Origin of the sequence: Vibrio sp. Isolate30 (assembly GCF_022397975.1) — a bacterium.
Lineage (GTDB): Bacteria > Pseudomonadota > Gammaproteobacteria > Enterobacterales > Vibrionaceae > Vibrio > Vibrio fortis.
Genome location: NZ_JAKEUS010000002.1, coordinates 115343 through 173013, shown reverse-complemented (window position 1 = coordinate 173013; position 57671 = coordinate 115343). Strand labels below are relative to the sequence as shown.

The window sequence follows — 57671 nt, the reverse complement described above, 5'->3', positions numbered from 1 at the left end:
CTGAAGGCCTATCCATTACGTTCTTCCCAATGATCATCCTTTCTTGGACTATCGAACGTATGTCTATCCTTTGGGAAGAAGAAGGCGCGAAAGAGGTTGTGTTGCAAGGTGGTGGTTCACTATTAACCGCAGTGCTCGTTTACTTAGCAATGACAAACCCATTCATTCAGCACTTAACGTTTAACTTTATTGGTCTACAACTTATTGTCCTAGGCGGCATCTTACTACTAGGTACTTACACAGGTTACCGCTTAACTGAGCTACGTCGCTTTAAACCGCTAGCGGAGGATTAAGTTATGTTTGAACAGTTTACATCGCCGTTTAAGTTGAAAGACAAAGGCATCATGGGGATGAACAAGCGTAACCATAGCTACATTGGTCGCTATAATGATCGCTCCAAATACCCTTTGGTGGATGACAAGCTAAAAACCAAAATCATCGCTGAGCAAGCAGGCGCCACTGTACCAAAACTGATCGGTGTCATTGGCCACCAAGCTGAGGTGAAAACCATTCACAAGATGGTGGAGAACTGGCCTGGTTTTGTAATCAAACCTGCGCAAGGCAGTGGCGGTAAAGGTATCTTGGTTATCACCTCTCATAAAGATGGTGTTTATACCAAACCGTCCGGCTCAACGATCGGCAAAGAAGACGTTGAACGCCACATCAGTAACGCACTGGCGGGTCTGTTCTCGCTCGGTGGTAAAAACGATGTAGCGGTAGTTGAGAACTTAATTAAGTTCGACAGTTGCTTTGATGGCTTCAGTTACGAAGGTGTGCCTGACGTACGTATTATCGTATTCAAGGGCTACCCTGTAATGGCCATGATGCGTCTATCAACATCTGCTTCAGATGGTAAAGCTAACCTTCACCAAGGCGCAGTAGGCGTAGGCATTGATATTGCCACCGGTAAGGCCGTGCGAGCCGTTCAGTTTGACCAACCCGTCACTCACCATCCAGATACCGGCAAAGAGCTTGCTCTACTGCAAGTACCGCACTGGGAGAAACTTCTAACCCTAGCATCAAGCGCTTGGGAGATGACGGGCCTTGGTTACATGGGTACTGACATGGTACTTGATGAAGAAGAAGGCCCAATGGTACTTGAGCTCAATGCTCGCCCGGGATTAGCGATTCAAATTGCTAACGGTGCAGGGTTATTGCCACGTCTTCATCATATTGAAAACCTAGGCACACCTGCGGAGTACCCAAAACCGGCAGAGCGTGTTGCATACGCAGCTAAGCAGTTTGGTGTACACACTGAATAGGGCTAGCCATAGGTATTAGTGACATCGACGCTTGTACCATTAATAAAACGAAAGCCGCATAGTCTGACTATGCGGCTTTTTTGTACTTGGTAGCGTTTTTCTTCGAAACCTTTTGCTTTGTTACTAGCGCATTTTCACGTAGTTTCAATTACTACGCAGAAACACTTTGCTCTTCGACGATTGGAACAATATTCACTGCAGCAACTTTAAACTCAGGGATTTTTGCATGGGGATCGGTTGCTGTTGTTGTGAGTCGGTTCACTGGTGACTCGACAAAGTGAAACGGAATGAACACCACGCCCTTTTGCATACGCTTGGTTACAAACGCTGCGATCTCTATTTCTCCACGACGAGTCGACACCTTAAGCATCTGTCCGTTCGTGATGCCTAATGCTTCTGCATCATGCACGCTCACCATAGCCCTTGGGCCTGCTAGATTATCCAATCCTTTGGTTTTGCGAGTCATAGTCCCAGTATGGAACTGCTCAAGGATACGCCCTGTCGTCAGTACCAATGGATACTCTTCATCTGGTAGCTCAGCCGCGTATCTAAATGGAATCGCCTCCATCTGCCCTCGCCCACGCGTAAATTGGGTCTGGTGCATAATACGGGTGCCATCTGGATTGTTTTTGTTACTTGGCCATTGAACACCATTTAGGGTGATGTTTTCCCAGCGTAAGCCGCCATATTGAGGAGTAACGCGGGCTATTTCATTGGTAATGTCCGCGACCGTTTGATAACGCCAGTCACTTCCCATCGCATTCGCAATCATCTGAATGATCGCCCAATCTTCTTTTGCTTCACCGGGAGGCATTACCGCAGGGTTGATACGCTGAACACGACGTTCAGTGTTGGTAAAATGCCCAGACTTTTCAGCAAACGAACATGACGGTAGCACCACATCTGCATATTGAGCAGTTTCCGTTAGGAAGATATCTTGCACAACTAAGAAATCGAGCGCTTCAAGCCCCTCAATCACGTGCGCTTGGTTCGGGTCACTCAGTACAGGATTTTCACCCATCACATACAACCCACGCACCTCTCGCTTACACGCACCGTCGATGATTTCCGTTAGAGTCAGGCCACTCTCAGCAGGCAACTCAGCGACTTCCCATTCCATCTCAAATTTCTTGCGAACCAGTGGATTGTAGACCTTTTGATACCCAGGTAGATTGTTGGGCAAAGCGCCCATATCACAAGCACCTTGTACATTAGATTGACCACGCAGTGGGTTGATACCGCCACCTTCAATACCGATGTTTCCGCACAATAATTGCAGGTTAGCGATCGAACGAACATTATCATGCCCTGTCGTGTGCTGAGTTATCCCCATAGAGTAATAAACTGCGGTGCGCTCAGCTGTCCCGATTAATCGTGCCATTGCGAAAATGTCTTCCGCTTTGACACCGGTGACTAACTCTACCTTATCAAGGGAATAACTCGGTGACATAACCTCTTGCAGTAAGGTATCGAAGCCATCGACACGTTCTTCAATATATTCTTGATCGTACCAACCGTGTTTAATGATCTGCTGCATGACACCGTTGAGTAACATCACGTCGGTACCCGGCCTATGCGCTAGGTAAAGTTCAGCATGGTCCGCAATATCAATACGTTTCGGATCCGCTACGATCAGGCGCGCGCCCCCATGCCTTACGGCTTGTTTGATATGCGATCCAATGATTGGGTGCGCTGCTGTGGTATCGGAACCGATAATAAAGATAACATCTGAATGCTTGATACTTGGAATGTCATTGGTCATCGCACCGCTGCCCAGAGAAGCTTCTAGCCCCGTCACCGTCGAGGCGTGACAAAGCCGAGCACAGTGATCGACGTTGTTAGTACCAAGTTCACGTCTGATAAACTTCTGGAAGGCGTAATTATCTTCGTTGGTGGTTTTAGCAGAGGAGAAACCAGCAAGTGCCTGACTGCCCACCCCATGTTTAATAGCAGAGAATTTATCCGCTACCAATTTGATGGCCTCTTCCCAACTGGCGGGCTGTAACCACCCGTCCTTACGAATTAAAGGTGTGGTTAAGCGCTCATCACTGCCCACAAAATCAAATCCGAAGCGACCTTTGACACACAGCATGCCCTCATTGACTGGCGAATTAGCACCTTCGACATAACGAATCCTATTCGCCGATTCATCCACATGCATCGTTAGCTTACAACCCACGCCGCAATAGGTGCAGATGGTATCCACTTTCTTCAAGTTATCCGCAGAGCCTTGTTGCTTGTAGCGGGCATCGACCATGGCTCCCGTTGGGCATGCTTGAACACATGCGCCACATTGAACACAGTTAGAGTCGCCCATTAAGGTCTGATTGGGGCCGAAATTTGGTCTAAGCTCTGGACGTGAAACCGGCTTGCCATTTTCGGCATTCATGAAGCTGAGTACACCGTGAACATTTTGCTCACGACACGCTTGGATGCATTGACCACAACTGATGCAGCGATTGGCGTCAAAAACAATAAACTCCGAGCTCGCATCCACTTCATATTTATGTCTTGGTTCACAGGCACTGTTTTGTTTGGCTTTGACCGCTTGCCAAACCGCATCGTCACACACATCAAGCTTGTATTCAGGGAAAGATTGAACGGCTTGATATTCCGTCGCGTAGTCTCGCAGGTCACATTGGCTGTTAGCTTGGCAGCCACACTCCAAACAGCGCTTAGCCTCTTCAATCGCATCAAGATTACTGAAACCCAACTCCACTTCATCAAAGCTCTGCTCTCGTTGCGCTGTGCTGAGTTCTGGCATGATCTTGCGAGCCACACGCGCAATGGCTTGATACTGTTCGCGCTCAACCTGTTTTAGTTGTTTCTCTTTCCGTGAATTAAAAGGTTTCACTGGTATTTGAGACATGGTGCCATCAAAGTATCGGTCTATCGCCTCCGCAACAATCCGGCCATCGCCAACCGCTTCAACCGCTGTCGCTGGGCCTCTTCTAAAATCACCAATACTAAAGATGTTACCAATCCCCGTATGCATGGTGTCAGGATCCGCGTCCGCCGTATTCCAGCGAGTAAGTGGAATCTCTAATGACTCGTTATCCATAAAGCTCAAATCAGGCTTTTGAGAGACTGCCGCAATTACGGTATCAAATGCTTCTGTGAAAAACTCTCCGGTTGCTTTTGGGCTACGTCGCCCTGATGCATCTGGTGGACCTAACTCCATTCGTTCCAAGCGTATCGCGTTTACACGACCACTTTCATCGGCAATGTTTTCGGCCGGATTGGTCAAGAAATGGAACTTAACGCCTTCATGCTCCGCTTCTTCAATTTCATAATCTTCAGCGGGCATTTCATCACGTGTACGGCGGTAGATTAGCGTTGTGTCCGCACCGGCTCTAACTGCGGTTCTCGCGCAATCAATCGCGGTGTTACCACCACCGATTACAGCGACCTTTTTGCCCGTGGTATAGGTTTGTTCCGTGACGAAATCTTTAAGGTAATCGACACCCAGATAACAGCCCTCTAAGTCACTGCCGACGTAGTTCATCTCGACAGCACTAGAAGCGCCAACCGCCAAACAAACGGCATCGAAGTCTTGCGACAGGCTCGTGAGTGAAAAATCAACGCCAAGTTTTTTATTGCACTCAATAGCCATACCATTACGACACATGAGTTCTATTTCTTGGTCGAGAATAGATTTAGGTAAGCGATATTCGGGGATTCCATAACGCAGCCACCCACCCGCTTTCGGCATCGACTCATAGACCACTACATCGTAGCCTTCATTGGCAAGATAATACCCTGCGGTGAGTCCACCGGGTCCTCCACCTACAACGGCTACACGCTTTCCATTCATCGGTTTTTTCGGCGGTATATAGCTTTGCTGCGCCTCTAAGTCGATATCGGCGGCGTGTCTCTTTAGCTGACGTATGGCGATTGAATCATCAACAAGGTTACGTCGGCACTCTGTCTCACAAAAGGCAGGACACACTCGACCGATAGACAGCGGCATGGGTAAGGTTTGTTTGATCACTTCAACCGCTTTTATAGGGTCGTTTTGTGCAATATGGTGGAGATACGATTGGATATCGACACCGGCTGGACATGCAGTTTGGCAAGGCGCTTCACAATCAGCATAGTGATCTGACATGATTCGATTGAGCGCTCGATGACGATGTTGTGTTAGCTGTGGGGATTGAGTAGCCACCGTTAGCCCATTATAAACTTCAAGCTCACACGCACGCTTGGTTCCGCCACTTTCCACTTCCACGACACAGAGGTCACAGGGAATTTTATCGCCCGAACGATTAAGACCACACAATGAAGGGATCTCAACGCCACAGGTGTTCGCCGCTTCCAGCACCGTCTGTCCTTGTTCGACGATACGGTACTTCCCATCAATCACAATCTGAATCATAGCGAGCCTTCCTTACACAGCATCTAAAACCAACAATTAAGTGATACAATATTATTAATATTTCATCAGCGTTACTATTACCATACATTAATTGTGGTTTTGTGCGTGTGACCTCAAACTCGTTCCATTGAGATTAACCATAAAGTATGAAGGGATTTTGTCAGGAATACTTTCAGGTACAAAAAAGCCCCTTCGGAAAGGGGCTTATTGAGATCGGTTTACGATTCGCTATCAATTGAATCGTTAAGCTTCTTCTATCAGCTCTTGAACTGGCGATTCAGTGCGGTTTTGTGCAAAACCACGCAGACCAACTACGTGTACATGTTCGTGGTCTTTAAATACCTTACGAACCAGTTTGTAGGTTGTGCCTTTTTCTGGGCTGATATTTTCAGGAGCTGCAATCAGCAACTGCATACCAAGACGATCACAAAGCTCGAATAGCGTTGAGATAGACTTCGCATCCAGACGCGCTGCCTCATCCAAGAACAGTAGACGACATGGAATAATGTCTTTACTGCGCAGGCGACGTGACTCTTCTTCCCAGCTCTGAACAACCATCAATAGGATAGATTGACCAGTACCGATCGCTTCACCGGTTGATAGTGCACCTGACTCTGCTTGTAACCAACCATCGGAACCACGGTTAACTTCAACACTTAGTTCAAGGTAGTTACGGTAGTCAAGCAACTCTTCGCCTAAAACTTGCGGTGAGCGTTGACCCATATCGATATGAGGGTTTACGCGCTGGAACAGCTTCGCCATCGCCTCTGAGAAGGTAAAGCGTGTGCTTTCAAACAGATCTTTGTGCTGCTCCTGCTGAGCGGCAAGACCCGTTAGCAAGATCTCGTGACTTTCACGGATCTTCACATTCAAACGTACACCCTTAACCTGACCAAAGTAGATGTTCGATAGGCCTTGGTTTAGCATACGAATACGGTTCTGCTCACGCTGGATCGTCTTCTTAATGATGCTCGCTACCGATTCAGAACTGATCGCTAGACGATTTTCACGCTGTGTCAGCTCTTCTGTTAGTCGTGCCAGTTCGACTTCCATCTCTTCGATCGCTTCTACTGGATCGTCGGTATGGATGATGTCTTGGCGAATACGCTCACGAAGGTGCTGGTAAACCGCAATGTAGAACAGAACTTTACGCTCTGGGTGTGCGTTATCTTCCGATAGACGCAGTGCATCACGCAGGTCGTCATTATCAGCAACCGCCAAACGCAGTGCACCCAAAGATTTATCCGACATTGAACGCAGCTCACCCGCTGATAGGTAAGCCAGTTCACGCTTGTGCAGACGACGCTCAACATCGTTTTCACGAGCCAAACGCAGTACTGAACACCAACCTGCTTTTGCTGCAACCACAAAGGTACGAAGCTCGGTGTACTCTTTCTGTACTTTCTTCAAACGTTTTGCCAGAGACTTCATCTCAAGCTCAGTTGAGGTAATCGTGCGTTCGTATTCACTCTTACGGCTGCGCGACGTATGCAAACGCTCTTGCAGTTCATCACGACGACGAACAGCGCGCTCTTGTGCACCTTCATCGGCATTCACACCGTACTCTTGAAGCTCTTGCTTGAACTCTTGAACCGTTTCCAGTTTCGCTTGGTGTGAACTCTTCAGAGCCGCCAATACTTGGTTGTATTGGTTCATCTGCTCGCGCGCTTGCTTCAAGCCATCACGGCCTTTAGTACGCGCTTGCTCAGCTTGAACCAGTTTCGCTTTAAGCTGCTTGCTCAGTTCGCTGCTCTTGTTCAGTAGATCAACCGAATCTGAGTAAGCAAAGTAGTGACGACGTTCAATCAGATCAGACAGCGCAAATACTTTCGCTTTCAGGGCTTGCAGTGCTTGGTCCGCTTGCTTGTATTCTGCTTCTAGAGCATCAAACTGCTCTGGGTCAGCATCCAACGCACTTACAATATGCTCTAGGCTTTGCAGTGCTTTGCCGTGATTATTCAGGTACGATTTTGCTTCACCAAGACGTTCAAGCTGCGCTTCCAGTTCAGCTAAGCGCTCGACTAATGTTTCGTCTTCAAGAATACGAACCATCGGCGCTAGCTTATCAAGAGCTGCTAACGCTTGTTTGCTTTGCGTCAGCTGGCTACGTTGCTGTTGCTCTTTTGCATCCAGTTCAGCAAGTGCTCGAACAACTTGGTTGCGCTTATCGCGTACTGAAGCCAATGCTTGCTCAGGGTCTGCGTTAAACGCAACGTGTAAGTGTTTTGCCACAAACGTATTGAACGCTTGGTATAGGCGATTAAGCTTTTGTGAATCGAACGCAGCTTTAGCATGGTTCTCAACCACGACATCACGCTCTTCACGCAACTTCTCTAGACGCTGTTCACGCGCCGCACGACCAAACAAAGGAATGTCTGGGAAACGTGAGTAACGCATTTGGCGATCATTTAACTGAACGCACACTGCGCCTTCTAGTTCATCAGCATTAAATGAGCTGTCGTCGAATGCATCAACGTCACCCTCAAGGATGTATAGATCTTCAGGACAATCTTCTAAGTCCACCAGCTTCTCTTTGATGCCGTCAAGATCAGACACCACAATAGCGTGACGAGCTGGACCGTACATTGCACTGAAGTACGGTGCGTCATCGATCGTGATGTCATCGTAGATCTCAGATAGAAGTACGCCACCTAGAGTATCCGCCAGACCTTTTAGACGAGGATCGTTTGAACCACCAGGAGAAGCAAGGCGCTCAATTTCTAGTTCAAGTTCACCACGACGCTTCGCCAATTGATCTTTGGCGACAGACTGCGCTTTTTCATCTTCAAGCACTTGCTGCATTTGCGTCATAACTGCTTGGCTATCTTCTAGCTCAGCGTCCGTTTGCTCACGCAAGCTGTCGAGTGCATCATTTGCCGTGATCCACGCAGGTGCAATTGCTTCAAGCTTTTGAATCTCTTGGTCGTGATTCTGCTGCACGCGGCGCTTTTCACTCTTCGCTTCACGCAATTCTTCTTGAGCGTACTCAAGGGTTTCGATCTGCATTGCATGACGCTCGCGCTCTTCTTCAAAGATCGCTTCGTCGTTAAGCTGAGTGTTGTGCTGCTTCTGGTACTCTTCGGCTAGCTCTTTAGCTTGACGCTGCTGTGCAACATCACGAGCCATATCGCGGTGCTGTGCTCGCCATTGCTGTTCATTTTCAACAACGTGTTTCGCGTTACGACCTTTATCAAGTGCTTGTTTAGCCACTTGTGACGCTTCGCTACGCTCAACGGTGCCAACAATGCTCTTAACGAGAGATAGCGCTTTTTCGAACTGAGCAGACGCTGCTGATGACATATCCAGCTTGTGCTTGGTTGCTAGCAGATGTTGCGTGCTCTGCTCTTCTTGCGCTTTAAGATCCGAAACGAGCGTCAATGCGCCTTCCGCGGTAATAGATTCATCATCCAAAAGCTGCTTGGTTTTCTCTAACGCTTGTACCGCTTGCTGGTACTGCAATGCGCGAGTTTGCTGAACATCGAGGGCTTGTTGGTAATCAGCAAGCTGAGTTTTCAGGCTATCCACTTCTTCTTCAGTAATGGTTGCCTGCTCTTCAGCAAGAAGAACACGCTCTTGAGCTTCTTCAACAACCATCATCTGTTCTTCAAGGCGTTCGCTTAACTCTTCAAGATCTTCGCTGTAGCGCTCAATCTTCTCTTGTTGACGAAGCGCTGTTTGCACAAGTTGTAGATGGTCTGAAGCCGCTTGGTAGTCTTGTTCAAGAGAAGATTCTTGCTCAACCAGCAGCTCTAGTTCTTCTTGAACGCGATTAAGCAGGTTGTTCTGCTCAAGTAGCGTTTCACGCGAACCAAACAGCTCACCACGCAGCTTCATCGTTTGATCAAGCTTATTGCGACGATCGTTCGCATGGCGCATGTAGTCTGCTGCTACGTAGTTGGTCGACTCGGTGATCAAGTGTTTGAACAAGTCACGATCCGACTGAGTCGTCTTGATCGCTTCCAGTGTCATGCGGTTTTCGCGTAGCGCCGATTCCATATCTTGGAAGGCTTTCTTAACCCCACCATTTTGTGGCAATAGGTAGTCACGTAGAGAACGCGTGATCGCACTGGAGATACCACCGTAAAGTGATGCTTCAATCAAACGGTAGAATTTAGAACGGTCACCACTGTTACGCAGTTTCTTCGGCACTACGCCGAATTCAAACATCTGCGCGTGGTAATCCACAATAGAAGAGAACGCTTTAAAGTGCGCACCTTCGTACTGAGCAACTGCCGCTTTTACATCATTAAGCTGACACACACGTGCGTGGCTGTCTGATACGTTCTCGATCAGTACATCCGTTGGCTTAACGTGGCTAGGCAGGCCTTGAATCAAGAACGGCTTGATGTCTACTTTCTTGTCACGGCCCGCTACTTGTTGAAGCTTTACCGCGAACAATAGACGCTGGTTACGTGAGTTAACCACATCAAGAGCGGCATAACATGCGCCCGGCTGTAGCTTACCGTAAAGACCTTTGTCACGTGATGACTGAGAGCTACCCGCTTCCGTTGTGTTACGGAAGTGAAGCAGTGTTTGGTCTGGGATCAGTGCCGTAATAAATGCGGCCATCGTGGTCGACTTACCTGCACCGTTACCGCCAGAAAGCGTTGTAACCAATCCATCAATATCAAAAGTACGTGCGAAGAAGCCGTTCCAGTTGACCATGGTTAATGATTGATATTTACCTCTTTCAATCATGCTTCACCTTCTTCTTTAATCTGTTCGTTGCTAAGCATTTCGTCGCCGAAAATATCTTGTTGAGCATCTTGTTCTGTCTCTTCTTGCTCTTCATTTAGCAAGCTGCCTTGGTTTGGCTCTTGAGTATGAACAACCGCTTCACCATCACGAATTAGTCGCAATTGTGCTTCGCGCATATCATCACCAACGCGTACATCAGCACCGAAACGGAACACCGCTTCACTGATACGGAACTTACCCGTTTCACCGATGGAGATAAGCATACCGATACGGCGCAGACGACGCAGAGACGTTCTTACTTTTTCGAAAAGTTTCTCTTTATCTAAATCAGAGCCAGAAGCACGGTTGGTTGCCAGCTTCATCAGTTTCTTTTCATCAGCAAGTGCCATCAACTCTTCGAATAGCTCTTGATTAGTGAAGATACCTTCGTGAGCAAGACGCTCTGGGCTCAAGTAAAGGAAACACAGTACTTTACCCACCAGCATATCGAGCTCTGATAGTACGCTTCGGCCAATCAAAGAGGTCGAACGAGGACGCAGATAGAAGAAGCCTTCAGGGGCCTTTACCAGCTCAGTGTTGTAGCGCTGGTAAAACTGTTGAAGTTCCAGTTCGAAATCCGACAACAGTGCGTGATTATCTAGGTCTTCTGTTGAAATGTGCTTACCCGAACGCAGCATGCTATCAAGCGCTGGGAACAGTGGGTTCGCAATCGCTTTTACCAGTTTCTCTGGCATGTAATCATCAGTACTTGTTAATGACATTTGCTTGTACCTTTGCGCCGAAATCGTTGATTGCCTGCCAATCAGGCTGAATCGCCTGATAGTCAGACTCTGAGTAACCTAAGCGCACCGCTTGGTCGACAACAATTCTGGCTAAATCAAAATGGTGTGTGCGAGGGTGTTCTGCAAGGTAATCTCGCAGTACTAGGCCAAGGTCGATTGGCGTCCCTTGCTGTTTGTGAACTTTCAACATCTCCGCAATTTTATCTGAGAGATAGTCGTTCACTTGTTCAAATTCTTCATACTCAACATCGAGTGGTGCTTGACCCATTACCTCGTCGTCACGAAGCACTAACGCTTCATCACGTAGGTCCGTCAACTTCTCAGCATCGGCATAGGTTAATAGCCATGGCGCGTCAAAGTAGTCGGTCACCGATTGGCGCAGTCGTTGACTAAACGCTCGGTTTTTATCCATGTCGATCGCAGTACGAATGAACTTATGTACGTGGCGATCGTAACCAATCCAGAGGTCAATCGCTTGTTGGCCCCAGCTTGTGATTCGGTCTAGCTTCATTTGTAGACCAAATAGGGTTTCGCCAACGAACTCTAGCTCGTCGTCGCCATAAACAATCTCTTGGATATCAAGAATCTGTGTTTGCAGCTCATCACCCGCGGCTTGCAGCGTATCTTGAAGTTCTTTCAACGTCGCTGAAGTTTCAGACAATAATGCTTCACAGTTATTGATCGCTTCGCGCCAATCTTTGTTAAGAAGGTCGGCAATTTGCTGTTTAACTGTTTGCTGCTGTTCGTCCATCACACGTTGGTTAAGGTCAATTTGATCGAAAATCTCACCAACTGAGTATTTAAGGACGCCGTATACGTTCTTACGCCAGTGCCCCGGCGTTCCGCCTTTTTGTGCGGCTTCAATAGCTTTCGCCATCTCGTCAGCAACCATCGATAGTTGAATCGATAGTTTTAACTTAGAGAATTGACGGTGACGTAGATAATAATCTGAAATACCAATTGCGAGCGGCGATAGACGATAAATGCTCGCACCATCGGTGATCTCACTGGTAAAACGGCTAATCAATTTCTGTTTTACCAGTTCATTGATTGCATTGTTTGCGCGAAACGCTGAGGCTTCGCCGGTATCTTCGAACAGACGAGTGACAATGGTAAATGCATCGTGCAATTCACCCTCACCTAACTCTTCATCGAACCTTTCGTTGCTTAGTACTGCGATAGCAATTAGAAATGCCAATCGCTCAGGCGGCAAGTTTAATGAAAAATCATGCTGCTTGACCCAGCCCACCAACTCATCAATTGGCTGCTCTTCGGCAGTTTGAGTCATTTCACTCATTGTGGTTCCTGTTACTGTTCTTTGTAACACCGAGCAACTGTCGATGTTACGCCTTTTCTTTATAACGCTAGCTACGAGATTATTGACTGTAGCCTAGTAATGCGATGACAACTCTTGTATCACATTCTCCGCTTTTTTATTCTGGTTTTTGCGCCCAAACGTGAATATAACGACCTAAAGAGAGGTAAGGTTCTTGACGGCATAGCTGCTTCTCAAGCTCAAGCACATCTTCGAATTGGTAGTCGCCCATGTACTCCATGTTTCCAATGTAATCGCTAAACGAGCGAATACCCGACTTTCCTTTAATCTCTAGACCAGCCTCTTCTATCCATTGATAGACTTCTTCAGGCTTCAAACCTTTTTGGGGTTGCAGCTTAAACCGTTTTCGATGTGGCATCCCATTTAATACATGAGGAATATTGCCACAAATCACATTTTTAAGGACTAATCCGTGATGGTTGTAAAACATAATTGATGCCACACCACCAGGCTTCACTTGCTCGAGCAAGATATCCAAGGCCTCTTTTGGATCGGCCAACCACTCCATCACGGCATGAAACATCACCATGTCCACGGGCTCATCCATATGCTGTGCAATATTTTGAACCGGAGAATGGATGAATCGATACTGTTCAAGCAAGCCGGCTTTATCAATATCTTGCTGTGCCAATTTCAGCATTTCAGAAGAAAGATCACACAGCGACACCTTATGTCCCAAGCTAGCTATCTTTTGCGACATCTGTGCTAAACCGCCTCCTGCATCCAGAATATGCAAAGGTGTATCATCGGTTTTGAATGTGCTTAACGCTTGCTCTAAATCTTCCCATACGATGATCTGACGGATCTCTCCTTTGTCAGAGCCGTAAATATTTTTTGCAAATTTGTGGGCGATATCGTCGAAATTACGGTCTTCAGTCACAGCTACTTGGGTTATCATGTCCTATCGTGCCTGCTATTCTGTCACAGGAATTTCAGGAATAAAGAGGCGATGTCTCTTTTTAGTACTAAGTGATGTTTTTTCGGACTATTCGGATATGTTTGAGCTGAAAAAAGTAGTGTCTTCACTGTTGATGCCACTGCCAGCAATGTTAATTCTCGCTTTTCTGGGCTTAGCCCTTGTTATGTTCACTACAAAACGTAAAACAGGGTGCCTTATCACGCTGTCTGCACTATGTGGTATTTTCCTCATCGCGTTCCAACCTGTTTCTAGCCAACTTCTCATGCCAATGGAACGACAGCACACTGCTTTCTTACCGACCAATGAACCCGTTGACTATGTGATGGTATTGGGCAGCGGCCATGTGGTTGATGACCAAATCCCGCCAACGTCTGAGCTCAGCCGTACCGGTCTCATGAGACTTAGCGAAGGCATTCGTATCCAACGAATCTACCCTGGCGCTAAATTGATTCTCTCTGGTTATGGTGGTGGCACTGAGGTCAGCAACGCTCGTATGATGGCGAAAGTTGCCCTTGCATTGGGTGTATCTAAACCCGACATCATCTTACTTGAGACAGCCAAAGATACATGGGAAGAAGCACGCCAAGCAGCGGCCTTCGTAAAAAACAAACGAATGGTACTTGTCACGTCAGCAAGCCATATGCAGCGCGCTCTTAATGAGTTCCATGATGCTGGTATGAAGCCGATTCCAGCACCCACTAATTACCTTGCGCAAGACGGCATAGAACAACCTTGGAACAAGTACATGCCGAAAGCGATTTACTTGGAGCAAACCGAGCGTTACTGGCATGAAACCATGGGGTTGGTTTGGCAATCACTGCGCGATTGGCTAGATAACCAAAGCTCTGAAACCCAAGAGCCGTTCGTTATCCCTGAGCCATCAACCCTTGACGATGACGCCTCCACAGTGGTCGATGCATCACTGACAAATGACGAACAGCCGGCGCCCTAAACCTGTTTAGAGGTGGTTGAGCAATACTAAGCTGATAACATAAACAAAAAGCCGAGATACTGAGTATCTCGGCTTTTTCATTTTCGGTTGTTGAGCATTTTAATTCTGAGCGTTAATCGCCAGCGAACATGTAACCTTCACCATGAACCGTCACAAAGATTTGTGGGTTCTTTGGATCAAACTCCATCTTCGCACGCATGCGACGAATCAGTACGTCGATGGTACGATCATTTGGCGCGTCTACACGGTGGCTAATCATGTTTAGGATTCGCTCACGGCTTAATACTTGGTTCGGGTATGATGACAGCGCAACCAATAGCTCATATTCCGCTTTGGTTAGTTTCACAGGTTCACCATTCTTACTCAGCGCGCGACGTGGAATATCAAATGTCCACTCGCCAAAGCGAACAATAGATTCATCTTCCGCTTGCTCCGCCACACCTGATGGTGACTTGCGAGCAGCCGAGATTCGCCAAAGTAGGTTTTTCACTCGAACCAACAACTCGCGAAGTTCGAATGGTTTAGTAACATAATCATCTGCGCCCATCTCTAGGCCTACAATTTTGTCGATGCTATCCGTGCGTCCAGTAACTAAAATAATCCCAATGTCTGATTGACTGCGTAATTCGCGAGTTAGCATCAATCCATCTTCGCCTGGTAAGTTGATGTCCAGCATAATGAGGTCAACGTTATTCTCTTCTAAAACGTTTCTCATTTGCGCGCCGCTTTCTGCTTCGCTTACTGTGTAACCTTCGTTCTGGAAATATCCAACCAGCTTACTACGGGTTACCACATCATCTTCTACGACTAATACGTGATAGCTCATCTACACCACTTTTCTTATTTAATAGTTTCAGTGACTATTCTATTCATAACTAGTAACAATTCTAGTAGTACGCAAGATAAAAGCCAGAAACCTGAATTTTTTTTGATACAAGACAATCTTAAACCTTGCTATTTAACCTCCATCGCAATTCAATATAGGCATTACTACTAACGAGTAACTTTGCAGTTTGCAAATACAACGGTTAGTCAGCCTTCGTACCGCAGATATTACGAAAGACGATATTAGGATTATTGAGATGAAAGAAACGAAAGCGTTCAATGAACAACGAGCTGAAATTTACTGGTGGCTATCGAGCCTGTTCGCAAAAGAACTGACTCAAGAAGAATTGGATAACTACCACTCGGTTGAGATTCGTTCGTTTTTAACTGGTCTCGGTGATAATGAAACGCTAAAACCAGCCATCAATAATCTAGTAGATGCGCTTAACCGATTGCAGAACCGTGAAGATGCTCAGTTAGAGCTTTCATCAGATTTTTGCGAATTGTTCCTAAAGTCTGACAAGTATGGCGCTCTACCGTACGCTTCTATCTACCTAGACAAGAGCGGCCTTTTGAATGCGAAACCTGCTCAAGATATGGAAGCGATCATGGCTTCTTATGGTATTGCAGTAAACCAAGACCTAAAAGAGCCGGCCGATCACCTAGCCATCGAGTTAGATTTCCTAGGCAACATCATTATTCGTTCAAACGACCTTGAAAGCGAGCAAGAACTAGAAGCGGCTTTCACTGCACAACATGAGTTTGTTGAGCAGCAACTTCTTAGCTGGGTTCCTCAATTTGCAACGAAATGTCGTGAATTTGATGAATTTGGTTTTTACGCGTGTGTTGCAGAATTGCTAACTGCCTTCTGTAAACTTGATGCGCAATATTTAGCTGGTGAATAAATTCACTAATGACTAAAGGCACAATTTAGGTAGAATGTGACAATTCACCCAGATTTCTGGGTGAATGTTATTGCGAGTATTTTCTAGTCAGTCTAAAATTGTGACCGCAAACGATAAAATATGAAACATTCTCGAAATGCTATGCTTTAAATTAGCTAAGAGCATTTCGGTGTTAAGACAAGCCGCTCTCATTAGCGGTTTTTTGTTTTTTAGCACTTTAGTACCGAGAGAGCCCTACATATTCTAAGCTCTTGTTCTGGTAGCTTAAACGGCTACTTACTCCGTACTTCTGAGAAAGTAGCTATCAATAGGATAAAGCCATGGCAACTATAAAAGATGTCGCTCGCTTAGCCGGCGTATCAACAACCACCGTTTCTCACGTGATCAACAAGACACGTTTCGTAGCAGAAGCGACTCAAGAAAAAGTAAACAAAGCCGTAGACGAATTAAATTACGCACCAAGTGCGGTTGCTCGTAGCCTGAAATGTAACTCTACACGCACTATCGGTATGTTGGTCACTCAATCAACCAACCTATTCTTCTCTGAAGTTATTGATGGTGTAGAAAGCTACTGTTACCGTCAAGGTTACACGCTGATTCTATGTAACACTGGTGGTATTTACGAGAAGCAACGTGACTACATCCGAATGCTTGCTGAAAAGCGCGTAGATGGCATCTTGGTGATGTGTTCAGACTTAACAGAAGAACTTCGTGAAATGCTTGACCGCCATGCTGACATTCCAAAAGTTGTTATGGACTGGGGCCCTGAGAGTTCACAAGCGGATAAGATCATCGACAACTCTGAAGAGGGTGGCTATCTGGCAACTAAATACCTAGTTGAACGTGGGCACGAGCGTATTGCTTGTCTAAGTGGTCATTTAGATAAAGCAGCATGTGTTGAACGTATCGCAGGCTACCGTCGTGCATTAGCAGAAGCTGACATCCAAGCAGATGACAACCTAATTCTTGAAGGTAACTTCGAGTGTGATACTGCAGTTATCGCAGCAGATAAAATTGTCGCAATGGAAAACCGCCCTACTGCAGTATTCTGCTTTAACGATACCATGGCGCTTGGTCTTATGAGCCGCCTACAGCAGCAAGGCATTAAGATCCCTGAAGATATTTCTGTGATTGGTTACGACAACATTGAACTGGCAGAGTACTTCTCACCACCACTGACAACGGTTCACCAACCAAAACGTCGTGTCGGTAAGAATGCGTTTGAAATTCTGTTGGAGCGCATCAAAGACAAAGACCATGAAAAACGCGTATTCGAGATGCATCCAGAGATTATCGAGCGCGCTACCGTAAAAACGTTAAAGTAACGTAAACTTTAGATAATTCTAATAAAACGCACCGTTTGGTGCGTTTTTTTTATTTGTTAAAAGTAAAAGCTCAGTTGCATATTAAGACAACAATTAACTGAACCGAGATCACACTTTTGAGTAACAAGTGTGAACCTCATTCAACAAAAAACTTTATTCTTAATTATACAGTCACGCACAGGGCAAATCACTTGAAAGGGTGAGACGCAAAGCCTCCGGCCTAACCCATTATTGGTATGGTAGCGGGGTTACCGATGGCAAAATGCAGTATTTCCTACCTTTAGTAGTAATTTACGGCTTATTGACAATTTTATTGCGACATTTTGCTAATCTCTCGGACCTGCTTATTTGGTGGCGTAATTCAAATACACCGAGATAAACAATATGGATAAACCGATACTCAAGGACTCAATGAAGTTATTTGAGCCACTTGGAAAGATAAAGTCACGCTCAATGTTTGGCGGTTTCGGCCTATTTGCCGACGACACTATGTTTGCATTGGTCGTAAACAACCAATTACACATTCGAGCTGACAAGAATACTACTTCACAATTTGAACAACAGGGCTTTGAACCTTACGTTTACAAGAAACGTGGTTTCCCAGTCGTAACTAAGTATTTTGCCCTCCCAGAAGACCTCTGGCAGGCTCAAGAACGCATTATCGAACTGGCAAAAGCCTCCCTTAACTGTGCTAAAGAAGAGAAGCAAATTCAATCATCGGCTAAACCGACCCGATTGAAAGATCTGCCGAATCTTCGCCTTGCTACAGAGCGTATGCTGAAAAAAGCGGGTATCGATACAGTTGAGAGCTTGTATGAATCAGGTTCTGTTAATGCTTACAAAGCGATTAAAGAGTCTCATTCATCGAGTGTTAGCTTAGAGTTACTTTGGGCACTTGAAGGTGCTATCAATGGCACACACTGGTCTGTGATACCACAACAAAGACGCGACGAGCTCATCAGTTATATAAATTAGGTCCAAATCACCTAATTGTAAAAAGCCACATTTTTGTGGCTTTTTTTATTTTCTTTTGAAAGTTAATCTTTCCTTCGCCTGTCTAACTATACTAACAATAAGCAAAAGATTAAGGGACGCTCCTATGAGTAAGAAAATGATTTTAGGCATAATTTTAGTTGCCACAATCGTGTTGCTAGCCGTCAACTTTGGTCAATACTTGACTCTCGAAAATGCCAAAGCTCAGCAGGCACTTCTTAATGACTATATAGAGACTAACTTTGTTGTCGCAGCAGCGACCTACTTTATCCTCTATATCATGATCACCGCATTTTCTATTCCAGGTGCTGCTGTGGTCACGCTACTCGGCGCGGCGCTATTTGGTTTCTGGACGAGTTTATTGCTGGTCTCTTTTGCAAGTACTATAGGCGCGACATTAGCATTCCTGAGTAGTCGCTTTCTATTGCGTGACTGGGTTCAGGGTAAGTTTGGCGATAAGCTCTCTACTATTAACCAAGGTGTGGAGAAAGACGGTGCGTTTTACCTATTCTCACTGCGCTTGATTCCGGTATTTCCATTCTTCCTAATTAATTTGTTGATGGGCTTAACACCTATCTCTGTAGGACGCTATTATTTGACTAGCCAACTGGGGATGTTGCCAGGTACTGCGGTTTACCTAAACGCAGGTACTCAGCTAGCAGAGATCGATTCTCTGTCAGGCATTGTCTCTCCTTCAGTATTGCTTTCTTTCGCACTACTAGGTGTATTCCCAATTGCAGCTAAGTGGATCATGAGTAAGTTTCGTTCAGCGCCAGTCGCTGAATAGACAAAGGAAAATTGATGAAAATATTCAGCGCTGCAAACCCAACTGAGGCTCACATCATATGTGGGCTTCTAGAGAGTGAAAAAATCGCCTGTGAAGTGCGTGGGGAAGGATTATTTGGTTTAAAGGGGGAAATCCCTTTCTCGGAAGAAACAGACCCATACGTATGGCTTTACGAGCCTTCTGATGCGACAGCAGCTCTGAATCTCATCAACGCCTATAAGAAACAGCAAGATTCGCTTATCTATGAAGAGTGGCGCTGTACACAATGTCATGAAGTCAACGAAGCCCAGTTTGGATCTTGTTGGCAATGTGGTTCACCTTGCCCCGAAACATAGACCGTCGTAACAAGAGTCCCAAAAAGAAACAGGAAGCCTAGTCGCTTCCTGTTTTTGTATATCCGTGGGTCATACCCCAACACACTACCGCTATTTGATTTGCTTTTGAATAAACTCGATAGAGCGTTGATTAAACTCTTCTGGCTGCTCAACATTACAAACGTGACCACAATTGGCAATCTCCACCAGTTCACTCGACTTGTGTGCCGCGACCATCTCTTTAACTGGCTTGATGAACATATAGTCACGCTCTCCCATCAGATACAAAGTAGGAATAGGTAATTCTCGTTCTTTGAAATATCTCATCAAGGGGTTAACGTCTGCAGTGAGAATAAACCAACGCTTAAACTCTTTCTGACATAGTTTTTTCGCTTCGCGAATGAAAAGGTGTCTAGACTCGCGCTGGCTCTTTTGCGGCATCACAATGTATGCAAACAGACTATAGAGCCACATATAAGGAATGATGTGTTTACTCAAGTTGCCTAACTTAACCAATACTTGAGAGCGCGTGTTCAAGCGTGTTACAGCCCCACCCAATACCATTGAACGAACTCGCTCGGCAGCCAACTCAGCCACATTTCGAACAATAATAGTACCCAGCGACATACCAACAAAGTGCGCTGAACGAATTTTAAGATGGTCGAGTACTTTAAGAATATCGAGCGTTACCGCTTTGAACGTGTAACGGTTGCTGATCAACTCTTTTAAAAGGTTGTCAGACTTACCGTGTCCTCGTAGGTCAATCAACAACAAATTAAAGTGCTGTTTGTAAGCTTTGATCTGCTTAAACCAAATGGACGAACTCCCACCAGCACCGTGGACGAAAACGACCCACTCATCACTGGTCGGGTGATTGAATGTTTTATGGAATAATAAACTCTCAGACATACCTATCGCTTTAATTCTACTTATTTGCTTGAACACCGGGGAAATGTGCTTGGTAATGATAGCACGCTATTAAACCGATTAAGTGATAGTAGTGTCAATCATCTTATCAGTGTTATGAATAGCTCAACCACAATTACTCCCAAAGCGTTATATGGAATTATTGGTAATTTAAACGTTTATTGTGACACATTAAAAACGAAAAAAGGTGTTCACTATGGAACACCTTACATTTCACATACCCAAGTTACAACGCTGTGTGATACATCTCTAGATAAGATTTAGCGGCATCTTCCCAGCAAAAGTTCTGTTGCATAGCATAGAGCTGTACGCGACGAACTTCGGCAGGTTTTTGAGCATAAAGCAGTAAAGAGCGGTGCAACACTGAAAGCAAAGCTTGCGGCGTTGGCTCTTTAAAAGCAAAACCCGTAGCTATTTCAGGATTATCATCGTAATGATTAACACTGTCTTTCAAACCACCCACTGAACGAACAATTGGCAGCGTACCATAAGCCATGCTGTAGATCTGATTCAAACCACAAGGCTCAAATTCCGATGGCATTAAGAAGAAGTCCGAGCCAGCTTCAACCAAATGTGCCAGTTCGTTATTGTAAGCTTCCACAAACGAAAACTTCTCTGAATGCAACGCTGAAAGCTCTTTAAGCTGACTTGCCAATACCGGATCGCCTGTACCTACTATCACAATTTGCAGATCGTTCTTTAAGAACTCTTCAATGATTGGAATTAAGTAGTGAACGCCCTTTTGGTTAGTCAAACGACAAACCATGCCATACACGGCGCAATCTACCTCAGGAAGACCAACGTCTTGTTGCAGCTTTTGCTTACAAGCAAACTTGCCTCGCGCCATACTAAGTTTAGTGGCCTTATATTTGCGCGGAAGATAAGCATCCGTTTCAGGGTTCCATGATCCATAGTCACAGCCGTTTAAAATTCCAAATAGGTCATTAGAACGGTGTTGGAACTCTTTCGCCATACCATGGCTGCCAAGCTCTGTTTTAAGCTCTTCCGCGTAAGTCGGGCTAACGGCGTTAATCTTGTCTGCACACATCACGCCAGCTTTCAGCATGGTGACATGAGTGTCACTGACTGCGGCTTCCGGTACATATCGACCGTGCATTTCTGGCAGATTTTGTAACTCATCATATGAGAATACGCCTTTAAAGACGGCATTGTGTATCGAAATAACACTACGCATATCTTTGAAGAAATCGTGCTCTTGATAACGAGATTTCAGCAGGTATGGAACAAAGCCAGTATGCCAATCGTTGGCATGAACAATATCAGGTTGAAAGCCTAACTTTGGCAGCATGTCGAGACATGCCGCACTGAAGAACGCAAATCGCTCACCGTTATCGGCGTAAGCTTGATTGTTCTCAGCATACATTTCCGGGCGCTCAAAGTACTGTTGGCATTCAATACCAAAAACTTGCACACCTTCAACGCTTAGTTTCTTAACTTGATAAGCCGTATGAGGCCAGTGATCGAGTTCAGTCGACAAAATAACTTCAGCCGACTCAACATTTGGGATTTTGCTGTATGCGGGGATGGTCACTCGAACGTCCTGTTCGAGTGTTTGCAACGCTTTAGGCAGTGCCTTGGCTACATCAGCCAAGCCACCACTTTTAATTAAACCTTCAACTTCAGACGCTACAAAAAGTACCGAGAGAGTCTTAGTAACCAACTCGTGCTCCTTTAGGGATTACTACAACACCATCTTCTGAAACATGGTAGTGCTTTTTATCTTCTTTCAGATTCACACCGATTTGAGTGCCCGGTGCGATATCTGCATCTTTATCGACGATAACACGGCGAAGAACACAGCCCTCACCCACCTTAACGTCGCCAAGTAAGATACTTTCGCTGATATCACAAGCAGATGCAATATTACTGCGGAAACCAAGTACACACTTCTCGATTCGCGAGCCACGTACATAGCTACCGTTACATACTAAGCTATCGATGATCTGCACACGTCCATTCGCAGAATCTGTAAAGGTTGCTGGCGGTAGTGGCGGGTAGTAAGTGTGAAGTGGCCATTTACGGTTGTATAGGGAGAATGGCGCATCTTTTTCTAGCAGGTCCATGTGTGCCTGCCAGTAAGCGTCGATCGTACCCACATCGCGCCAGTACACTTCTTCTTTCTCGCCAGTGATACGGTTGGTGCTGAAGTCGTAAACAAACACGTCACCACGTGGGAACATGTTTGGAATGATGTCTTTACCAAAGTCATGTGAAGAGCCTTCACGATCTGCATCTTCTACCAGTTCAGCAAACAATTCGTTCGCTTCAAACACGTAGTTGCCCATTGAAACGAGTGCAGAATCAGGGTCACCTGGAATTGATTTAGGATTAGCCGGCTTCTCTTCAAAGCCAATCATACGCCCTTCTGCATCAACTTCGATAACACCGAATTCTGATGCTTCAGCCAAAGGCATACGTAGAGCAGAAACCGTTAACGCCGCTTTCTTCTCTTTGTGGAAATCAAGCATTTGCTTAATGTCCATTTTATAGATGTGGTCAGAACCAAAGATACATACTTGATCCGGTTCTTCTAGTTGCATGAAACGAAGGTTCTGATAAATCGCATCAGCCGTGCCTTCATACCAACGCTTACCCGTACGCATTTGCGCAGGAATTGGGTCGATGAATCTATCTGTTATCCCACTGATATTCCAACCTTTTTTCATGTGATGGAATAGTGATTGCGACTTAAACTGTGTCAAAACGTAGATCTTCATAAGATCAGCGTTTACGAAGTTGTTTAAAGCAAAATCAATCAAGCGGTAGCTTCCGCCGAATGGAACCGAGGGTTTGCTGCGAGATTCAGTTAAAGGTCTTAAGCGAGAGCCTTCACCGCCAGCAAGAATCATTCCCAATACACCAGCCATTTTATTCTCCATATATTTATAGCTTGTCGATGTTGGTACTTAATTAAGGGGTAAACCTTTGGGGGCAAGCACCAACTCTTATTTTAGGCACTTAGTACATATCCATTCATATTCAGTGACAAAATACTAAGCCAAACGTTGTTATCTGTGCACTATTCTTTGCACTTGGTTTTATATACGTTATCGACTTTTCAGTCGATTTCAATTTTTAAGATGCCATTCTGTGGTATGTGAAACGATTGCTTTTCTAACTCTTAAAGCAGCTCACATTACAAAGACTTTCAGAAACATTACATTAACAATGAAAACACATGCCTTCTACATCAAAATGGTGATCTACTAATTACAATATTTTAATTCAGTTACATTAATGTTAATGCTCGCAAAGAAATCACACTTTCTTTTCCAAATTATTTCACACATCAAAAGAATTTATTTTTCACCTTTGAGACAAATATTGCACCATGTTGCATAAAAACTCATATTCAGAACAAAAAAAAGCAGCCAAACTAGGCTGCTTTTTTGTTAATTACTTTTCTTTAGGCTTTTTGCGCTTATCGGTGACTTCCCACTTTCCATCAATAAACAACGCTGTCCAACCAGATGGCTTACCATCGACTTCAGTACGTACGTAATTCTCTTTGGTCTTACGGCTAAAGCGGACTACCGTTGGCTTGCCATCAGGGTCAGCCACAGGCGCAGTCGTTAGGTATTGGAACTTCGGTGAAATTCGGTCTTTAAATCGAACCAACTCTTCCACTAATGGAGCGCGAGTTTCACGAGATTTAGGGAAGTTGCTTGCTGCCATAAATAGACCAGAAGCACCGTCACGAAGTACGAAGTACGCATCTGAGTTTTCACATGGAAGCTCAGGGAAATGCACAGGGTCTTCCTTCGGAGGCGCGACTTCACCGTTCTTCAGGATCTTACGTGTGTTCTTACAGTCATCGCTTGTACAATCCATGTATTTACCAAAGCGACCGTTTTTCAGAACCATGTCTGAACCACATTTGTCACATTCAACAACCGGACCATCGTAACCTTTAACTTTGAACTCACCGTGCTCTACAACGTAACCATCACAGTTCGGGTTGTTACCACAAACATGCATCTTACGCTTGTCATCGATCAGGTAAGCGTCCATCGCTGTTTCACAGATTGGGCAACGCTTCTTAGCTCGCAGTGCAGCAGTTTCAACGTCTTCTTCAAGAACATTGATAATACCTTCTTCGTCACCAAGGTTAATCGTCGTCTTACAACGCTCTTTTGGTGGCAATGCATAGCCTGAACAACCAAGGAACACACCAGTAGACGCGGTACGGATACCCATATTGCGGCCACAAGTCGGACATTCAATATCCGTTTCTACGATGTGGTTAGGCTTCATGCCACCAGCAGCTTCATCAAGGTCAGCTTTCTCAAGATCACCAGTGAAGTCTGTAAAGAAGTTATCTAGAACGCCTTTCCAGTTCGCTTCGCCTTCTGCGATTTGGTCCAACTTCTGCTCCATTCGAGCAGTGAAGTCGTAGTTCATCAAGTCGTTAAAGCTTTGGTCGAGACGGTCGGTAACAATCTCACCCATTTTTTCAGCATAGAAACGGCGCTGCTCAACTTTTACATAACCACGGTCTTGGATAGTCGAGATGATTGATGCGTACGTCGATGGACGACCGATACCACGTTTCTCAAGCTCTTTAACCAAGGCTGCTTCTGTGTAACGTGCAGGTGGCTTAGTAAAGTGCTGCTTAGGATCAAGCGTCACAAGTTTAAGCTTATCGCCTAACTCAACCGACGGCAGGATTGTATCGTCGTTCTTACCCATAGGGCGTTGTACGCGAGTCCAGCCATCAAACTTAAGGATACGGCCTTTCGCTTTTAGTGTGTACTCGTCAGCTTTTACACTGATCGTCGTTGAATCGTATTGTGCAGGTGTCATTTGACACGCCACGAACTGGTTCCAGATCAACGAATACAGTTTGTGAGCGTCTGCATCAACACCTTTCAGGTCTTCAGACTTCACTTCAACACTTGATGGACGGATTGCTTCGTGCGCCTCTTGTGCACCCTCTTTGCTACCGTAAACAAGTGGCTTAGCTGGCAGGTACTTATCGCCAAACTCTGAATTGATGTATTCACGTGCCATCTCAACGGCTTCTGAGCTCAAGTTAGTTGAGTCAGTACGCATATACGTGATGTAACCCGCTTCATAGAGTCGCTGAGCCAACATCATCGTCTTCTTAACGCCATAGCCTAAACGCGTACTCGCAGCTTGTTGAAGCGTAGAAGTGATGTAAGGTGCTGACGGTTTGCTCTTTGTTGGGCGGTCTTCACGCTTGCAGACTTCGTATTCGGCTTTCTCAAGAATACTCAGCGCTGCTTTTGTCTGTTCTTCATTTTCAGGCTTGAAAGCAACACCGGCTTTCTGAGCAACCTGCAGACGGAAATCAGTCTTGTCGCCAGTTTGTGTATCGGCGTGGATGTCCCAGAACTCTTCTGGAATGAATGCGTTGATCTCGCGCTCACGCTCAACCAGTAGCTTAACGGCTACCGACTGAACACGGCCAGCAGAAAGACCACGTGCTACTTTTTTCCAAAGTAGTGGCGAAACCATGAAACCTACAACACGGTCCATAAATCGACGTGCTTGTTGAGCGTTTACACCATCAATATTAAGCTCACCAGGAGTTTCAAACGCTTGTTGAATCGCGTTCTTGGTGATCTCGTTAAATACTACTCGTTTATATCTCGCTTCATCGCCACCGATGATCTCACGAAGGTGCCATGCGATAGCTTCTCCCTCGCGGTCCAAATCGGTTGCGAGATATACATGGTCTGCATTCTCAGCTAGCTTTTGGAGTTCAGCCACGACTTTTTCTTTGCCTGGCAGAACCTGATAGTTCGCTTCCCAATCTTTATATGGGTTGATACCCATCTTCTTGATGAGTGCTTTGCGATCTTTTTCTTTCTTGATACGAGCTTTCTCTTCTGGGCTCATACCCTTTGTTGAAACAGCAGCCGCCTTCTTGCCTGTGCTTTGTCCTGCGGTTGGTAAGTCACGCACGTGACCTACACTCGACTTAACGACAAAGTCTTTGCCAAGATATTTATTGATAGTTTTAGCCTTGGCTGGCGACTCCACTATAACGAGCGATTTACCCATATTGACACTAACGTCCTTAATCACGATGCTTCAGCACCAACAAATCTACTGTGGGCTTTTACGCATGATATTCTAAATTCATTGCTTCTTTTTTTACTATTGTGCGAGATTAAAAGAAGATCAACCGCTTTTTTCAAAATTGGATCTGATCGCTCGACAATTCAGCGACTCAGTTGAGAAAAGGGGCACAATAGGATTTGAGAGTAAAGTACAATCAAACCGTACTTCAAAATGCCTGTTTTTCAAGCTTCTTATATAAACGGGGTCATACTAATCTTGTCTATGTTTCAATGGCGAGCCCTGTTCAATTATTTTTGTCATAAATCACAAAATATCGAACATAAAATAGAAAACTCCTACCCTACTTGGGGTCAGGTCATTGAATTTCTACTTTGTCGCTCTAAACTCCACCTATCCATCGTTATTAGAGAATCTCAATGAGTAAACAAGTAATCACAGAGTTCGACCTTCTGCTTATCGCTAACCAAGTCATTCAATCTCATGATGACTATATAGAGGGAATGCGTGCGGATAGCGTCACAGAGAAGGATGACGTGTTGGTATTTAAAGGCGAATACTTCCTAGACAGCAATGGCTTACCAACTGAAAATACGACCGCAGTATTCAATATGTTCAAGTACCTAGCTCACCACCTCTCCAAAGAGTTTACGCTGCAGCAATAATGCCGATACGGGAACAGTTCCGGATCCGACAGGTAGATGACGTTGTCGCGACAATAGCTTTCGTTAAACCAATGAAGACTATGCTGAACAAATAGATAAAAAGCTTGCCCTGGAGCAAGCTTTTTTCATTATTATCGTTCTACTGACTAAGCATTTTTAGCTTGTCAAAGTAGTCAGGGAAAGTCTTTGACGTACAGCCAGGATCATTGATTGTTACAGGAGTATCGCTCAACGCTACCAAAGAGAAACACATTGCCATACGATGGTCGTCGTACGTATCAATTGCCGCATGTTTAAGCTCAGAAACAGGCTGAACAATAATGTAATCTTCGCCCTCTTCCACTTCAGCACCCACTTTTCGCAGCTCAGTCGCCATTGCAGCAAGACGATCTGTCTCTTTTACGCGCCAGTTGTACACGTTGCGAATTGCAGTCGTACCTTCGGCAAACAGTGCCGTGGTTGCAATCGTCATCGCAGCATCAGGGATATGGTTGTAATCCATATCAATACCTTTCAGCTGGCCAACGCGAGAGATAACGTAGTCGTCACCCCATTCAATCTCGGCACCCATTTTCTCAAGTGCGTCTGCAAACTGAATATCACCTTGGATGCTGTTTTTACCAATACCCGTTACCTTAATCTCACCACCTTTAATTGCAGCAGCTGCTAGGAAGTAAGATGCTGATGACGCATCACCTTCGACAAGAAAATCACCCGGCGCAACGTATTGCTGGCCTGTTGGGATCACAAACTCTTGGTAGTCATTATTGATAACATCAACACCGAACTGTTTCATGATATGCAGAGTAATGTCGATGTAAGGTTTAGAAACTAACTCACCCTCGATCTTGATGGTGATTTCGCCTTCAGCAAGCGGTGCAGCCATCAAAAAAGCGGTTAGGAACTGGCTAGAGATAGAACCATCAATTGATACCGTACCACTCTTCAAGCCTGTGCCTTTGATTTTCAATGGTGGGTAGTTTTCATTCTCAAGATATTCAACATCTGCACCTGCTTCTCGAAGTGCCGTGACTAGGTGGCCGATTGGTCGCTCTTTCATGCGCGGCTCACCAGTTAATACGTACTCACCTGAACCTAGACACAGTGCTGCCGCAAGCGGACGCATCGCAGTGCCAGCATTGCCAAGAAACAGTTCTAACGCTTCTTGACTTGCGAACGCACCACCAAGACCTTCCACTTCACAAACCGTTTTGTCGTCTGACAGCTGGTAGCTAACGCCCAGCTTAGTCAAAGCATTCAGCATATGACGAATATCGTCACTGTCTAAAAGGTTAGTTAGGCGCGTTTTACCACTCGAAAGCGCTGCAAGTAGCAATGCTCGGTTAGAAACACTTTTTGAGCCAGGTAGGTTAACTTCCCCACTCACTTTTTGTATTGGTTGTAACGTAAGGCTTTCCATTAAATTTATTTAATCCTTGTATCACCTGACTGACCGTCTTCGATTTATTTTCAGGCGATGAATAATTCTTCGTAATTGCAGACTAACGAACTTTTTCGATGAACTCCAGAGCAAATCGACCAGAAAAACCTCAATCAGCCTCCAAACAAGGTGTAATTTCAAACTAGTACACTAGATCAACACGTACGCCATCAGAAAAGTACAGAATTCGCACGTCATCACCGCGAGAAAAAAGCATCGAGCTGTCGACATCTTGAATAATGTTGACCAGCTTATTGTCATCGGTTTTGACCAACAACTCGACAAGCTTGTACTCTACTCGATATTGGGTATTGGCTCTGTTTCTGGCTATACCTGCGCCCGCCACTGCACCAACGGCTGTCGCCACTTCTTTACCGGTACCACCACCAAACTGGTTACCAATCAAGCCACCAATCGCCGCGCCAAGCAGCGTTTCCCAACCGTTGGCTTTCGACTCTACAATCTCTTGTTGAGTGATATAACGAACGGTATCAATTTCACCGTAAACAACCTCATTGACCGGTCGAGCTTGATTCCTGTTGTAGGCTGCATTTGCTATAAGAGGCAAAAACAGTAAAATCCAAAGCAATTTCTTCATGACAACACTCCTAATGACCTTTGGTCTATGTAAATCTATAAGCGATAGCAATGACTATATACTTAACAGAGTTGGATACTACTAGTATAGAATTCCCTTCACCATTTGAAGCGCTTGATGATCCCAACGGATTACTGGCTTTTGGTGGAGACCTTTCTCCTGCACGTATTCTCAATGCTTATAGTCATGGCATTTTTCCATGGTACGGTCCAGGTGAACCCATTCTGTGGTGGAGCCCCGCTCCGCGAGCCGTGTTTGTTCCTAAGACATTTAAACCGGCTAAAAGTGTCAAAAAATTTCAGCGCAAGAACAGATACCGTGTCAGCATCAACCAAGCGACAGACAAAGTGATCGGGCTTTGCTCATCCTTACGCCCTGCTGAAGAGACATGGCTAAACCAAGATATGCAGCGATCCTATATCGAACTAGCAAAAATGGGGCATTGCCATTCCGTTGAAGTTTGGAAAGGCGAGGAACTGGTTGGCGGTTTGTATGGCATTCTTCGCGGTCAACTCTTTTGCGGTGAATCCATGTTCAGCACTCAAACCAACGCATCTAAGATCGCACTCTGGTACTTTTGCCGCCACTTTTCACAATATGGTGGGCAACTCATTGATTGCCAAGTAATGAACCCACATCTGGAGTCGCTCGGAGCAATGGAGATCGAAAGAGAGACTTTTCTCGAATCTCTGTCATTATTAAAAGAGCAGTCTATTGCAGCTGCATGCTTTCAACCACAATGGCTTGAGGATTGTTCGGAATGAGTTCAGGCTTACACCAGATCAGAATCGGATTGACCGATAATCATAGTTGTAGCTACTTGCCAGAGCGACAAGAGCGTGTCGCTGTCACACTGGATGAACACATGCACACGCCGGATAACTATGAAGTTCTGTTGGCCAATGGGTTTCGTCGCAGCGGTGCAACCATCTACAAACCTCATTGCGACAATTGCTCTTCTTGTCACGCCTTGAGACTCTTTATTCCAGAGATACAGCTTTCGAAAAGCCAAAAGCGTCTTCTTAATAAAGCCAAATCATTAACTTGGACAATGAAACCGCAAATGGATGAGACGTGGTTTGAATTGTATAGCCGTTATATCACCGCTCGCCACCGCTCAGGGACCATGTACCCGCCTAAGAAAAACGAATTCTTGCAGTTTTCAAAGAACGATTGGTTGGACACTCAATATTTACACATCTACCACAATGAAAAATTAGTGGCGATTGCCGTAACAGATGTCATGAGCCAAAGTACCAGTGCGTTTTACACCTTTTTTGACCCAGATATCGATTTATCGCTAGGTACGCTTGGAGTTTTGTTTCAAATTCAACATGCTCAACAAACCCAAAAACAGTGGCTTTATTTGGGTTATCAAATCGACGAATGCCCCGCTATGAACTATAAAGTGCGATTTCAACGTCATCAAAGGCTAGTAAATCAAGTGTGGCAAGGGTAGAATACGCCACAACTTTACATAATTTGATTTTGACGGCACTATCATCGCCGTTGAAAACCGCCAAATGTCGAAAGAGGATTAGATGGCTAAAGAAGACGTAATCGAGATGCAAGGCACTGTCCTTGATACTCTACCAAACACAATGTTCCGTGTTGAGCTTGAAAACGGTCACGTAGTGACAGCACACATCTCTGGTAAAATGCGTAAGAACTACATCCGTATTCTTACTGGTGACAAAGTAACTGTTGAGATGACTCCATACGACCTTTCTAAAGGCCGCATCGTCTTCCGTGCTCGTTAATGTCTCATTAGTGAATACGATAAGAAGCGGAGCCTAGTGCTCCGTTTTTTATTGCCCAACATTTGGCGCTTGGTCTTAACCGCTTTTCTTTATCTTTCTCCATCTCTCTTCGTATCTCGTATCTCGTATCTCGTATCTCGTATCTCGTATCTTCAAAACATAAAAAAACGCACGACCGAAGCCGTACGTTTTAGATTGTGTTTATAGAAGAGGATGACTAGTGCATCACTTCTTCTTTCGCACCAACGTAGCTAAATTGCAACTCATCTTTCTTCAGCGTTACTTTCACAGTACCACCGTCAACCAGGCTACCAAACAGCAGTTCATTGGCCAGAGGCTTCTTGAGTTGCTCTTGAATAACACGTCCCATAGGACGAGCACCCATCGCTTTGTCGTAGCCTTTCTCGGCTAGCCAATGACGAGCATCTTCTGATACCTCTAGAGACACGCCACGTGCGTCCAGTTGAACTTGAAGCTCAACAATAAACTTATCAACCACTTGGCTAATTACTGTCGGATCTAGGCTGTTGAACCAGATGATGTTATCAAGACGGTTACGGAATTCAGGCGTAAACACTTTCTTGATTTCACCCATCGCGTCTGGCGCATGATCTTGTTGGATCAAGCCGATCGATTTCTTCTCTGTTTCCGCCACACCCGCGTTGGTTGTCATCACTAGGATCACATTGCGGAAGTCAGCTTTACGGCCGTTGTTGTCTGTTAGTGTACCGTTATCCATTACCTGTAATAGCAGGTTAAAGATATCAGGGTGTGCTTTCTCGATCTCATCCAGTAGGACAACTGAGTGAGGGTTCTTAATAACAGCATCCGTTAGTAGACCACCTTGGTCGTAACCAACATAACCAGGAGGCGCACCAATCAAACGGCTTACCGAGTGACGCTCACCATATTCAGACATATCAAAGCGCAGCAGTTCAATACCCATCAATTTAGATAGTTGTACTGTCACTTCTGTTTTACCAACACCTGTTGGACCAGCAAACAGGAATGAACCTACTGGTTTGTTGTCAGCACCAAGACCAGCACGAGTTAGCTTAATTGCCTCACTCAATGCATCGATTGCCGTATCTTGGCCAAATACCAACATTTTCATACGGTCATCAAGGTTCTGAAGAATATCTTTATCTGAAGAAGAAACTGATTTCTCAGGAATGCGAGCCATTTTCGCAACCATAGACTCGATGTCCGCTACGCTAACCGTTTTCTTACGACGGCTTGCTGGAGCTAAGCGACTACGAGCACCCGCTTCATCAATAACGTCAATCGCCTTGTCTGGCAGGTGACGCTCATTAATGTATTTAGCGGATAACTCTACTGCAGCACGCAAGGCTTTGTTGGTATAACGAACTTCGTGGTGCGCTTCATACTTCGGCTTAAGACCAATCAGGATCTTGGTTGTATCGTCCAGTGATGGTTCAACAATATCAATTTTCTGGAAACGGCGAGACAATGCACGCTCTTTCTCAAAGATACTGCTGTACTCTTGATAGGTGGTTGAACCGATACAACGCAGTTTACCGCTGCTTAGTAGTGGCTTGATTAAGTTTGCTGCGTCTACTTGACCGCCCGAAGCTGCGCCTGCACCAATAATGGTGTGGATTTCATCAATGAATAGGATCGCATCTTCTTCTTTCTCTAACTGCTTAAGAATCGCTTTAAAACGTTTCTCAAAGTCACCACGGTATTTAGTACCCGCAAGTAGAGAACCAATGTCTAATGAGTAGATTACACTGCTTTGAATCACTTCAGGCACTTGACCTTCTACGATTCTCCACGCAAGACCTTCGGCAATCGCAGTTTTACCTACGCCCGCTTCACCGACAAGTAGAGGGTTGTTTTTGCGACGACGACACAGTACTTGGATGGTGCGTTCAAGTTCTTTGTCACGGCCGATAAGTGGATCGATATTACCTTTCTTTGCCACTTCATTAAGGTTAGTCGCAAAGTTTTCTAATCTGTCCTCTGAACTCGCTTCTTCTGCGCTTTCGGCGCCGAATGAATCAGAAGAGGAAGCGCTATCGCCTTCGTTACTTGCTTTAGTGATACCGTGAGAAATGAAGTTCACAATATCTAAGCGACTGATATCGTTTTTCTTCAACAAGTATGCAGCATGAGACTCTTGTTCACTAAAAATAGCCACAAGAACGTTGGCACCGGTCACTTCACTGCGACCCGATGATTGAACATGGAAAACAGCACGCTGTAGAACGCGTTGGAAACTTAGTGTCGGCTGAGTCTCACGCGTTTCGTCGCTTTCTGGGATAAGAGGAGTCGTTTGGTCGATAAAAATATCGAGTTCATTACGCAAAGCATCAAGGTCGGCTTGGCATGCCAATAACGCTTCCTTAGCCGCATCATTTTCTAATAATGCAAGTAGGAGGTGCTCGACAGTCATAAACTCATGTCGCTTTTCTCGCGCTCGAGCAAAAGCGCCGTTCAAGCTTGATTCTAATTCTTTATTCAGCATAAGTACCTCCTAAGGGAACAACAGTGTTGTCCGAACAAGTCTTTAAGCTTGCTCCATTGTACATAGTAGCGGATGCTCATTTTCCTTTGAGTACATCGTTACTTGCGCTACTTTTGTTTCCGCTATCTCTGCGCTGTAAGTCCCACAGATAGCTTTACCTTCATAATGAACCTTGAGCATAATTTCCGTTGCTTTCTCGATATCTAGTGAGAAAAATCGCTCTAGGATCTCGATTACAAAGTCCATTGGCGTGTAGTCATCGTTATTGAGTACGACGTTATACATTGCCGGTGGCTTAACTTTCGTTTTTTCTTTCTCCAGTAAATCAGAGCCTGGAGCCGCCCATTCAAAGTTTCTACTCATGTTAGCTTTGCTAAGGTTATTTTTGGACATCGGACATATGCGAGACTTAAATCTACCACATTCACCGTTTGGGGTGTACTAAGAAACGGTGCTAGAAAACGAGACCAAAAATCAAACCTATACATTCAGCCTAATCCACCATTTACCTTGCTGCAAATAAAAGATGGCTATTGCGTCGATTAACATATGTGATTGATTAAAAAGGCAGCATAAACATACACAAAACATATATTTGCGCTCATAAGTTACAAATAAGTTAATAAATAGTGCAGATTCTCAGGTGTGATTTGTTATTAAAAATGATCAATTTTCTACCAATTTCCTATTGACTGTGCTCAATCATTAGCTACATTGGAGCTAAAAGGTTTTTTTACATTAAAATTTAACAACACGGAATAATTACGCAAGGCAGCGATATTTCATGTCAGCAATGTAGAAGTTCAGAACAATGACGATAATTTTCGTCGTTTCAGAATCGTATCAATGACACTTTTTAAAGTTGATATAAACAACATCAGTAACAAAATGCATGAGGGATGTATAGCATGGCTACAGGTACAGTAAAATGGTTTAACAATGCCAAAGGGTTTGGTTTCATTTGTCCAGAAGGTGAAGAGGGTGACATTTTTGCACACTATTCAACGATTCAGATGGAGGGTTACCGAACACTCAAGGCGGGGCAACAAGTCGATTACGAAGTTGAAAGCGGCCCGAAAGGCTCACATGCAAGCTCCGTAGTACCAGTAGAAACTAACCAAACAAAGTAGTCGCTATTCATTTACTGCTCTTACTTAAACGCCCTGTTTAAAACAGGGCGTTTTTTGTTTGGCCAATAAAAAACGCCCCTAGCGGAGCGTTTTAAATAAGATTTAGATTTAGATTAACCTAAATCATAACTATGCATTAATCACAGCATTTAGTGTTGCGCTTGGACGCATTAGAGCTGAAGTCAAAGCATCGTCAAATAGGTAGTAACCACCCAGTTCACCTTTAACACCTTGCGCACTGTTTAGCTCACCAACGATTGCTTCTTCACTTTCAGATAGTTTAGCCGCTACGCTTGCAAACTCTTGTGCTAGCTCCGCATCTACCGTTTGCTCTGCAAGAGCCTTAGCCCAGTATGTCGCTAGGTAGTAGTGGCTACCACGGTTATCAAGTTCACCCACTTTACGAGATGGTGACTTGTTCATATCTAGGAATTCGCCTGTTGCTTTATCTAGAGCATCCGCTAGTACTTGAGCTTTAGCATTACCCGTTACTGTGCTTAGGTGCTCAAGCGAAGCCGCCAGTGCTAGGAACTCACCTAGAGAGTCCCAACGTAGGTGGTTCTCTTTTTCTACCTGTTGAACGTGCTTAGGAGCAGAGCCGCCAGCACCCGTTTCAAACAGACCACCACCGTTCATTAATGGAACGATAGATAGCATTTTCGCTGACGTGCCTAGCTCTAGAATTGGGAATAGATCCGTTAGGTAGTCACGTAGAACGTTACCCGTTACTGAGATTGTATCTAGACCTTCTTTGATACGAACTAGAGAGAACTTAGTTGCTTCAAGTGGAGAAAGAATCTTCAGTTCTAGACCATCTGTATCGTGCTCAGGTAGGTAAGCATTTACTTTCTTAATCAGCTCTGCATCGTGTGCACGAGACTCGTCTAGCCAGAATACTGCTGGAGTACCTGAAGCACGAGCACGTGTTACTGCAAGCTTAACCCAATCTTGAATTGGTGCGTCTTTCACCTGACACATACGGAAGATGTCGCCTTCTTCGACCGCTTGCTCAAGAAGAACTGCACCACTTGCGTCTACAACTTGAACCGTACCAGCAGCATCGAGGATGAACGTCTTGTCGTGAGAGCCATACTCTTCTGCTTTTTGAGCCATTAGGCCAACGTTTGGTACGCTACCCATTGTTGTTGGGTCAAAAGCACCATTCTCTTTACAGAAATCAATAACAGCTTGGTAGATGCTCGCGTAGCTACGATCTGGGATCATCGCTTTAGTATCTTTCTGCTTGCCATCTGGACCCCACATTTGACCAGAAGAACGCAGCATCGCTGGCATTGATGCATCAACAATGATGTCACTTGGTACGTGTAGGTTTGTGATGCCACGATCTGAATCAACCATTGCTAGAGGTGGTTGAGTCTCGTATACCGCTTGTAGATCAGCTTCGATAGCTTCTTTCTGGTCTTGTGGTAGAGATGCGATCTTAGCGTATACATCGCCAATACCGTTGTTCACATCAACACCTAGCTCTTCAAACAACTGACCGTGCTTTGCGAATACGTCTTTGTAGTAAACCTTAACCGCATGACCAAAGATCACAGGGTCAGAAACTTTCATCATTGTCGCTTTCATATGCAGAGAAAGCAGTACATCCTGCTCTTTTGCTGAAGCAATCTCTTTTTCAAAGAAAGCAACAAGCGCAGCCTTGTTCATTACTGAGGTATCGATGATCTCTTTATCTTGCAGAGCGAAAGCTGGTTTCAGTGTTTTCTTCGCGCCATCTTGACCAACAAACTCGATGCTTACTTCTGTTGCACCGTCGATAGTGGTTGATTTTTCGCTACCGAAGAAGTCTTTACCGTCCATGCTCGCTACATGAGACTTAGAATCTGCAGCCCATGCACCCATTGAGTGTGGGTTTTTCTTCGCGTAATTTTTTACAGAAAGTGGCGCACGACGGTCAGAGTTACCTTCACGTAGTACAGGGTTTACTGCACTACCTTTAATCTTATCGTAAGTTGCTTTGATCGCTTTCTCTTCGTCAGTGCTTGCTTCTTCTGGGTAGTTAGGAAGCGCGTAACCTTTCGCTTGAAGCTCTTTAATGGTTGCTTGAAGTTGTGGGATAGACGCTGAAATGTTAGGAAGCTTGATGATGTTTGCTTCCGGTGTTTTTGCCAACTCGCCAAGTTCAGCAAGTGCATCACCAATACGTTGCTCTTCAGTTAAGTAATCAGGGAAGTTAGCAATAATACGCCCTGCAAGTGAGATATCACGAGTATCAACGTTGATACCAGAAGAAGCAGTGAATGACTGAATGATAGGCAGTAGAGAGTATGTCGCTAGTGCTGGTGCTTCGTCTGTAATCGTATAGATGATGGTTGGTTTTTCAGTAGGCATGAAATTTCCCTATAGTTCTGACAAGCTCACTCATCGTGAGAATGTTTAAATTGACCAGTAGACAGTGCTTGAGAGCAACGAAGGTCTACTCGATAGTCGTACTCTATCTTATTTTTCATACCGTTTTATGACGGCATGAACCAAATCCGTGAGTGCGTTGTTATAATAAAACACGTTGGTATAATTAAACAAATTGGGCGTTATAGTCCATTAACTTGTTCTATTTTGTGTCTTTTAGGCGCGCAAATGATAGCTCAATTCCGTTTCAGTGAAAACTTTTCAGCACACTTCGTTTACATTTTTGCAAGGTAGTTAACATGTCTACTCGCTCTCGTAGCACTTCGCGCTCTAATGGCTCCTCTCGACAAGGTGGTCAATTTAAACAAGGCAGCAATACCTCATCGCGTCAAAACCACAAAGGAAATGAACGCCGCTCCTCTTCTACAAGCAAGAGTCATTCATCCAGTAAACAGCGCTACAAACGTAAACCAAGCAACGATAAACCTAGAGTCGTTCTTGAAGACAGAAAAGTGATTCTCTTCAATAAGCCATTCGACACGTTGAGTCAGTTTACCGACGGTGAAGGCCGAAAAACTCTAGCTGACTTTATCCCCGTCAAAGACGTTTATGCCGCAGGCCGCTTGGATCGAGACAGCGAAGGATTAATGGTGTTAACTAATGATGGTATTTATCAAGCTAAGTTGACTCAACCTAACTCTAAATCACCGAAAACCTATTGGGTACAAGTAGAAGGTGCTCCAACAGAGAACGATTTAGATAAATTGAGAAAAGGTGTCGAGCTCAAAGATGGTATGACATTACCAGCCAAAGTAGAGGTTATGCCAGAGCCTAGTGTTTGGGAACGTAATCCACCAGTGCGATTTCGTGCAACGATTCCAACAACATGGCTTGCCATTACGATCATCGAAGGGCGTAATCGTCAAGTACGTCGTATGACGGCTAATATCGGATACCCTACTCTGCGCCTTATTCGCTATTCAATGGGTGGGATGACTTTAGATGATTTGCAGCCAGGGGAATGGAAAGAGGTTTGAAGTAGCAACCACCAGCCTAACACTGACACAAAACAAAATTAGCCGCATACCACGGCTAATTTTATATAAATTTACAACTATTCATTACATTCAAACGTAAAAAAGCCAGTCGAAAGACTGGCTTTTATCAATTTCTAAGACTTGCTAATTAAGCAATGATTAGAAGCTGTAGAACATTGCAGCGAATACGTAAGTTTCTTCGTCTTTAGCAGAGTCACCAGTGTCTACGTCTTGTAGGATATCGATACCCATGTCTACACGGTCGTTAAGAGTGTACATAGCAGCGATGTTCACGCGAGACATGTCTACGTCAGCAGTACCAGCAACTTGTGAATCAGTAGTTACACCGTTGTAACCTGCAGCTAGAGTTAGTTGCTCAGTTACTGGGTAAGAACCAGATAGGTAGTAACCAGTTTCAGTTTTACCAGTGTTTGTAGAAGTTTCTAGATCGTTAACCCAGAAGTTTGCACCAAGAGTTGCAGCACCTACTTTTACGTTACCAGATAGAGATACGATTTCTTCGTCTTCGTTACCGTTTTCACGAGTTTCGTAACCAGCGTAGATGTTGAATACTTCTTGCTCTACACCGAAGTAACCATTGTAACCAGTTTCAGCTGCTTCACGGTCATCGTCAGTTTCGAAAGTAGAGATACCGTATGCAAATGCAGAAGCTTTACCTTCAAATTTGATTACGTTGAATGCGTCAGAAGTGTCGCCTGCAGAAGAACCAAACTCGTAAGTTGTATCACCAGCGCCATCTACTTTATCAAGAGCAGTGTCGTTTTCCCAACCGAAAGAAAGTAGACCGAAATCAGTCTCGTAACCTAGCCATGCTTTATCTACGTCAGTAGCTGGGCCAGATTGGATTGCTTTCTTAGACTCGTCAGTGCTGTAGTTCATCTCTAGATCGATTTCTAGGTAACCACGTAGACGGTTGTTTTGGTAGATAGTTGCAACTGTTACAGCTGTTGCCCAGTCATCGTATAGAGCTTTAGAAGCTGTATCGTAGTAACCACCTAGACCGATTGCACCAGAAACTGAAAACTGGTCTTTGTGCATTGGGTCAAATTCGAACTCTGGCTTAGAGTTTTGAGTATCAACGTTTGCGAATGCAGAAGTAGAAGCTGCTGCTACTACTAGAGCTAATAGAGTCTTTTTCATAATAAATCCACTGCCTTTTCTAAGAATGGGAGATCCTTGCCCGGTTCCCTTTTTATTTTTTGTGATGGTCATTACCACTCTTTGTTGGTTAATCACCGTCACTAAATTTCGAGGTCTAGATTGCAAAAGATTATCCTGCGTGTCAAATAAACTAAAAACAAACCTAAAAAAAAGACAAATTAAACAAATTCAATCACTTACAATTTTTTTCATCATTTTACGAGACACTTCTCGGCCTGTTTTAGCAAAAATATAATAGACCTAAAAACAACCAACATAGTTAAAAACACCAAAAAACACACACCAAACAACCAATTTTCAGAGTTATACACTTAAAGTGGTATTTTTTTTGATATTTATATTTCGCACAATAAATAAAATCGCTAACTTCATGAAGGTTCAGTTTTTTTTTGTGAACAAGATCTACCTTTGATTCAAAAGCGACCTATTTCGCGGAAAATGAACAGGCTAGTGAAATGTGCTACTATCGCGGCTTCGTTACTTGGGTCACAGTATGCTAACCACTAAAATACAAAATTCTATTCGCACTAGTTATCAAAACCTTCAATCTCAGTTGGAAAACTTTGTACCTAGACGCGCTCAAAACTATCTTGTTGCTGAAATAGCGAAGACACTATGTGGGCAATACCACAAGAGTAACCGCATGATTGTGGCTGAGGCTGGTACTGGAATCGGTAAATCGCTCTCTTACTTAATGGCGACAATTCCTGTCGCGGTGCTCAACAACCGAAAAATCATTATTTCAACTGCGACTGTGGCGCTACAAGAGCAGCTCGTAAATAAAGACCTCCCTCTATATAGACGACTCACCGACAGAGAGTTCTCTTTTATCTTAGCGAAGGGCAGGCAACGGTATTGTTGTGCCGAAAAGCTTGCAGTGGCGTGTGGCGCTGATGGTGGCCAGATGGCGATGTTTGAATCTAAGCCGAAGAAGAAAGACATAGAGCAACTGGAAACCATGTACCGAAGCTTTGCTCAAGGTAAATGGGATGGCGATAGAGACTCGTGGCCTAAACCTATTGACGACATGATTTGGCAAATGATCGTGAGCGACAAGCACAGCTGCAACAACAGTATGCCTGCACATCGAGACTGCCCTTTTCAGAAAGCCCGCTCCGAACTTGATAAAGCGGATGTGATTATTGCGAACCACAGTTTGGTCATGGCAGATGCAGACTTAGGCGGTGGCGTTATTCTCCCAGAGCCTGAGAACAGTATTTATGTATTCGATGAAGCACACCATTTACCTCACGTTGCGCGTGATCACTCATCGGCTGCAGCAAGTTTAAAAGGTGCCGCTTCATGGTTAGAACGTTTGAATCAATCGATCAGCAAACTTTCAGGCCTAGCAGAAGAGAAACGAGTCTATCGATTCAGAAATGAGCTTCAAGACTCAGTTCAACAGCTCATACCAACCCTTTCTCAGTTGAGTAATCGCTTTGATGCAACACAATTTGAAGATGGCTTATATCGTTTCGAGCATGGTGATCTTCCCGAATGGCTTGAAACCGAATCAAAAGACCTAAAGCAGTTAAGCCAGAAAGCGAGTCAAGCCGTCGCAAAGATTGCAGACCTTATCGCAGAAAGAGTGAAAGACGGCGAGCTTTCCGCCAAACTCGCGGAACCAGCCCTCGCTGAAATTGGCTTCTATATACAGCGAACAGAAAACCTCGCACAAGTCTGGCGCTTAATGGCAGAGCCCAAACGAGAAAAAGGCGCACCTCTTGCACGCTGGTTAGAACTAAATAAAGAGAGTGAAGGCGATTTCATTGTTAATGTGTCGCCTTTAGAGGTTGGCTGGCAGTTGGATCAGCAGATTTGGAGCCGTTGCGTCGGTGCGGTTCTCGTCTCAGCGACCATGCGAGCTTTAAACTCATTCAGTTTCTTCTGCCATCAGGCCGGCATCAGTCAAAAACCTGAGGATGGTGTGCAGTTTCTTGCGTTAGCGTCTCCGTTTGATTATCAAAATCAAGCCGAGCTAGTAGTTCCAGCAATGAAGTACGAACCACAAGCTCCGCAGTTTACTGAATATCTTATCGAGATTTTGCCTAAGGTAATTGAAGACAACAAAGCCAACCTCGTTTTATTCTCTTCATACTGGCAAATGAATCAGGTTGCTGAAGGTTTATCCACAGATTTCGTTAAAAAGGGTTGGGCTTTGCAAGTGCAAGGCGATACATCACGTGCGGAAATTCTAAAAAAACATAAAAACCTTATAGATAAAGGAAAAACCAGTGTGCTTTTCGGTACAGGTAGCTTTTCAGAAGGGCTTGATTTACCAGGCGAGCTATTGGAAAACCTCGTTATTACCAAGATTCCGTTTGGTGTTCCTACCTCACCTGTAGAGCAGGCTCATTCAGAATACATCGAGTCCAAGGGAGGAAATCCGTTTATGCAAATCACGGTTCCTGAAGCGAGTAAAAAACTGATCCAATCTGTCGGTCGACTACTGCGTAAAGAACGAGATTCTGGTAAAGTCACGATCCTTGATCGACGCATAGTCACAAAGCGTTATGGCAAGTCCTTATTAGACTCTCTACCGCCTTTTAAACGTACGATAAAATATTAACGAATTGAGCTGCAAACGCACTCCTAATAAAAACTGTTTTTGATTTGCTGACCAGCAAATTACAAAGCTACGCTGCTCATACAGCATATAACGAGAATAATAGCTATTTTATGGAAATGATTGAACCAACCATGTTGGTCATATTAGCCCTAGTTGCCTTTGCTGCGGGTTTTATTGATGCCGTTGCCGGTGGCGGCGGTATGCTAACCGTACCTACTTTATTGTCTCTGGGACTACCTCCTCATATTGCGCTCGGCACCAATAAGCTTGCAGCTACATTTGCGTCTTCAACAGCCGCGTTTACCTATTACAAGAAAAAGCTGTTCAAGCCTCAATGTTGGCTCAACGCTTTTGTTGCAACTTTAATTGGCGCGACAGTCGGAACTCTAGTCGTCGACGCCATCAGTACAGAATGGCTTGAAAAAGTGCTTCCTCTTGTGATTTTGGCCGCTGCGATCTACACCATTTTTCACAAAACGCCGAATGCAAACCAGAGCGTGCCACTCAAGCCATGCCCAGTTTTGAAGAAGAAACAGATAGCTCAAGGTTTTACATTAGGGTTTTATGATGGCGTGGCTGGTCCCGGAACCGGAGCGTTCTGGACAGTGAGTTCTATGGCTCTTTATCGCCTAAACATTTTGCTCGCATCTGGTTTATCGAAGGCGATGAACTTCACCAGCAATTTCACCTCTTTAGTTACGTTCGCAATCCTAGGTCATATTGATTGGGTTCTTGGATTGACGATGGGCGTTTGCTTAATGGTTGGCGCATTTGTTGGGGCTCATTCAGCTATCCGTTTTGGCGCTAAGTTTATCCGCCCGGTCTTTGTTACGGTAGTGAGTATCCTTGCCATCAAACTCGCTTACGAAGCTTGGTTTGTAAATCTTTAACTAAACGAACGTTTGGGCATGTCTAAATTCAATCAACTCGCTAAGATACTTGAAACCTTAATCGGCCACTGTCAACAAGTCGATGGAGCGCGTGGTGCTTATCATCAACCACTATTTGATAGCACGCTATTTAACTCACGGGCAAAATTATTAATGCCCTACGCGCTTGAAGCGCAAGCGAACTATAAGCGTATCTTACTCGAACAAAGTCACCAGCAATTATCTGCCGAGAGAGCCCTACACTTAACGGAAAAGCTGACTAATCAAGTCGCAGCGCTACAACGCGAACTGGCAAACTATGATTTGCGTAGTGATCGAAGCTTCAACCAAGAGCACTCGACCAATCAGCTCTACAACAACCTCGCGCAACATCAAGACTGGCACAATCGATTATCAAACATAGTTCAACAGAGAAAGGCATCATTTGATTCCGCTCCCGCCTATCAAAAAGAACAGGCAGAGAAAGCATGGAAACTGGCGACTGAGCGACTAGAGCGCTGTGAAGAGTCCATGAAAAAGATACACAGACAGATAGATTTAGAGGTTCCCAATAGAGATGAGCACTGAACAAACCCAGTCACCACTTGATAACGCTCCAGATGAGATCAAACTTGCGGTTGATCTTATCTACCTTTTTGAGAGCAACGAAATCGATCCCAAGGTTGCTTTAGAGGCAATTAAGATCGTCGAGAAAGACCTTCAAGCTAAATTAGCACCTAGCACCTAGCACCTAGCACCTAGCACCTAGCACGAATATAACAGGATACACATGTACCAACTTAACTTCTCTATGGCCGAGTTTGTAGAACAATACTGGCATAAACAACCAACCATCATCAAAGGCGGATTCAAAGATTTCGTTGACCCGATCAGCCCAGAAGAACTGGCAGGCCTATCAATGGAAGAAGAAGTCGACTCTCGCTTTGTATCTAACCAAGATAACAAATGGTCGGCTGAACACGGTCCATTTAGTGAAGATAAGTTTGGTCAGCTCCCTCAAAGCCATTGGCAACTTATTGTTCAAGCTGCCAACCATTGGCATCAAGGAGCTGCCCAATTGGCAGAATCATTTCAAGCCCTTCCGAACTGGCTATTCGATGATCTTATGATCTGCTACTCAGCGGAGCATGGTGGTGTAGGTCCTCATATTGATCAATATGATGTGTTTATCGTGCAAGGTCATGGCAAGCGCCAGTGGAAAGTGGGGGCGAAAGACGAAGGGCAATACACAGAGAGCATCCAAGCTTCTGCACTGCGTCAAATTGAGGGTTTTGAGCCTATCATCGACCAAGTGTTAGAGCCTGGTGATATTCTGTACATCCCACCAGGTTTCCCACATGAAGGTACCACCTTAGAGCCTTCAATGAGCTACTCCATTGGCTACCGCTCACCGAAAGAGCAGGAGCTAATCAGCAACTTTGCCGACTTCGTATTAGCGCATGACATGGGTGACACACATCTCCATGATCCACAGTTCAAGACGCAAAATAACTTCGGTCAGATACGCCAATCAGACCTTGCAAGCCTGACAAAAATGCTACATTCAGCACTTGAGCAACCAAACACAGTCAGTGACTTTATGGGATGTCTACTTAGTCAGTCACGCCATCAACTTGATATCGTTGCTCCTGATCCACTATGGCGTGCCGAAGAAGTCTCTAACCATTTAGCAGCACAAGGTGAGATCTACAAAGTTTCAGGCCTTAAAGCGCTATACCACGAAACTGAGACCAACATTGCTTACATCAATGGTGAAGTTATTAAGGTTGAAGATAATGACAGCGCTCTATTAACGTCGCTGTGTAATGACTCAGTCATCACATCAGAGAATGCCTTAAGTCCATCCGCTATTGCTCTTATCACTAACCTAGTCAACAAAGGCTACTGGTTCATCGAAGAGTAGTTACGCAGTTAACGCATACCAAAAGGGACACGCATATACGTGTCCCTTTTTAGTTTTGTAGCTATCTGCAACTCTAAACCTTGAACTGGTTTACTAAGGCTTGTTGCTGTTGCGATAGGGTATCAATCTGATTCCCCTGCTCTTCTGACGCCGAAGCTTGCTCAAGAATTTGTGCACTTAGGTCACGAATATTCACTACACTCTGATTCACTTCACCAGATACCGATTGTTGCTCTTCAGCCGCTCTCACGATCTGATTGTTCATGTCACTAATGGCTTCAATCGATGTAAAGATTGAGCCTAAATCTTCAACCGCATTTTGAACGTGTAGAGCCGTATCATTGGCTAAAATGTTACCCTCTTGAATCGCTTCCACGACATCCTGAGTTCCTGCTTGAACTTTATCAATGACCTGGCGAATTTCTCCAACCGAGGCCTGGGTGCGACTAGCAAGGTTTCGTACTTCATCGGCTACCACAGCAAAGCCTCTACCTTGTTCACCCGCACGGGCAGCTTCAATCGCAGCATTCAACGCCAACAAGTTGGTTTGCTCAGAGATGCCTTCAATGACACCCAAAATGTCTGTGATGTTTGCATTGTTCTTGGCTAACTCTTCGACAATCGGAACGGCACTAGACATACGTTCTACCAGCTTTCTCATTTCACCAGCAGACAACTCAATAACTTGCTGACCTTGCTTCGCTGAAGAATTTGCTTCACTCGCAGCGCCTACCGCGATTTCAGCATTCTGTACAACGAGACTTGCAGTCTGAGTCATCTCTTCTGCTGCGGTTGCAACTAGGTCGACTTCCTTGAATTGTGATTCACTGCTTTGACGTGTGCTTGAAGCCGAAGCCTTTGCTGCACTTGTAGTGCTAGCGACTTGCTCTGATGTCGCGATCACTTCTTTGATCGTCGGTTGCAGTTTATCTAGGAAACGGTTAAAGCCTTGAGCCAGTTGTCCTACTTCATCTTGGGACTTCACTTCAAGTCGTTGGGTGAGATCACCTTCACCAGAGGCAATATCATCAAGCCTTTCAACTACTTGACGAATAGGCTTAACAATCGAAAGCGACGCAAACGCGATGATAGCTAAACCAATTAAAATAAATAGACCACCAGCGATCATCTCGGTTTTGATACCTTCACTCAGTTTGTCACTAATGATGGCATCAAGCAGGTTGGCATCAGCGACTACGCTGTCGCGTGGGATCTCTAACAAGATTCCCCACGTTTGGTTTGCAGCAACAACCGGGGCAAAAGCTAATAGCCACTCGCCATTGTCACTCCACTGAGTCATCGTTTCTCCGCCAAACATGAAATCTGTGAGTTGGTCGTTACTCGTATGGTTACTAGCAAACTGTGAACCCGTTGCAATAGAAGCGTTGTCTGCAGCAATTACGGAGCCATCTAAGCTCACCACGTAAATCGCGCCGTTACCTTCGAATAATTCAGCATCTGATTCTGCAACAATTTGAGTAAGTGCATCCAAGCGAAGATCAATGCCGAGGAAACCAATCGCCGTATCATCAACCATTATCGGTACCGAGATAGAAGATGTTAGCAGTGACTGACCACCACTAGTCACAACCTTTGGCGTACTGATACATGTTTGGCCACTCGACAACGGACAATAAAAGCGTTCGCTGTTTGAGTTATCGTTTAGGATTTGTTCAGAGAGAACATTAGCCAGTACATTTTCTCCGTTGTCAGCTACTTTCCAATATGGCGCAAAACGACCCACTTCGTTAGAACCTACATAGTCTGCATCCACATAGTTGCCATCTTCACCGTCTAACATATCTGGACGAAACACCAAGTAAGCACCGAGTATTGAGTCAAAGTCCAACACCGAACGACGAATCATCTCGTCTAAGGCGGTTCTTAACTCTTCGCTTGGCGTGAAGTTCTCTTCAGCGTTTGTTTTTAGAAACTTTGCACTCGCGGCCAACATTTCAGCACGATAGATAGCCTCATCTACATAACGTTGAGTTTCTTGTGCATTTAACTGCGAAACTGAAGCCAATAGTTGTTCAGTTTTGTTAATGACAGAGTCCGAACTTTGGGACTTTATCACCTGTTGATTACTAGAAGCGTTGTAGATCGAGAAACCAATAAGAGAGAGTGACGTGATGATTAAACAACACCCAGCCAAAAGGGTGATTTTCCACTGTACCGAAAGTGAGCGCATTGAATATCCTTATTTAAGCCAAAAGACTTCCGTGAACCTAAAAACATACCGATAGCAAAAATACCATTCTACTTATGTCTATTAGACGAATAGCTTAGCCGACAATTACAGCACAAATCGGTCACATATAAAACGAAAGTTTATATAAATGTTAATAAATCGTATCTTTCTATTTTTACACACTGATTTTCAATCACTTTCGACTTGTCAAAGAGGCATGTCAATGAAGCCGACCCACACGTTTAACATCTTTAAATATAACCAATTTCGGATTATTTTTTCTAATCCATGTTATAGATTTTTATCTTGTTCAACTTCACACTTTTTGATTGCTAATTCGGCAATCAAACTCTAACATCTCGCGCCTAGATTCCCTAATCGCTTTATTCAATTGGCTCTCCATAATGGAGCGCTAAGGCTTTTTACGTTTTTAATTTTTGGAGAGATACGCAAATGTCCGCCTCGTTTCCATTAGCGAAACTTACCTTTTTAATCGCTATTCTGACAGCCGTAGGTCAAATGACTCAAACGATGTACGTGCCTTCTATCGGTCATATGGCAGGTGAGTTCTTGGTTTCTGCGTCTTCACTTCAAGCAGTAATGGCGTGTTACCTGATCCCTTATGGTTTGTCGCAATTTGTTTACGGTCCGCTTTCTGATCGCCTCGGTCGTAAACCAATCATCGTCGCAGGCTTAGTCATCTACATCCTAGGTACCTTAGTCGCCCTATTCGCTCATGAATACGAATGGTTCTTGGCGGGTAGCTTTATTCAAGGACTGGGAATCGGTTGTGGCGGCGCGATGTCTCGTACATTGACTCGCGACTGTTTTGAGGGCGCTGAATTACACCGTGCGAACAGCTTAATCAGCATGTGTGTGATTTTCTCCCCATTGATGGCACCTGTACTGGGCGGTTACCTAACAGAAGCTTTCGGCTGGCGTTCTAGCTATTTGTTTCTCGCGCTGTTTGGTATCGCTGTTGTGATCACCATGATGACGAGCATGATGGAAACATTGCCAAAAGAGCGACGCAAACATGAGTCGGTCGTCAACAGCTACAAGTTTGTTCTATCAGACAAACGCTTCCAAGGCTTCTTATTGGTATTGGTGGCAACATTTGCAGGCGTAGCTGTGTTCGAAGCAGCCGCAGGTGTATTGCTTGGTGGTGTACTTGGTTTGCCAGCAACCACGGTAAGTTTACTATTTGTGTTACCGATTCCTGGTTACCTCGTGGGTGCTGGCCTATCGAGTTACATCGCACAACGTCGTTCTGAGCGCCGCGCGTTGAATGTAGGTTTGGTATCGATCTTAGTTGGCTCAGCTGTCGTGCTTATCCCAGGCCTATTCGGTCTAACAACAGCATTAACTTTGATTGGCGGTGCAACCATTTACTTCTTAGGTGCTGGTATCTTATTCCCAGCAGCAACAACGGGAGCCCTTTCGCCATTCCCATACCACGCAGGTACTGGCGGCGCGATCTTAGGTGGTATGCAGAACTTAGGTGCTGGCATCGCAACACTGTTGGCATCGTTCTTCCCAGCTCAAGATCAACTGCCACTGGGTTGCTTGATGATTACCATGTCGCTTATCGCTATGCTTGGTTTACGTTGGGTTAATCGTAAGCCTGACCACTCAAACGAAATGCCATTGGCTATCTAAAACAAACTCGAACCTTGCCCAAACAAAGAAGAGGGACATGCTGAAAAGTGTGTCCCTTTTTTACTACCCGTTTACCCTCGTCTCATGTCTACCACTAATTTCACCAAACATTACTTTGATTTTTAAAAAACAATAACAGACACTTACGATGAAAGTGCATATCCAGAATCCAATTATAAATAATATCACTGGAAGGAAACTAACCACTAAAGGATGCTGGCAATAAAACGAGTAAGGTGCACGCTAAGGATATAAAGATGCGTTTCGCTTTAACCACATTAGCCGTATCGGTCGCGCTTGTCGCCGGATGCAGCAATCAAGGAATAACAACCATGAACCACTACTCTCCATCGCAACTCATCGCTCAACAAACCCAAGCTCCCGTTGCTAAGAAAGTCCCTCATTCAATGACGACTCATGGTGACACAAGAATTGATGATTTCTATTGGATGCGCGATGACGAGCGCCAAGACCCAGAGATATTGCAACACCTCCAGCAAGAGAACCAATATGCCGAGGCTGTTCTGAAGCATACAGAAGCATCTCAAAAACAATTATTTGAAGAGATCAAAGGCCGAATCGCGAAGGACGACAATTCGGTACCGGTTCGCAAAGGCAGCTACTACTACTCAAATAAAGTCACAGGTGACAACGAATACCCAGTTCATTTGCGCGAAAAACACTTTTTAGGAATAGACAAACAAGTCATCTTAGACGTTAACGAACTCGCCAAAGAACATGAATTTTTCAGTATTAGTGGTCTATTTGTCAGCCCGAGCGAAAATATGTTGGCCTATGGCGAAGATACTCTGAGCCGCCGTATTTACACCATTAAGATTAAAGACCTGACGACAGGTGAATACCTAAACGATGAAATTAAAGGGGCTTCGAGCGCTATCGCATGGCAAAACGACAACCAAGCCTTCTACTACATCAAGAAAGATCCACAAACTTTACTCGGTTATCAAGTTTACCGCCACGTATTGGGAACACCTCAAACAAATGATGAGCTGATCTACGAAGAGACTGACAGCGCTTACTACACCAGCATCAGTAAGAGTAAAGATGGCCAGCAGGTATTCATCTGGCACTCGAGCACAGAAACCAGTGGTGTTTCAATTATTGATGCCAACAACCCAAATGCAAAAGCAGAAGCCTTCTACCCAAGAGAAACGGGTATTGAGTACAGCATCGCCAAGCTAGAGGATTGGTATTACATCTACACCAACTACCAAGCAGTCAACTTCCGTTTGATGAAAACAACGGCTGAAAATATGCATGACCGTTCAAAATGGGTCGATGTCATTCCAGCTGACGACAACGTACAGCTTGTCGATTTTGAGCTGTTTAATGATCATCTGGTTTACGAGCAGCGTTCAAATGGATTGTCTACAGTGAAGGTTCGTCAACTATCTACAGGCAAAGAGTTTCCACTTGAGTTCAATGACACCGCTTTTGCTGCCTACCTAACTAGCAACTATGAGTTAGATAACTCAAAAGTACGAGTCTATTACAGCAGCTTAACGACTCCGGGTACTTACTATGACTTCGACCTAACGACAGGTGAATCTGAGATCATGAAGCAAACGCCGGTATTAGGTGATTTCGACGCGGATAATTACCAATCAGAGCGAATCATGATTACGGCTCGCGATGGTAAGCAAGTGCCTGTCTCTTTGGTTTATCGCAAAGATCTCTTCAGGAAAGACGGCACTAACCCAATTTACCAATACGGCTATGGGTCTTACGGCTCGACCATAGAACCGACCTTCAGCTCAGTTCGCCTTAGCCTGCTAGATCGAGGCTTCGTTTATGCCATCGCACATATTCGTGGTTCGGAAATGCTAGGACGCCCTTGGTATGAAGATGGCAAAAAGCTGACTAAACAAAACACGTTCAATGATTTTATCGATGTAACTAAGGGTCTAGTTGAAGAAGGTTACGGCGCTAAAGATAAAGTGTTCGCAGTAGGTGGTTCAGCTGGCGGTCTGTTGATGGGAGCAATCATCAACCAAGCGCCTGAGTTATATCGAGGCATTGGGGCTCATGTTCCATTTGTGGATGTAGTAACGACCATGCTTGATGAGTCGATTCCTCTAACGACCAACGAGTACGACGAATGGGGTAACCCAAATAATAAGACCTACTACGATTACATGTTGAGTTACTCGCCATACGACAACGTGAAAGCTCAGAATTACCCGAATATGTTGGTGACAACAGGTCTGCATGACTCGCAAGTACAATACTTTGAACCTATGAAGTGGGTTGCGAAGCTGCGTGAGATGAAAACAGACAACAACGTACTAGTGTTCAAAACCGACATGGAAGCAGGTCACGGTGGTGCATCGGGTCGATTTAAACGACTGAAAGAAGACGCACTGGAATACGCGTTCTTTTTAGATTTACTCAAGACTCAGTAGATTCAACGTTAGTATCCACACCATTTCATGTCGCCATTTTGTCTCTACAAGTGGCGACATACATTATGAAGCGTGGTTAAATACGATTAACTATGAAACTCACCAAATCAAATAATCTTTGCTGCACTATAGGCAAAGGTTTACGAGAGGTATAAAAATAAATGAAAGTAATTAGCTTCAACATCAATGGCCTAAGAGCCCGCCTTCATCAACTGCAAGCAGTTATCGATAAGCACCAACCAGATGTTATTGGCCTACAAGAAATCAAAGTTCATGACGAAGCTTTTCCACTCGCTGATGTCGAAGCTATGGGGTATAAGGTTTACTTCCACGGTCAAAAGGCGCACTACGGTGTCGCGATGCTATGTAAGCAAGAGCCTATCTCTGTGCAGAAAGGTTTCCCAACAGACAATGAAGAACATCAGAAACGTATGATCATGGCAACGTTTGAAGATGAGAATGGCGAGAAGACAACCGTACTCAATGGCTACTTCCCTCAAGGTGATAATATTAACCATGAGACTAAGTTCCCATACAAGCGTCAGTTCTACAAAGACCTAATGACTTACCTAAACGATCACCACAGCAATGACGAACAGATTGTTGTTATGGGTGATATCAACATCAGCCCAATTGATGCCGACATCGGTATCGGTGAACCAAACGCTAAACGTTGGTTGAAAACGGGCAAGTGCTCATTCCAACCAGAAGAGCGCCAATGGTTGAAAACACTATTAGATTGGGGCTTTATTGATACTTTCCGCCAGCTTCACCCTGATGTTACGGACCAATATTCATGGTTTGATTACCGCTCGAAGGGCTTTGTCGACAACCGCGGCCTTCGTATTGATGTGGTACTAGCAACTCAAAAACTTGCCGACAAGTGTACTGAAGCAGGCATCGACTACGAACTGCGTGGCATCGAAAAACCGTCTGATCACGCGCCGATTTGGTCAACATTTAAGTAGTCAGATTCTATGTAAAAGGGGGGAGCCACAGAGGCTCCCCCCTTTTTTCGTTAGTTAAGTGGCCAGGCTGTCACACCATCGACACTAATTGGAGTGGTAGCAAACTCATCAACGCAATACCCTTTGCTCGAACTTGCAAAGTAGGTCAACGGCATTGGGGTTAGGCTCAGAGTCGCTACTTGAGACTTGGCTTTATCGGTAAAACTAAAGCCCCACATGTCTAAATAGTTTCTCATATCACGCTCGTTAACGTAGCTTAATGCAATCAACAACCAGTCATCATTGGTGATTTGGTTTGCTTCATCTCTAGAATAGCTATCAAATCCAATCGTCTGTTTGTTGGTGTTCCAAAGCTCATCGCTGGATTTAAGGCGGTTAAACTCACGTTCTATCAAGTGAAGTCGTCCTAACATATGCCAGCCGTAATCCAATACGCCCTGCTCTTGTGCCAACATCATCATTTGAATGAAAACACGTGCTCCCCAACTCCAGCTAGTTTGATTTTGTTGAGCCATAAACGCATTGGGATCAGGTTGAGTACGACTTTGTTGAAGCAGTTCGTACTGACCTTTAAAGTCTAGACTCTGACACGAAGATTCTTTACCCGTGTCTCGATAGTATTGAGACTTACTGTAGTAAGAATAGTAGTTGGTTGTGGCGTGACCATCCCAACCACTAAAACGGAAACGACCTTTTTCTAAACCATGGCCTAGCTCATGCAAATCTCCATGGCCTAAAGGATGAAAAGACCAGTATGCATCATAAGGATTGCCAGAACAGCCATAGCCACAAGTCGCTTGGTCAGCATTCATATGTTTAACGATATCAATCGTCTCGACTTGCCAACCTTTGTTGTCTCCATACGTATGGATTTCAGCGATTTCATTGATACCTGGGCCTCTAAATCCTGCTAACGCATGTGGGAAATTGTGCATGTACCGCTCGGTTGCCAACGCCATGTCTCGTGGCTGATTCCAATCACTAGACCCGATGGATGTTTGCATCTTGTCTAGCTTTGAGTGCACCTCAAAACCCGGAGTAATCAATTCAGCCCAATCAAATTTCGCTTCCGCTAACTCGGCAACAAAACGCTCATTATCATCTTCACTCCGCCAAACTGGATGTTGAGCGACATTCTCGAATTTCAACTCGACATCAATATCATTCTTATCAAAATGCACCTGAAGTGTCCCGCCATAAGCGGAGGTCAAGGTGATGGTCTCTCCGTGTTCAACAGGATAAGCGACCGATGTTAGGAACTTTGGCCTTGCGTAGCCGCCATCTTTTGAAAACTCATGAGTAGCACCACTGCGCAATGAGTTGAATGCTATCGAAGTACTCACATCATTCTTATCGACACGTGTGACTTTGATTGTTTGGCCGGGTAACGCATACAAGCCCGCTGAGCGGAAATTACGTTTCGATTCCAGTGTCACCGTTTTAGTGCTCAGTTGAACATCTTCAAAGGTTTTAGTGCTGAAATTGCCTAAACTTGGTTGTGCGGGATTCAACGAACGACTTTGATATTGCGCATAATCACTAAAATAGGACTTTAGAAAATCGATTCGCTCAGTGCTGTTCTTATCCATCGGATAATTGACACCTTGTCGATAGCTGTCCGCCAAAAGCAGTATCAATTTTTCATATTCGTAATCACTGTTAGCAAACAAGTCAATTTTTTGCTTATCCAGATTGTTTAGGTGAGTACGGATGGTATTGGCGGCTTGGTAAAACTCAACGTCCATCAATGATTCATCGCTACACGACTTATCGTCACATAACTTAAGATCGACATTGAAGCTGTCATCTTTAAGGCGTTTAAGTAAAGCTTGCTCCGCCACAATAGAGTCTGGGATTTGATCGATTAATTGATTTGGGTCCCAATCCGACAAGCCTAATTTACGCCAGTAGTTATCACCGACATACTGGATGTGCATTTCAGCAAAAAGAGCGCGACCTAACTCAGTCATTCCTCCATCTAAATGCAAATACAGCACAGGGATCTGGTTTTCGAATGCGTATAATAGACCGTCGACTACATCGTTTAGGTCGTCTCCATCATTCAGCTTTTGGGAAATAATGAGAAGATCTGGCTTACCCTCAAGACAGGCCTTTAGTTTGCCCGCATCACATGCATCATCTTCGTTGATCGACGCTTCTGAATTGATTGTGTTTTTGATCCAATTTCGTGTCGCACCGTCATCAGGGAAATAGTAAGACTGATCTAATTGAGCCAACACGATCTTGGTTGGGTTGTCCGTCCCACTCGTCCAACTCAATAAGTTCTTCAGCCATGTCTCCATTTGCTCATTAACTGAATCCTGGAAGCGTTGTTGGGTTCGAAATGGATTACTTGCTAATGCCGCATATCGAGTTTGAGATGACGTGTAACCGGCGACACCGATAACGAGCTCTTGGTCAGCATAGTTCTCGTTCATCGCTTTATTGGTTTTAAGGATGGTATCGTTAAAGCCATAGGTGGGAGAGATAATGGCCGTATCATGGGTTGGATCCCAATGTAACTGATTAAGTGGTTGCCCATTGTCACCTCGAACTAAATGGGTCTTGATCTGGTTGTATTGATGATTGAGATTTGCAACTAAAGATTCGCTAGCGGATATAAACTCGTTGCTATCCGAGACCATAGAGGCATCTCCACTCTCAAGCGCTTTCTGTACAGCCGTTTTTGGTTGTGCTGAACCACCAGAACCGCTATCCCCTCCGCAAGCAGTTAGCAACAGAGAAGGGATAGCCATGCATAAGAATAGTGAGATTTTTTTCATTACTGTACGACACTCTAATAAGATTGAGCTGAGTGTATCTATCACTTGCATTAAATCAATTCACACCCCAAATATCATTTTAAGTTCGGAATGAAGTTAACGATTTTTGAAAAGCCATAACCAACCATAGATAAATAGATTGCAGAATAGAAAACGGCGCTCGAAAGCGCCGTTTAATTAACTACTAAGTGGTCTTAGGTAAGCTAAGAATCGTTTCTCAGCGTATTTAAATACGGCGATGATGATAAAGGTCAGTGCCATATAGAACAGGCCTGCCGTTAGGAAAGATTCAAATGGAGCGTAGTAACGTGAATTAACCAAACGCGCTGCGCCAGTTAAATCCATAATCGTTACGATACCTGCAACCGCTGAACCGTGCAGCATGAAGATAACTTCGTTACTGTATGCAGGTAGTGCTCTTCTTAATGCACTTGGCAAGATAATACGACGGTAAGTTTTTGCCGTACTCATACCATAAGCTTTCGCAGCTTCTACTTCACCTTTCGGTAGGCCGTTAATCGCACCACGGATGATCTCAGCCGTGTAGGCAGAAGTATTCAGGATGAATGCCACCAACGCACAGAACCAAGCGTTTTCCCATAAAGTGTCTTTCACAGGGAAGAACTGATCCATGCCGTAATAAATCAAGTAAAGCTGAACCAGCAGTGGCGTGCCACGGAAGAAGTAGATAAATGACCATGCAGGTGCATTAATCAGCATATTGTGGCTATTGCGCGCTATCGCTAATGGGATCGCGACAAAAAGGCCAATAATCAGAGCTATTGTTACCATCCACGCTGTCGTCCAAAGACCGCTCAGGTAAATTGGAAAACTTTCAACAATCAATGAAAAGTCCATAATTACCTCGCGTGAATACTAAATTTACGTTCAACGAGCTTTAACAAGCCTGTTGAAACACTGGTAAAGAACAAGAAAATCAGTGCGACTGCCATGTAGAAGGTAAATGGCATCTTCGTTGAGCCTGCCGCTAACGCGCTGACTCGTACCATATCTTCTAAGCCGATGATCGATACCAAGGCAGTTGTTTTAAGCAGTACAAGCCAGTTGTTACCAAAGCCCGGTAATGCGTGACGAATCATCTGAGGCAGCAATATGCGGTGAAATGCCTTTACAGGGCTCATACCGTAAGCTTTTGCTGCTTCCATCTCGCCAGAATCAACCGCCATGATCGCACCACGGAACGTTTCAGCCATGTAAGCACCGAAAATGAATCCGATAGTGAGAACACCTGCTACAAACGGGCTCACATCGATGTAATCTGGTAAGTATGAGGTCCACTCATGATTTGGATCGCTTGAAGTGAACCACTCATTGAGCCACTCATTGATGGAATACAAACTGTTGTTTAAAAGGATCTGTCCACCAAAGAAGATCAACATCATCAATACGAGGTCTGGAATACCGCGGATAATGGTGGTGTAAAGTGTGGCAATGGCTCTTGCCCATCGATAAGGTGCTAGTTTTGCTAATGCGCCTAACATTCCTAGCACCATAGCTAAAAACAGCGAAAGCAACGCAACTTGAATTGTGAGTACAGCTCCATTAAGTATCGAAGCCTCATACCCTTGTAAATCAAACATAATGAATTCCAACAGAACAGCGAAAAAGTTGGGAGAGAAAGGGAGAGATGTGCTCTCTCCCTAGAGTCGTCTCAGGATATTACTGACCGTATACGTCGTAGTTGAAGTATTTAGCCGCGATATCTTGATAGATACCCTTTTCACGTAGCGAAATGATCGCTTCGTCTAGTTTCTTAGTTAGGTCTTTGTCTTGCTTACGTACTGCGATACCAAAGCCTTCACCGAACCATTTTGGATCTGTTAGAGATGGACCAACAAACTCGTACGCTTCACCGCCGGCTTTGTTTAGAACACCTTCTTCAAGTGCTGATGCATCACCTAGTACCGCTGCAACACGACCGTTTGCTAGGTCAAGGTAAGCTTCGTCGAAAGAACCGTAACGAACGATGTCTACAGTGTCACCGTAGTTGTCTGTTAGGTATTTGTCGTGCGTTGTTGCACGCTGTACCGCGATTTTTTGACCGCTTAGGTCGTCAAAGTTAAGACCAGCGCCTTTTTTCGCGATAAATTTGTTTGGAATCAGAGCGTATTTACCTGTGAAGTCAATCTTCTTCTTACGCTCTTCAGTGATAGACATTGCCGCAATGATCGCATCATATTTACGAGCAAGTAGAGAAGGAATAATGCCATCCCAGTCTTGCGCAACAATCTTACATTTCACTTGCATCTCAGTACAAAGTGCATTTGCCATATCCACGTCAAAGCCTTTTAGAGAGCCGTCAGCCTCTGTCCAGCTAAATGGAGGGTAAGCACCTTCAATACCAAAACGAACTGTTTTCCACTCTTTTGCTTGAGCTACGCCAGTTGCAGCAGTTGCAGCAAGTGCTGCTACCAGTAACCACTTTTTCATATCCCTACTCCTGTGATTTAGATATTTTTAATGTTGTGTTTATAGTTTGGTTGTTGTGTTCATTACACAGTATCGCCTCATACCTTGATAGCGATACTCGCAATACGTTAATAAATCGATGAGATGAACTGTTGTAAACGCTCTGACTCAGGGTTAGTAAAGAGTTTAGCTGGATCGCCCTGCTCTTCCACTAGACCTTGGTGTAGGAACATCACATGATTAGAAACATCACGCGCAAACGCCATTTCGTGTGTTACCACTAGCATGGTTCGGCCTTCTTCGGCCAAATCGCGCATAACACCCAGTACTTCACCCACAAGCTCTGGGTCAAGTGCCGATGTAGGTTCGTCAAATAGCATTACTTCAGGGTCAACAGCCAATGCACGTGCGATAGCGGCACGCTGTTGTTGACCGCCAGAAAGGTGGCCAGGGTAATAGTCTTTACGCTCGTAAAGCCCCACTTTCTTAAGCAGCATTTCTGCATTTTCAATCGCTTGTGCTTTAGAAACACCCAGTACGTGGACAGGCGCCTCAATCACATTCTCAAGAACCGTTAGGTGAGACCATAGGTTAAAGCCTTGAAAAACCATCGCTAAACGAGAACGGATTCGCTGAACTTGTTTTTCATTGGCAGGAATTGATTCACCAAGGCGGTTATTTTTCATTTGGATAAGCTCGCCGTTTACCCAAATCT

44 protein-coding genes and 1 riboswitch (2 of these 45 running past the window's edge) are annotated in these 57671 nt (G+C 44.7%); of the genes, 22 read left to right on the top strand and 22 right to left on the bottom strand.

From position 1 onward, the window contains the following. Window positions 1-293: the 3' portion of an inactive transglutaminase family protein gene (locus L1D60_RS07985; protein ID WP_239840607.1), read on the top strand. It extends 1213 nt beyond the left edge of the window; 293 of the gene's 1506 nt are visible here — the last part of the coding sequence; the start codon falls outside the window, past its left edge; the stop codon is at window positions 291-293. A 3-nt stretch (window positions 294-296) separates the two neighbouring features. Next, window positions 297-1262: an alpha-L-glutamate ligase-like protein gene (locus L1D60_RS07980; protein WP_239840606.1), complete on the top strand. Its 966-nt coding sequence runs from the start codon at window positions 297-299 to the stop codon at window positions 1260-1262. Between the two features lie 151 nt (window positions 1263-1413). Here L1D60_RS07980 and fdhF read toward each other — a convergent pair whose 3' ends face one another. The 5 genes from fdhF to cmoM form a co-directional block, all read right to left on the bottom strand. Further along, window positions 1414-5637, bottom strand: a complete 4224-nt coding sequence (fdhF, locus tag L1D60_RS07975; protein ID WP_239840605.1) for a formate dehydrogenase subunit alpha — start codon at window positions 5635-5637, stop codon at window positions 1414-1416. Between the two features lie 243 nt (window positions 5638-5880). Continuing rightward, window positions 5881-10335, bottom strand: coding sequence for a chromosome partition protein MukB (mukB, locus tag L1D60_RS07970; RefSeq protein WP_239840604.1), 4455 nt, complete (start codon window positions 10333-10335; stop codon window positions 5881-5883). After that, window positions 10332-11096 (bottom strand): chromosome partition protein MukE, encoded by a 765-nt coding sequence (gene mukE, locus L1D60_RS07965; RefSeq protein WP_239840603.1) that lies wholly within the window; start codon window positions 11094-11096, stop codon window positions 10332-10334. The genes mukB and mukE overlap by 4 nt, the downstream gene beginning before the upstream one ends. Then, window positions 11077-12414, bottom strand: coding sequence for a chromosome partition protein MukF (mukF, locus tag L1D60_RS07960; RefSeq protein WP_239840602.1), 1338 nt, complete (start codon window positions 12412-12414; stop codon window positions 11077-11079). Before mukF ends, mukE begins: the two co-directional genes overlap by 20 nt. 136 nt (window positions 12415-12550) lie before the next feature. Beyond that, on the bottom strand, window positions 12551-13333 hold the full coding sequence (gene cmoM, locus L1D60_RS07955; RefSeq protein WP_239840982.1) for a tRNA uridine 5-oxyacetic acid(34) methyltransferase CmoM: 783 nt from the start codon (window positions 13331-13333) through the stop codon (window positions 12551-12553). A gap of 115 nt (window positions 13334-13448) precedes the next feature. Between cmoM and elyC the strand changes: the two genes are divergently transcribed. Further along, window positions 13449-14324, top strand: coding sequence for an envelope biogenesis factor ElyC (gene elyC / locus L1D60_RS07950; protein WP_239840601.1), 876 nt, complete (start codon window positions 13449-13451; stop codon window positions 14322-14324). 112 nt (window positions 14325-14436) lie between these two features. On the opposite strand, the gene torR is transcribed toward elyC, so the two are convergent. Continuing rightward, complete coding sequence (gene torR / locus L1D60_RS07945) at window positions 14437-15150, bottom strand: two-component system response regulator TorR (protein WP_239840600.1); 714 nt, start codon at window positions 15148-15150, stop codon at window positions 14437-14439. Between the two features lie 256 nt (window positions 15151-15406). Here torR and torD point away from each other — a divergent pair, with 256 nt between their 5' ends. From torD to L1D60_RS07920, 5 genes are all read left to right on the top strand, one after another. Further along, window positions 15407-16054 carry a molecular chaperone TorD gene (gene torD, locus L1D60_RS07940; RefSeq protein WP_239840599.1) on the top strand — a complete coding sequence of 216 codons (648 nt, stop codon included), beginning with the start codon at window positions 15407-15409 and terminating at the stop codon, window positions 16052-16054. A gap of 320 nt (window positions 16055-16374) precedes the next feature. Continuing rightward, complete coding sequence (gene purR, locus L1D60_RS07935) at window positions 16375-17379, top strand: HTH-type transcriptional repressor PurR (protein ID WP_239840598.1); 1005 nt, start codon at window positions 16375-16377, stop codon at window positions 17377-17379. Between the two features lie 171 nt (window positions 17380-17550). After that, window positions 17551-17635, top strand: a riboswitch (cyclic di-GMP riboswitch). A gap of 128 nt (window positions 17636-17763) precedes the next feature. Beyond that, window positions 17764-18354, top strand: a complete 591-nt coding sequence (locus L1D60_RS07930; protein ID WP_239840597.1) for a TfoX/Sxy family DNA transformation protein — start codon at window positions 17764-17766, stop codon at window positions 18352-18354. A gap of 124 nt (window positions 18355-18478) precedes the next feature. Beyond that, complete coding sequence (locus L1D60_RS07925; RefSeq protein ID WP_239840596.1) at window positions 18479-19159, top strand: TVP38/TMEM64 family protein; 681 nt, start codon at window positions 18479-18481, stop codon at window positions 19157-19159. A gap of 14 nt (window positions 19160-19173) precedes the next feature. Next, window positions 19174-19494 carry a DUF2007 domain-containing protein gene (locus L1D60_RS07920; protein WP_239840595.1) on the top strand — a complete coding sequence of 107 codons (321 nt, stop codon included), beginning with the start codon at window positions 19174-19176 and terminating at the stop codon, window positions 19492-19494. 90 nt (window positions 19495-19584) lie between these two features. Here L1D60_RS07920 and L1D60_RS07915 read toward each other — a convergent pair whose 3' ends face one another. The 4 genes from L1D60_RS07915 to topA form a co-directional block, all read right to left on the bottom strand. Further along, window positions 19585-20382: an alpha/beta hydrolase gene (locus L1D60_RS07915; protein ID WP_032549440.1), complete on the bottom strand. Its 798-nt coding sequence runs from the start codon at window positions 20380-20382 to the stop codon at window positions 19585-19587. Between the two features lie 244 nt (window positions 20383-20626). After that, window positions 20627-22081 carry a glycogen synthase GlgA gene (gene glgA, locus L1D60_RS07910; RefSeq protein ID WP_239840594.1) on the bottom strand — a complete coding sequence of 485 codons (1455 nt, stop codon included), beginning with the start codon at window positions 22079-22081 and terminating at the stop codon, window positions 20627-20629. Further along, window positions 22071-23300 carry a glucose-1-phosphate adenylyltransferase gene (glgC, locus tag L1D60_RS07905; protein ID WP_084181813.1) on the bottom strand — a complete coding sequence of 410 codons (1230 nt, stop codon included), beginning with the start codon at window positions 23298-23300 and terminating at the stop codon, window positions 22071-22073. Before glgC ends, glgA begins: the two co-directional genes overlap by 11 nt. Window positions 23301-23817: 517 nt before the next feature. Further along, entirely contained in the window at window positions 23818-26448 is a 2631-nt protein-coding gene (topA, locus tag L1D60_RS07900; RefSeq protein WP_239840593.1) for a type I DNA topoisomerase, read from the bottom strand. A 437-nt stretch (window positions 26449-26885) separates the two neighbouring features. On the opposite strand from topA, the gene L1D60_RS07895 reads away from it, so the two are divergent. After that, window positions 26886-27131 (top strand): YciN family protein, encoded by a 246-nt coding sequence (locus L1D60_RS07895; protein WP_239840592.1) that lies wholly within the window; start codon window positions 26886-26888, stop codon window positions 27129-27131. Window positions 27132-27270: 139 nt separating this feature from the next. Here the strand turns inward: L1D60_RS07895 and aroA are convergent, their stop codons facing one another. Next, the gene (gene aroA / locus L1D60_RS07890; RefSeq protein ID WP_032549447.1) at window positions 27271-28551 is read right to left on the bottom strand and encodes a 3-phosphoshikimate 1-carboxyvinyltransferase; all 1281 of its coding nucleotides are present in this window, start codon (window positions 28549-28551) and stop codon (window positions 27271-27273) included. A gap of 163 nt (window positions 28552-28714) precedes the next feature. After that, the gene (locus L1D60_RS07885) at window positions 28715-29170 is read right to left on the bottom strand and encodes a glycine zipper 2TM domain-containing protein (protein ID WP_150871810.1); all 456 of its coding nucleotides are present in this window, start codon (window positions 29168-29170) and stop codon (window positions 28715-28717) included. A 50-nt stretch (window positions 29171-29220) separates the two neighbouring features. On the opposite strand from L1D60_RS07885, the gene aat reads away from it, so the two are divergent. The 3 genes from aat to infA all read left to right on the top strand — a co-directional run bounded on the left by aat (window position 29221) and on the right by infA (window position 30930). Next, complete coding sequence (gene aat / locus L1D60_RS07880) at window positions 29221-29934, top strand: leucyl/phenylalanyl-tRNA--protein transferase (RefSeq protein ID WP_239840591.1); 714 nt, start codon at window positions 29221-29223, stop codon at window positions 29932-29934. Continuing rightward, window positions 29931-30629: an arginyltransferase gene (locus L1D60_RS07875; protein ID WP_239840590.1), complete on the top strand. Its 699-nt coding sequence runs from the start codon at window positions 29931-29933 to the stop codon at window positions 30627-30629. The genes aat and L1D60_RS07875 overlap by 4 nt, the downstream gene beginning before the upstream one ends. A gap of 82 nt (window positions 30630-30711) precedes the next feature. Next, window positions 30712-30930 (top strand): translation initiation factor IF-1, encoded by a 219-nt coding sequence (infA, locus tag L1D60_RS07870; protein ID WP_001040192.1) that lies wholly within the window; start codon window positions 30712-30714, stop codon window positions 30928-30930. Between the two features lie 217 nt (window positions 30931-31147). Here infA and clpA read toward each other — a convergent pair whose 3' ends face one another. Both clpA and clpS read right to left on the bottom strand, forming a co-directional pair. Next, window positions 31148-33418, bottom strand: a complete 2271-nt coding sequence (clpA, locus tag L1D60_RS07865) for an ATP-dependent Clp protease ATP-binding subunit ClpA (RefSeq protein ID WP_239840589.1) — start codon at window positions 33416-33418, stop codon at window positions 31148-31150. A gap of 42 nt (window positions 33419-33460) precedes the next feature. After that, a complete protein-coding gene (clpS, locus tag L1D60_RS07860) occupies window positions 33461-33781 on the bottom strand; it encodes an ATP-dependent Clp protease adapter ClpS (RefSeq protein WP_032549455.1) in 321 nt (106 codons plus the stop codon). A 545-nt stretch (window positions 33782-34326) separates the two neighbouring features. On the opposite strand from clpS, the gene cspD reads away from it, so the two are divergent. Continuing rightward, window positions 34327-34548: a cold shock domain-containing protein CspD gene (cspD, locus tag L1D60_RS07855; RefSeq protein ID WP_239840587.1), complete on the top strand. Its 222-nt coding sequence runs from the start codon at window positions 34327-34329 to the stop codon at window positions 34546-34548. Between the two features lie 129 nt (window positions 34549-34677). Here the strand turns inward: cspD and L1D60_RS07850 are convergent, their stop codons facing one another. Next, the gene (locus L1D60_RS07850; RefSeq protein ID WP_239840586.1) at window positions 34678-36903 is read right to left on the bottom strand and encodes an NADP-dependent isocitrate dehydrogenase; all 2226 of its coding nucleotides are present in this window, start codon (window positions 36901-36903) and stop codon (window positions 34678-34680) included. 317 nt (window positions 36904-37220) lie between these two features. On the opposite strand from L1D60_RS07850, the gene L1D60_RS07845 reads away from it, so the two are divergent. Beyond that, window positions 37221-37958, top strand: a complete 738-nt coding sequence (locus tag L1D60_RS07845; RefSeq protein ID WP_239840585.1) for a pseudouridine synthase — start codon at window positions 37221-37223, stop codon at window positions 37956-37958. 159 nt (window positions 37959-38117) lie between these two features. Here L1D60_RS07845 and L1D60_RS07840 read toward each other — a convergent pair whose 3' ends face one another. After that, entirely contained in the window at window positions 38118-39119 is a 1002-nt protein-coding gene (locus L1D60_RS07840; RefSeq protein ID WP_239840584.1) for a porin, read from the bottom strand. Between the two features lie 514 nt (window positions 39120-39633). Between L1D60_RS07840 and dinG the strand changes: the two genes are divergently transcribed. From dinG to L1D60_RS07815, 5 genes are all read left to right on the top strand, one after another. Next, window positions 39634-41709 (top strand): ATP-dependent DNA helicase DinG, encoded by a 2076-nt coding sequence (dinG, locus tag L1D60_RS07835; protein ID WP_239840583.1) that lies wholly within the window; start codon window positions 39634-39636, stop codon window positions 41707-41709. 110 nt (window positions 41710-41819) lie between these two features. Then, window positions 41820-42599, top strand: coding sequence for a TSUP family transporter (locus L1D60_RS07830; RefSeq protein ID WP_239840582.1), 780 nt, complete (start codon window positions 41820-41822; stop codon window positions 42597-42599). A gap of 18 nt (window positions 42600-42617) precedes the next feature. Then, a complete protein-coding gene (locus L1D60_RS07825) occupies window positions 42618-43166 on the top strand; it encodes a primosomal replication protein (protein WP_239840581.1) in 549 nt (182 codons plus the stop codon). Continuing rightward, window positions 43156-43326 (top strand): pleiotropic regulatory protein RsmS, encoded by a 171-nt coding sequence (rsmS, locus tag L1D60_RS07820; RefSeq protein WP_239840580.1) that lies wholly within the window; start codon window positions 43156-43158, stop codon window positions 43324-43326. Before L1D60_RS07825 ends, rsmS begins: the two co-directional genes overlap by 11 nt. A gap of 42 nt (window positions 43327-43368) precedes the next feature. Then, window positions 43369-44502 (top strand): cupin domain-containing protein, encoded by a 1134-nt coding sequence (locus L1D60_RS07815; protein WP_239840579.1) that lies wholly within the window; start codon window positions 43369-43371, stop codon window positions 44500-44502. Window positions 44503-44575: 73 nt separating this feature from the next. Here L1D60_RS07815 and L1D60_RS07810 read toward each other — a convergent pair whose 3' ends face one another. Next, window positions 44576-46693: a methyl-accepting chemotaxis protein gene (locus L1D60_RS07810; protein WP_239840578.1), complete on the bottom strand. Its 2118-nt coding sequence runs from the start codon at window positions 46691-46693 to the stop codon at window positions 44576-44578. A 453-nt stretch (window positions 46694-47146) separates the two neighbouring features. Here L1D60_RS07810 and emrD point away from each other — a divergent pair, with 453 nt between their 5' ends. The 3 genes from emrD to xthA all read left to right on the top strand — a co-directional run bounded on the left by emrD (window position 47147) and on the right by xthA (window position 51743). Continuing rightward, window positions 47147-48352: a multidrug efflux MFS transporter EmrD gene (emrD, locus tag L1D60_RS07805; protein ID WP_239840577.1), complete on the top strand. Its 1206-nt coding sequence runs from the start codon at window positions 47147-47149 to the stop codon at window positions 48350-48352. 332 nt (window positions 48353-48684) lie between these two features. Beyond that, window positions 48685-50775, top strand: coding sequence for a S9 family peptidase (locus L1D60_RS07800; RefSeq protein WP_239840981.1), 2091 nt, complete (start codon window positions 48685-48687; stop codon window positions 50773-50775). A gap of 161 nt (window positions 50776-50936) precedes the next feature. Next, complete coding sequence (xthA, locus tag L1D60_RS07795) at window positions 50937-51743, top strand: exodeoxyribonuclease III (RefSeq protein WP_239840576.1); 807 nt, start codon at window positions 50937-50939, stop codon at window positions 51741-51743. A 50-nt stretch (window positions 51744-51793) separates the two neighbouring features. On the opposite strand, the gene L1D60_RS07790 is transcribed toward xthA, so the two are convergent. The 5 genes from L1D60_RS07790 to L1D60_RS07770 form a co-directional block, all read right to left on the bottom strand. Next, a complete protein-coding gene (locus tag L1D60_RS07790; protein WP_239840575.1) occupies window positions 51794-54526 on the bottom strand; it encodes an ImpA family metalloprotease in 2733 nt (910 codons plus the stop codon). A gap of 177 nt (window positions 54527-54703) precedes the next feature. Next, the gene (locus L1D60_RS07785) at window positions 54704-55384 is read right to left on the bottom strand and encodes an ABC transporter permease (RefSeq protein ID WP_239840574.1); all 681 of its coding nucleotides are present in this window, start codon (window positions 55382-55384) and stop codon (window positions 54704-54706) included. Between the two features lie 2 nt (window positions 55385-55386). Continuing rightward, a complete protein-coding gene (locus tag L1D60_RS07780) occupies window positions 55387-56127 on the bottom strand; it encodes an ABC transporter permease (RefSeq protein ID WP_239840573.1) in 741 nt (246 codons plus the stop codon). Between the two features lie 79 nt (window positions 56128-56206). Next, complete coding sequence (locus L1D60_RS07775; protein ID WP_032549476.1) at window positions 56207-56977, bottom strand: ABC transporter substrate-binding protein; 771 nt, start codon at window positions 56975-56977, stop codon at window positions 56207-56209. Between the two features lie 107 nt (window positions 56978-57084). Continuing rightward, window positions 57085-57671 carry the 3' portion of an ABC transporter ATP-binding protein gene (locus L1D60_RS07770; RefSeq protein ID WP_239840572.1) on the bottom strand. The gene runs 184 nt beyond the window's last position, so the window shows 587 of its 771 coding nt (coding positions 185-771); the start codon falls outside the window, past its right edge — the gene reads right to left on this strand; it ends in the stop codon at window positions 57085-57087.

Excerpts from the sequence above, each read along its gene's own strand:
- L1D60_RS07845 (WP_239840585.1), top strand. The coding sequence starts at position 37,221 with ATGTCTACTCGCTCTCGTAGCACTTCGCGCTCTAATGGCTCCTCTCGA.
- topA (WP_239840593.1), bottom strand. The coding sequence starts at position 26,448 with ATGGGTAAATCGCTCGTTATAGTGGAGTCGCCAGCCAAGGCTAAAACT.
- L1D60_RS07980 (WP_239840606.1), top strand. The coding sequence starts at position 297 with ATGTTTGAACAGTTTACATCGCCGTTTAAGTTGAAAGACAAAGGCATC.
- L1D60_RS07875 (WP_239840590.1), top strand. The coding sequence starts at position 29,931 with ATGAGTTCAGGCTTACACCAGATCAGAATCGGATTGACCGATAATCAT.
- mukB (WP_239840604.1), bottom strand. The coding sequence starts at position 10,335 with ATGATTGAAAGAGGTAAATATCAATCATTAACCATGGTCAACTGGAAC.
- L1D60_RS07825 (WP_239840581.1), top strand. The coding sequence starts at position 42,618 with ATGTCTAAATTCAATCAACTCGCTAAGATACTTGAAACCTTAATCGGC.
- glgC (WP_084181813.1), bottom strand. The coding sequence starts at position 23,300 with ATGGAGAATAAAATGGCTGGTGTATTGGGAATGATTCTTGCTGGCGGT.
- L1D60_RS07885 (WP_150871810.1), bottom strand. The coding sequence starts at position 29,170 with ATGAAGAAATTGCTTTGGATTTTACTGTTTTTGCCTCTTATAGCAAAT.
- L1D60_RS07785 (WP_239840574.1), bottom strand. The coding sequence starts at position 55,384 with ATGGACTTTTCATTGATTGTTGAAAGTTTTCCAATTTACCTGAGCGGT.
- L1D60_RS07810 (WP_239840578.1), bottom strand. The coding sequence starts at position 46,693 with ATGCGCTCACTTTCGGTACAGTGGAAAATCACCCTTTTGGCTGGGTGT.
- torR (WP_239840600.1), bottom strand. The coding sequence starts at position 15,150 with ATGAGCTATCACGTATTAGTCGTAGAAGATGATGTGGTAACCCGTAGT.
- purR (WP_239840598.1), top strand. The coding sequence starts at position 16,375 with ATGGCAACTATAAAAGATGTCGCTCGCTTAGCCGGCGTATCAACAACC.
- L1D60_RS07930 (WP_239840597.1), top strand. The coding sequence starts at position 17,764 with ATGGATAAACCGATACTCAAGGACTCAATGAAGTTATTTGAGCCACTT.
- aat (WP_239840591.1), top strand. The coding sequence starts at position 29,221 with ATGACTATATACTTAACAGAGTTGGATACTACTAGTATAGAATTCCCT.
- L1D60_RS07800 (WP_239840981.1), top strand. The coding sequence starts at position 48,685 with ATGAACCACTACTCTCCATCGCAACTCATCGCTCAACAAACCCAAGCT.
- rsmS (WP_239840580.1), top strand. The coding sequence starts at position 43,156 with ATGAGCACTGAACAAACCCAGTCACCACTTGATAACGCTCCAGATGAG.
- L1D60_RS07830 (WP_239840582.1), top strand. The coding sequence starts at position 41,820 with ATGGAAATGATTGAACCAACCATGTTGGTCATATTAGCCCTAGTTGCC.
- fdhF (WP_239840605.1), bottom strand. The coding sequence starts at position 5,637 with ATGATTCAGATTGTGATTGATGGGAAGTACCGTATCGTCGAACAAGGA.
- L1D60_RS07775 (WP_032549476.1), bottom strand. The coding sequence starts at position 56,977 with ATGAAAAAGTGGTTACTGGTAGCAGCACTTGCTGCAACTGCTGCAACT.
- L1D60_RS07895 (WP_239840592.1), top strand. The coding sequence starts at position 26,886 with ATGAGTAAACAAGTAATCACAGAGTTCGACCTTCTGCTTATCGCTAAC.
- L1D60_RS07780 (WP_239840573.1), bottom strand. The coding sequence starts at position 56,127 with ATGTTTGATTTACAAGGGTATGAGGCTTCGATACTTAATGGAGCTGTA.
- L1D60_RS07840 (WP_239840584.1), bottom strand. The coding sequence starts at position 39,119 with ATGAAAAAGACTCTATTAGCTCTAGTAGTAGCAGCAGCTTCTACTTCT.
- emrD (WP_239840577.1), top strand. The coding sequence starts at position 47,147 with ATGTCCGCCTCGTTTCCATTAGCGAAACTTACCTTTTTAATCGCTATT.
- clpS (WP_032549455.1), bottom strand. The coding sequence starts at position 33,781 with ATGAGTAGAAACTTTGAATGGGCGGCTCCAGGCTCTGATTTACTGGAG.
- torD (WP_239840599.1), top strand. The coding sequence starts at position 15,407 with ATGAAAGAAACGAAAGCGTTCAATGAACAACGAGCTGAAATTTACTGG.
- L1D60_RS07850 (WP_239840586.1), bottom strand. The coding sequence starts at position 36,903 with ATGCCTACTGAAAAACCAACCATCATCTATACGATTACAGACGAAGCA.
- dinG (WP_239840583.1), top strand. The coding sequence starts at position 39,634 with ATGCTAACCACTAAAATACAAAATTCTATTCGCACTAGTTATCAAAAC.
- cspD (WP_239840587.1), top strand. The coding sequence starts at position 34,327 with ATGGCTACAGGTACAGTAAAATGGTTTAACAATGCCAAAGGGTTTGGT.
- mukE (WP_239840603.1), bottom strand. The coding sequence starts at position 11,096 with ATGTCATTAACAAGTACTGATGATTACATGCCAGAGAAACTGGTAAAA.
- L1D60_RS07925 (WP_239840596.1), top strand. The coding sequence starts at position 18,479 with ATGAGTAAGAAAATGATTTTAGGCATAATTTTAGTTGCCACAATCGTG.
- L1D60_RS07815 (WP_239840579.1), top strand. The coding sequence starts at position 43,369 with ATGTACCAACTTAACTTCTCTATGGCCGAGTTTGTAGAACAATACTGG.
- aroA (WP_032549447.1), bottom strand. The coding sequence starts at position 28,551 with ATGGAAAGCCTTACGTTACAACCAATACAAAAAGTGAGTGGGGAAGTT.
- infA (WP_001040192.1), top strand. The coding sequence starts at position 30,712 with ATGGCTAAAGAAGACGTAATCGAGATGCAAGGCACTGTCCTTGATACT.
- L1D60_RS07920 (WP_239840595.1), top strand. The coding sequence starts at position 19,174 with ATGAAAATATTCAGCGCTGCAAACCCAACTGAGGCTCACATCATATGT.
- L1D60_RS07915 (WP_032549440.1), bottom strand. The coding sequence starts at position 20,382 with ATGTCTGAGAGTTTATTATTCCATAAAACATTCAATCACCCGACCAGT.
- L1D60_RS07790 (WP_239840575.1), bottom strand. The coding sequence starts at position 54,526 with ATGAAAAAAATCTCACTATTCTTATGCATGGCTATCCCTTCTCTGTTG.
- xthA (WP_239840576.1), top strand. The coding sequence starts at position 50,937 with ATGAAAGTAATTAGCTTCAACATCAATGGCCTAAGAGCCCGCCTTCAT.
- mukF (WP_239840602.1), bottom strand. The coding sequence starts at position 12,414 with ATGAGTGAAATGACTCAAACTGCCGAAGAGCAGCCAATTGATGAGTTG.
- clpA (WP_239840589.1), bottom strand. The coding sequence starts at position 33,418 with ATGCTGAATAAAGAATTAGAATCAAGCTTGAACGGCGCTTTTGCTCGA.
- elyC (WP_239840601.1), top strand. The coding sequence starts at position 13,449 with ATGTTTGAGCTGAAAAAAGTAGTGTCTTCACTGTTGATGCCACTGCCA.